This window comes from Modestobacter sp. VKM Ac-2984 (assembly GCF_026967985.1).
Taxonomy (GTDB): domain Bacteria; phylum Actinomycetota; class Actinomycetes; order Mycobacteriales; family Geodermatophilaceae; genus Modestobacter.
Map to the genome: position 1 here is coordinate 1 of NZ_JAPVBJ010000010.1, position 56760 is coordinate 56760.

50 protein-coding genes (1 of these 50 only partly in view) are annotated in these 56760 nt (G+C 73.3%); 21 read left to right on the forward strand and 29 right to left on the reverse strand.

Going from position 1 to position 56760, the window contains the following annotated elements; all coding sequences use genetic code 11:
• The coding region (locus tag O2W16_RS21625) for a sigma-70 factor domain-containing protein (protein WP_331253769.1) at positions 1 to 457 on the reverse strand (457 nt) is incomplete at its 3' end.
• A 382-nt stretch (positions 458 to 839) separates the two neighbouring features.
• Here O2W16_RS21625 and O2W16_RS18450 point away from each other — a divergent pair.
• Positions 840 to 1355: a hypothetical protein gene (locus O2W16_RS18450; RefSeq protein WP_269160285.1), complete on the forward strand. Its 516-nt coding sequence runs from the start codon at positions 840 to 842 to the stop codon at positions 1353 to 1355.
• Between the two features lie 12 nt (positions 1356 to 1367).
• Here O2W16_RS18450 and O2W16_RS18455 read toward each other — a convergent pair whose 3' ends face one another.
• Together O2W16_RS18455 and O2W16_RS18460 are read right to left on the reverse strand one after the other, a co-directional pair.
• Complete coding sequence (locus O2W16_RS18455; RefSeq protein WP_269160286.1) at positions 1368 to 1712, reverse strand: DUF202 domain-containing protein; 345 nt, start codon at positions 1710 to 1712, stop codon at positions 1368 to 1370.
• Positions 1709 to 2107, reverse strand: coding sequence for a YidH family protein (locus O2W16_RS18460; RefSeq protein ID WP_331253770.1), 399 nt, complete (start codon positions 2105 to 2107; stop codon positions 1709 to 1711). The genes O2W16_RS18455 and O2W16_RS18460 overlap by 4 nt, the downstream gene beginning before the upstream one ends.
• A 178-nt stretch (positions 2108 to 2285) precedes the next feature.
• Here O2W16_RS18460 and O2W16_RS18465 point away from each other — a divergent pair, with 178 nt between their 5' ends.
• The 6 genes from O2W16_RS18465 to O2W16_RS18490 all read left to right on the forward strand — a co-directional run bounded on the left by O2W16_RS18465 (position 2286) and on the right by O2W16_RS18490 (position 9591).
• Entirely contained in the window at positions 2286 to 3248 is a 963-nt protein-coding gene (locus tag O2W16_RS18465) for an MBL fold metallo-hydrolase (RefSeq protein WP_269160287.1), read from the forward strand.
• Between the two features lie 7 nt (positions 3249 to 3255).
• Entirely contained in the window at positions 3256 to 4881 is a 1626-nt protein-coding gene (locus O2W16_RS18470; protein ID WP_269160288.1) for an FAD-dependent monooxygenase, read from the forward strand.
• A gap of 17 nt (positions 4882 to 4898) precedes the next feature.
• Positions 4899 to 6119, forward strand: a complete 1221-nt coding sequence (locus O2W16_RS18475) for a homogentisate 1,2-dioxygenase (protein ID WP_269160289.1) — start codon at positions 4899 to 4901, stop codon at positions 6117 to 6119.
• On the forward strand, positions 6116 to 7330 hold the full coding sequence (gene fahA, locus O2W16_RS18480; RefSeq protein ID WP_269160290.1) for a fumarylacetoacetase: 1215 nt from the start codon (positions 6116 to 6118) through the stop codon (positions 7328 to 7330). Before O2W16_RS18475 ends, fahA begins: the two co-directional genes overlap by 4 nt.
• Before the next feature lie 64 nt (positions 7331 to 7394).
• Entirely contained in the window at positions 7395 to 8843 is a 1449-nt protein-coding gene (locus tag O2W16_RS18485) for an aldehyde dehydrogenase family protein (protein WP_269160291.1), read from the forward strand.
• 55 nt (positions 8844 to 8898) lie between these two features.
• Positions 8899 to 9591 (forward strand): IclR family transcriptional regulator, encoded by a 693-nt coding sequence (locus O2W16_RS18490; RefSeq protein ID WP_269160292.1) that lies wholly within the window; start codon positions 8899 to 8901, stop codon positions 9589 to 9591.
• 27 nt (positions 9592 to 9618) lie between these two features.
• Here the strand turns inward: O2W16_RS18490 and O2W16_RS18495 are convergent, their stop codons facing one another.
• Positions 9619 to 12030: an excinuclease ABC subunit UvrA gene (locus O2W16_RS18495; RefSeq protein ID WP_269160293.1), complete on the reverse strand. Its 2412-nt coding sequence runs from the start codon at positions 12028 to 12030 to the stop codon at positions 9619 to 9621.
• Between the two features lie 255 nt (positions 12031 to 12285).
• On the opposite strand from O2W16_RS18495, the gene O2W16_RS18500 reads away from it, so the two are divergent.
• The gene (locus O2W16_RS18500; RefSeq protein ID WP_269160294.1) at positions 12286 to 12582 is read left to right on the forward strand and encodes a hypothetical protein; all 297 of its coding nucleotides are present in this window, start codon (positions 12286 to 12288) and stop codon (positions 12580 to 12582) included.
• Between the two features lie 12 nt (positions 12583 to 12594).
• Here O2W16_RS18500 and O2W16_RS18505 read toward each other — a convergent pair whose 3' ends face one another.
• Complete coding sequence (locus O2W16_RS18505) at positions 12595 to 13812, reverse strand: 3-deoxy-7-phosphoheptulonate synthase (protein ID WP_269160295.1); 1218 nt, start codon at positions 13810 to 13812, stop codon at positions 12595 to 12597.
• 240 nt (positions 13813 to 14052) lie between these two features.
• On the opposite strand from O2W16_RS18505, the gene O2W16_RS18510 reads away from it, so the two are divergent.
• A complete protein-coding gene (locus O2W16_RS18510; protein WP_269160296.1) occupies positions 14053 to 16272 on the forward strand; it encodes a diguanylate cyclase domain-containing protein in 2220 nt (739 codons plus the stop codon).
• An 80-nt stretch (positions 16273 to 16352) separates the two neighbouring features.
• Here O2W16_RS18510 and ppsA read toward each other — a convergent pair whose 3' ends face one another.
• From ppsA to O2W16_RS18530, 4 genes are all read right to left on the reverse strand, one after another.
• Positions 16353 to 18800 carry a phosphoenolpyruvate synthase gene (gene ppsA / locus O2W16_RS18515; RefSeq protein WP_269160297.1) on the reverse strand — a complete coding sequence of 816 codons (2448 nt, stop codon included), beginning with the start codon at positions 18798 to 18800 and terminating at the stop codon, positions 16353 to 16355.
• Entirely contained in the window at positions 18797 to 19702 is a 906-nt protein-coding gene (locus tag O2W16_RS18520) for a pyruvate, water dikinase regulatory protein (protein ID WP_269160298.1), read from the reverse strand. Before O2W16_RS18520 ends, ppsA begins: the two co-directional genes overlap by 4 nt.
• 179 nt (positions 19703 to 19881) lie before the next feature.
• Positions 19882 to 20730, reverse strand: coding sequence for a formyltetrahydrofolate deformylase (gene purU / locus O2W16_RS18525; protein WP_269160299.1), 849 nt, complete (start codon positions 20728 to 20730; stop codon positions 19882 to 19884).
• A gap of 10 nt (positions 20731 to 20740) precedes the next feature.
• Positions 20741 to 22114: an L-serine ammonia-lyase gene (locus tag O2W16_RS18530; RefSeq protein ID WP_269160300.1), complete on the reverse strand. Its 1374-nt coding sequence runs from the start codon at positions 22112 to 22114 to the stop codon at positions 20741 to 20743.
• Between the two features lie 131 nt (positions 22115 to 22245).
• On the opposite strand from O2W16_RS18530, the gene O2W16_RS18535 reads away from it, so the two are divergent.
• The gene (locus tag O2W16_RS18535) at positions 22246 to 22911 is read left to right on the forward strand and encodes a GntR family transcriptional regulator (RefSeq protein ID WP_269160301.1); all 666 of its coding nucleotides are present in this window, start codon (positions 22246 to 22248) and stop codon (positions 22909 to 22911) included.
• Positions 22912 to 22940: 29 nt separating this feature from the next.
• On the opposite strand, the gene folP is transcribed toward O2W16_RS18535, so the two are convergent.
• The 9 genes from folP to glyA all read right to left on the reverse strand — a co-directional run bounded on the left by folP (position 22941) and on the right by glyA (position 34231).
• Positions 22941 to 23807 (reverse strand): dihydropteroate synthase, encoded by an 867-nt coding sequence (gene folP, locus O2W16_RS18540; RefSeq protein WP_269160302.1) that lies wholly within the window; start codon positions 23805 to 23807, stop codon positions 22941 to 22943.
• A gap of 96 nt (positions 23808 to 23903) precedes the next feature.
• Positions 23904 to 24743 (reverse strand): bifunctional 5,10-methylenetetrahydrofolate dehydrogenase/5,10-methenyltetrahydrofolate cyclohydrolase, encoded by an 840-nt coding sequence (locus tag O2W16_RS18545; RefSeq protein ID WP_269160303.1) that lies wholly within the window; start codon positions 24741 to 24743, stop codon positions 23904 to 23906.
• A complete protein-coding gene (locus O2W16_RS18550; protein WP_269160304.1) occupies positions 24740 to 25360 on the reverse strand; it encodes a cyclodeaminase/cyclohydrolase family protein in 621 nt (206 codons plus the stop codon). The genes O2W16_RS18545 and O2W16_RS18550 overlap by 4 nt, the downstream gene beginning before the upstream one ends.
• 40 nt (positions 25361 to 25400) lie before the next feature.
• Positions 25401 to 27866: a GcvT family protein gene (locus tag O2W16_RS18555; RefSeq protein WP_269160305.1), complete on the reverse strand. Its 2466-nt coding sequence runs from the start codon at positions 27864 to 27866 to the stop codon at positions 25401 to 25403.
• Positions 27867 to 27878: 12 nt separating this feature from the next.
• A complete protein-coding gene (locus O2W16_RS18560; protein WP_269160306.1) occupies positions 27879 to 28463 on the reverse strand; it encodes a sarcosine oxidase subunit gamma in 585 nt (194 codons plus the stop codon).
• Positions 28456 to 31326, reverse strand: coding sequence for a 2Fe-2S iron-sulfur cluster-binding protein (locus tag O2W16_RS18565; protein ID WP_269160307.1), 2871 nt, complete (start codon positions 31324 to 31326; stop codon positions 28456 to 28458). The genes O2W16_RS18560 and O2W16_RS18565 overlap by 8 nt, the downstream gene beginning before the upstream one ends.
• Complete coding sequence (locus O2W16_RS18570; protein ID WP_269160308.1) at positions 31323 to 31631, reverse strand: sarcosine oxidase subunit delta; 309 nt, start codon at positions 31629 to 31631, stop codon at positions 31323 to 31325. Before O2W16_RS18570 ends, O2W16_RS18565 begins: the two co-directional genes overlap by 4 nt.
• Before the next feature lie 27 nt (positions 31632 to 31658).
• Positions 31659 to 32891, reverse strand: a complete 1233-nt coding sequence (locus O2W16_RS18575; protein WP_269160309.1) for a sarcosine oxidase subunit beta family protein — start codon at positions 32889 to 32891, stop codon at positions 31659 to 31661.
• Positions 32888 to 34231, reverse strand: a complete 1344-nt coding sequence (gene glyA, locus O2W16_RS18580; protein WP_269160310.1) for a serine hydroxymethyltransferase — start codon at positions 34229 to 34231, stop codon at positions 32888 to 32890. The genes O2W16_RS18575 and glyA overlap by 4 nt, the downstream gene beginning before the upstream one ends.
• Positions 34232 to 34380: 149 nt before the next feature.
• Here glyA and O2W16_RS18585 point away from each other — a divergent pair, with 149 nt between their 5' ends.
• Together O2W16_RS18585 and O2W16_RS18590 are read left to right on the forward strand one after the other, a co-directional pair.
• On the forward strand, positions 34381 to 35472 hold the full coding sequence (locus tag O2W16_RS18585; protein ID WP_269160311.1) for an S-(hydroxymethyl)mycothiol dehydrogenase: 1092 nt from the start codon (positions 34381 to 34383) through the stop codon (positions 35470 to 35472).
• A 206-nt stretch (positions 35473 to 35678) separates the two neighbouring features.
• Positions 35679 to 36419: a methylenetetrahydrofolate reductase gene (locus O2W16_RS18590; protein WP_269160312.1), complete on the forward strand. Its 741-nt coding sequence runs from the start codon at positions 35679 to 35681 to the stop codon at positions 36417 to 36419.
• A gap of 130 nt (positions 36420 to 36549) precedes the next feature.
• On the opposite strand, the gene O2W16_RS18595 is transcribed toward O2W16_RS18590, so the two are convergent.
• Both O2W16_RS18595 and O2W16_RS18600 read right to left on the reverse strand, forming a co-directional pair.
• Positions 36550 to 37671, reverse strand: a complete 1122-nt coding sequence (locus O2W16_RS18595; RefSeq protein ID WP_269160313.1) for an aromatic ring-hydroxylating oxygenase subunit alpha — start codon at positions 37669 to 37671, stop codon at positions 36550 to 36552.
• Positions 37672 to 37937: 266 nt separating this feature from the next.
• Positions 37938 to 38738, reverse strand: coding sequence for an IclR family transcriptional regulator (locus tag O2W16_RS18600; RefSeq protein ID WP_269160314.1), 801 nt, complete (start codon positions 38736 to 38738; stop codon positions 37938 to 37940).
• A 130-nt stretch (positions 38739 to 38868) separates the two neighbouring features.
• Between O2W16_RS18600 and O2W16_RS18605 the strand changes: the two genes are divergently transcribed.
• Both O2W16_RS18605 and O2W16_RS18610 read left to right on the forward strand, forming a co-directional pair.
• Positions 38869 to 39189, forward strand: a complete 321-nt coding sequence (locus O2W16_RS18605) for a bifunctional 3-phenylpropionate/cinnamic acid dioxygenase ferredoxin subunit (protein ID WP_269160315.1) — start codon at positions 38869 to 38871, stop codon at positions 39187 to 39189.
• Positions 39186 to 40358, forward strand: coding sequence for an NAD(P)/FAD-dependent oxidoreductase (locus tag O2W16_RS18610; protein ID WP_269160316.1), 1173 nt, complete (start codon positions 39186 to 39188; stop codon positions 40356 to 40358). Before O2W16_RS18605 ends, O2W16_RS18610 begins: the two co-directional genes overlap by 4 nt.
• A 377-nt stretch (positions 40359 to 40735) precedes the next feature.
• Here the strand turns inward: O2W16_RS18610 and O2W16_RS18615 are convergent, their stop codons facing one another.
• Together O2W16_RS18615 and O2W16_RS18620 are read right to left on the reverse strand one after the other, a co-directional pair.
• Positions 40736 to 42580 carry a BCCT family transporter gene (locus O2W16_RS18615; protein ID WP_269160317.1) on the reverse strand — a complete coding sequence of 615 codons (1845 nt, stop codon included), beginning with the start codon at positions 42578 to 42580 and terminating at the stop codon, positions 40736 to 40738.
• Between the two features lie 300 nt (positions 42581 to 42880).
• Positions 42881 to 44113: a PucR family transcriptional regulator gene (locus O2W16_RS18620; RefSeq protein WP_269160318.1), complete on the reverse strand. Its 1233-nt coding sequence runs from the start codon at positions 44111 to 44113 to the stop codon at positions 42881 to 42883.
• A gap of 110 nt (positions 44114 to 44223) precedes the next feature.
• Here O2W16_RS18620 and O2W16_RS18625 point away from each other — a divergent pair, with 110 nt between their 5' ends.
• From O2W16_RS18625 to O2W16_RS18635, 3 genes are read left to right on the forward strand one after another with little or no spacing between them, the layout of a single operon-like run.
• Positions 44224 to 45717, forward strand: coding sequence for a flavin-containing monooxygenase (locus tag O2W16_RS18625; protein WP_269160319.1), 1494 nt, complete (start codon positions 44224 to 44226; stop codon positions 45715 to 45717).
• A complete protein-coding gene (locus tag O2W16_RS18630) occupies positions 45714 to 46652 on the forward strand; it encodes an alpha/beta fold hydrolase (RefSeq protein ID WP_269160320.1) in 939 nt (312 codons plus the stop codon). The genes O2W16_RS18625 and O2W16_RS18630 overlap by 4 nt, the downstream gene beginning before the upstream one ends.
• Positions 46649 to 47491 (forward strand): SDR family NAD(P)-dependent oxidoreductase, encoded by an 843-nt coding sequence (locus O2W16_RS18635; RefSeq protein WP_269160321.1) that lies wholly within the window; start codon positions 46649 to 46651, stop codon positions 47489 to 47491. Before O2W16_RS18630 ends, O2W16_RS18635 begins: the two co-directional genes overlap by 4 nt.
• 33 nt (positions 47492 to 47524) lie before the next feature.
• Here the strand turns inward: O2W16_RS18635 and O2W16_RS18640 are convergent, their stop codons facing one another.
• The gene (locus tag O2W16_RS18640) at positions 47525 to 48808 is read right to left on the reverse strand and encodes a HupE/UreJ family protein (protein ID WP_269160322.1); all 1284 of its coding nucleotides are present in this window, start codon (positions 48806 to 48808) and stop codon (positions 47525 to 47527) included.
• Between the two features lie 174 nt (positions 48809 to 48982).
• On the opposite strand from O2W16_RS18640, the gene O2W16_RS18645 reads away from it, so the two are divergent.
• From O2W16_RS18645 to O2W16_RS18655, 3 genes are all read left to right on the forward strand, one after another.
• The gene (locus O2W16_RS18645; RefSeq protein ID WP_269160323.1) at positions 48983 to 49576 is read left to right on the forward strand and encodes a hypothetical protein; all 594 of its coding nucleotides are present in this window, start codon (positions 48983 to 48985) and stop codon (positions 49574 to 49576) included.
• 177 nt (positions 49577 to 49753) lie between these two features.
• Complete coding sequence (locus O2W16_RS18650; RefSeq protein ID WP_269160324.1) at positions 49754 to 50776, forward strand: bacteriorhodopsin; 1023 nt, start codon at positions 49754 to 49756, stop codon at positions 50774 to 50776.
• A 2-nt stretch (positions 50777 to 50778) separates the two neighbouring features.
• Positions 50779 to 51777, forward strand: coding sequence for a Brp/Blh family beta-carotene 15,15'-dioxygenase (locus tag O2W16_RS18655; protein WP_269160325.1), 999 nt, complete (start codon positions 50779 to 50781; stop codon positions 51775 to 51777).
• A gap of 13 nt (positions 51778 to 51790) precedes the next feature.
• Here the strand turns inward: O2W16_RS18655 and O2W16_RS18660 are convergent, their stop codons facing one another.
• Complete coding sequence (locus O2W16_RS18660; RefSeq protein ID WP_269160326.1) at positions 51791 to 52147, reverse strand: hypothetical protein; 357 nt, start codon at positions 52145 to 52147, stop codon at positions 51791 to 51793.
• 137 nt (positions 52148 to 52284) lie between these two features.
• Between O2W16_RS18660 and O2W16_RS18665 the strand changes: the two genes are divergently transcribed.
• Positions 52285 to 52719 carry a hypothetical protein gene (locus O2W16_RS18665; RefSeq protein WP_269160327.1) on the forward strand — a complete coding sequence of 145 codons (435 nt, stop codon included), beginning with the start codon at positions 52285 to 52287 and terminating at the stop codon, positions 52717 to 52719.
• Between the two features lie 131 nt (positions 52720 to 52850).
• Here the strand turns inward: O2W16_RS18665 and O2W16_RS18670 are convergent, their stop codons facing one another.
• From O2W16_RS18670 to O2W16_RS18690, 5 genes are all read right to left on the reverse strand, one after another.
• The gene (locus O2W16_RS18670; protein ID WP_269160328.1) at positions 52851 to 53030 is read right to left on the reverse strand and encodes a hypothetical protein; all 180 of its coding nucleotides are present in this window, start codon (positions 53028 to 53030) and stop codon (positions 52851 to 52853) included.
• Between the two features lie 167 nt (positions 53031 to 53197).
• Positions 53198 to 54343 (reverse strand): PP2C family protein-serine/threonine phosphatase, encoded by a 1146-nt coding sequence (locus O2W16_RS18675; RefSeq protein WP_269160329.1) that lies wholly within the window; start codon positions 54341 to 54343, stop codon positions 53198 to 53200.
• Positions 54344 to 54490: 147 nt separating this feature from the next.
• Positions 54491 to 55513 carry a phosphotransferase enzyme family protein gene (locus O2W16_RS18680; RefSeq protein WP_269160330.1) on the reverse strand — a complete coding sequence of 341 codons (1023 nt, stop codon included), beginning with the start codon at positions 55511 to 55513 and terminating at the stop codon, positions 54491 to 54493.
• A gap of 172 nt (positions 55514 to 55685) precedes the next feature.
• Positions 55686 to 56324, reverse strand: coding sequence for a TetR/AcrR family transcriptional regulator (locus O2W16_RS18685; protein WP_269160331.1), 639 nt, complete (start codon positions 56322 to 56324; stop codon positions 55686 to 55688).
• Between the two features lie 85 nt (positions 56325 to 56409).
• Positions 56410 to 56760, reverse strand: the final stretch of a protein-coding gene (locus O2W16_RS18690; protein WP_269160332.1) for an aspartate aminotransferase family protein. It continues 951 nt past the right edge of the window; only the last 351 of its 1302 coding nucleotides appear in the window; its start codon lies beyond the right edge, outside the window; it ends in the stop codon at positions 56410 to 56412.

The following is a 56760-nucleotide window of genomic DNA, read 5'->3' on the forward strand; positions in this document are numbered from 1 at the left end:
CCTTGGCGCGCTCGCCGTCCCGGACGATCCAGGTCAGGTCACGCCGCAGCTGGGTGGCGAGCTTCCCGCCACCCTCGACCGCCTCGTGCAGCTTGTGGCCGGCGTAGAGACCCGCCTCGATCCGCCGGGCGAGGTCGACCTCCTCCTCGGCGGTGAGCAGCTTCACGCGGCCGATGAGCTTGAGGTAGGCGCGGACGGAGTCGGTGGACGCGGTGAGCTCGGCGTCCTTGCGCGCCTGGCGGAGCGCGAGGGTGTCCTCCTCGTCGTCCCACTCGGACGCGGCCGCGGCAGCACCGCCGTCGGTGTCCTCGGGCGCGTCCTCCTCTGCCGGCGCGGCCGTGGTGATCACGTCGGCTGCCGTCATGGGCGGTGGGGCGTCGGCGGCGGGGGCCTGGTCGGCGGTGGCGGCGGGGGCCTGGTCCTTGATGGCCGGGTCCTTCATCTCGGTGATGCTCATGTTCGCCTTTCCTGACGATGCCAGTCGGCATCGCACACCGGGGACGGGTGGCGGAGAGGCCGGGGGGTGAGGTGCAGGGGAGCACCGACACCTGTCGGCGGCCCGTGCGACTGCCTGGCGCAGCAGTCGGTCGCTCGGGCCGCAAACGGATCAACGCCATGGTAGGCGTCGGTACGAGGGGAGCAACCCTCGCCCGAGGGAGGAAGGCGCTCCGCCGCTGTGCTCGGGTCACCACCCGACGGGGTCCGCGGTCCCTGCGCCCACCAGGTCTCCGGGCGACACGACGGTCGCCGCACACCGGTTTGGCCCCGTGGTCGCGGTGGGAAGGGGTGGACGGAGCCGTCCGCACATCGCCAGACCCACCCTCGAGGAGAGCCCCGTCATGCTGTCGTCCCGCGGCAAGCCGATCACCGGCGCACCCCTGCTGGGTGCCGCCACCGCCCTCCTCCTCGCACTGTCCGGCTGTGGTGGCGAAGACGAGCGCGACGGGAGCCTCGCCGTCGGTGAGACCGACGTCTCCGACATCCGGGGCGAGGACGACTTCACCGACCCCTACACCGGCGAGTACGACGAGGAGTTCGCCAACGACGTCGACGTCTACGCGGGCACCGAGGTGACCGTGCTCGGCCGGGTCGAGGAGGTGCTGAGCCCGACCTCCTTCACCCTCGTCGGCCCCGGCGACGAGTCGGTCGAACCAGTCCTGGTCGTGGCCCCCGACGAGATCGTGGGGCTCGAGCCGGGCCTGCTGGTCACCGTGGCCGCCACCGCCGCCAAGGAGTTCGACGTCGCGGAGGTCGAGTCGCAGCTCGGGATCGACCTGGAGGACGAGCAGTACGAGGAGTGGGAGGACGAGGCCTTCCTGGTGGCCACGATCATCGAGGAGTCCACCGCCGAGTAGTTCGCCCCCGGGTCAGCGGAGCAGGACGAAGGCCAGCGCCAGCAACGCCACCAGCAGGCCCGCGCAGCTGAGCGCGGCGATGGGGCCTCCGGCCGAACGGATGGCCGCGAGGTCTCCCCGGGCGCGGAGCGCGTCGTGGACGGCGCGGTACCTGCGGCGGGACACCTCCAGCACGACCACCGCCGGGACCACGCCCAGCAGGATCACCACCAGGGAGACGGCGCCGAACGCGGGGCCGGCCAGCCGCCCGGCGACGAGGGCCCCGACCGCCATGGCCAGCGCGGTCCGCTGCCAGGCCAGCGCCGTCCGTTCGGCCTGCAGCCCGAGGTCGAGGACCGGGTCGGAGCCGCGCGTCACCGCAGGAGCAGGCCGGCGAGGACCAGCAGCCCGGCCACCGTGGTGCCGCCGGCCAGCACCACGCCCAGCCGGGGCGCGGGCAGCGGACGGCCCTGCCGCATCGCCCGCTCGGTGGCCGCCCAGCCGAGCCACGCCTGGGCGGGGGCGAGCAGGCCGAGCACGATGAAGACCAGCGCACTGGCCAGCCGCAGCCCCTCCGCGATGGGCAGCTCCAGCGCCTCCAGGGCGACCCCGGCGGCGACCAGCGCCAGCGACGTCCGGATCCAGGCGAGGAACGTGCGCTCGTTCGCCAGGCTGAACCGCGGGTCCGGTTCCCGCCCGGCTCCGTAGACCCGCATCGGGAAGCGGCGGACCGTGGGCGCCTCGTCCGGCACGCGTTCGACTCCCTCGTCCACGGCAGGTCCCGGCGCCCGCTCCCGGCGATGCTCGCACGCCGGCCATCGCATTCCGCTGCACCGGCGTCCCACGTCGCCCGAGGGGTTGTGTCCCAGACCACAGGGTCACTACGCTGAGCCGGTAAGAGAACGCATCGCTCGATATGCGAGCGAGCATCCACTGTGCACGGGAGCCCTCATGGCAGCGAAGCCCTTCGCCTCATCCGCAGACCTCGGCGTCAAGGAGCAGACCCTCGAGGTGCTCGCCGACGGCGTGTACGCGCTCACCGCCGAGGGCGACCCGAACCTCGGCGCCATCGAGGGCGAGGACTTCCTCGTCTGCTTCGAGGCGCTGGCCACCCCGGTCGCCGCCCGCCGCTGGCTGGCCAAGCTGCGCGAGCACACCGACAAGCCGGTCCGCTACCTGGTGCTCAGCCACTACCACGCCGTGCGGGTGCTCGGCGCCAGCGCGTTCGACGCCGAGGCCATCATCAGCTCCGAGCAGACCAAGGGCCTGATCGCCGAGCGCGGCCAGCAGGACTGGGAGAGCGAGTACGGCCGGATGCCGCGGCTGTTCGAGGAGCCCGAGTCGATCCCCGGGCTCACCTGGCCGACGATGACGTTCCGCGACAAGCTGACGATCGAGCTCGGCGGCGACCGCGGCGAGCTGGTGCTGGAGTTCCACGGCCGCGGCCACACCGAGGGCGACATCACCGCCTGGATCCCCAAGCACGGGATCCTCTTCGCCGGCGACCTCGTCGAGTCCCAGGCCGCGCTCTACACCGGCGACGCCTTCCACTTCGACTGGGCCACCGGCACCCTCGACCGGATCAAGGCCCTGGGCGCCGAGCAGCTCATCGGCGGCCGGGGGGCCATCGCCCGCGGCCGGGACGAGGTGGACGCCGCGATCGAGCAGACCCGGGCCTTCCTCACCACCATGCACGAGACGGTCGGCACCGCACACCGCGCCGGCGGGACGCTCAAGGAGGCCTTCGAGGCCACCCACGCGGCCCTGGCGCCCAAGTTCGGGCACTGGCCGATCTTCGAGCACTGCCTGCCCTTCGACGTGCAGCGCCTGTGGGACGAGTTCAGCGGCATCGAGCGCCCGGTCATCTGGACCGCCGAGCGCGACCGCCAGGTGTGGGACGAGCTGCAGGGCTGATCGGGCGATGACCTCACCCGCGATGACCACCCCCGAGGACCCCGGGACGGCGCCGGTCGTCGTCATCGGGTGCGGCCCGGTCGGCCAGACCACCGCCCTGCTGCTCGCCCGCTGGGGCCTCCCGGTCGTCGTGCTCGACGGCCGGCCCGAGCGCGACCTGGTCGGCAGCAAGGCGATCTGCCAGCAGCGCGACGTCCTCGACGTCTGGGACTCCGTCGGCGTCGGGGCGGAGCTCGCCCGCCGCGGCGTCACCTGGACCACCGCGCGGACCTTCCACCGTGACCACGAGCTGTTCAGCTTCGAGTTCGTCGACCGCGGGCGGTCCCCGTTCCCGCCGTTCGTCAACGTCTCGCAGTGCCTCACCGAGGAGCTGCTCGACTCCGCCATCGCCGCCCAGCCGCTGATCGAGGTGCGCTGGGGCCACGAGGTCACCGGCATCGCGCAGGACGACGCCGGGGTGTCCGTCTCTCGCGCCGACGGGACGACCGTCGCCGGCAGCTACGCGGTCGCCTGCGCCGGCCCGCGCGCCGACGTCGTCCGCACGGCCCTGGGCCTGACCTTCGAGGGGCAGACCTTCGGCGACCAGTTCCTCATCTGCGACATCCGCACCGACCTGCCCGGCTGGGAGACCGAGCGGCGCTTCTACTTCGACCCGGAGTGGAACCCCGGCCGCCAGGTGCTCATCCACCCCTGCCCGGACTCCACCTTCCGGATCGACTGGCAGGTGCCGCCGGAGTTCGACCTGGCCGCCGAGGAGGCCTCCGGCGGGCTGGACCGGCGGATCCGCCAGGTCATCGGCGACCGGCCCTACGAGATCGTCTGGAAGTCGGTCTACCGGTTCCACTCCCGGGTCGTGGACCGGATGCGGGTCGGGCGCGTGCTCGTGGCCGGGGACGCCGCCCACCTGGTCTCCCCCTTCGGCGCCCGCGGCCTGAACTCCGGGGTCCTGGACGCCGAGAACGCGGCCTGGAAGCTCGCCTTCGTCCTGCGCGGCTGGGCGCCGGAGACGCTGCTGGACAGCTACCACGACGAGCGCCACGCCGCGGCCGTGGAGAACCTCGACGTGACCGGGGCCACCATGCGGTTCCTGGTGCCGGGCACCCCGGCGGAGGCCGAGCACCGGCTCACGGTGCTCGAGCGGGCCACCACCGATCCCGCGGCCCGGGCCGAGGTCGACTCCGGCCGCCTGGCGGAGCCGTTCTGGTACGTCGACTCCCCGCTCACCACCCCCGACGGCCGGCGCCCGTTCCCCGGCCGGCCGGTGCGCGGCGACGTCCCGGTGCCGGCGCCGGGGGTGCTGGCGCCCGACGCCCCGGTCACCGTGCCCGGCCGGCCGGACCTCGTCCGGCTCCGGCAGCTGGCCCGGGCCGGGGTGACCGTGCTGCTCGGGGACGACGCTGCGGCGCCCCCGCTGCCCGAGCAGCCGCACGGCGGCCTGCCGGTCGCCGTCCACCGGGTCCGCGACCTCGACGCCGACGGCACCCTGCGCGAGGCGCTGGGTGCCCGCCCCGACGAGACCTGGGTGCTCCGCCCCGACGCCCACGTCGCCGCCGTGCTGACCCGACCCGCCGACGTCGCCCCCGCGGTGGCCCGGCTGCTGTCCAGCCCCGCACTCTCCCCCGTCCCTGCTTGACCCCAGGAGGTCCCGCGATGGCGTTCTACCGGCAGGTGGGCAGCGTCCCACCCAAGCGGCACACCCAGCACCGTCGGCCCGACGGCGGCCTGTACTCCGAGGAGCTGATCGGCGAGGAGGGGTTCTCCTCGGACTCCTCGCTGCTCTACCACTCCGGCATCCCGTCGGCGCTGGTCGACGCCCGGCCGTGGGAGCTGCCCGACCAGACGCTGACCCCCAACGCCCCGCTGGTCCCCCGGCACCTGAAGCTGCACGACCTGTTCCCCGGCGAGGAGCACAAGGCCACCGACGCGGTGACCGGCCGCCGGCTGGTGCTGGGCAACGCCGACGTGCGGATCTCCTACGCCGTCAGCTCGCTGACCAGCCCGTACTACCGCAACGCCACCGGCGACGAGTGCGTCTACGTGGAACGCGGGTCGGCGGTCGTGGAGACCTCGTTCGGCGCGCTGGAGGTCGGCCAGGGCGACTACGTGATCATCCCGCGGACGACGACGCACCGCTGGGTCCCCACCGGCGCCTCGGCATCCGGCACCGACCCGCTGCGCACCTACGCCATCGAGGCGAACTCGCACATCGCCCCGCCCAAGCGGTACCTGTCCCGGTACGGGCAGTTCCTGGAGCACGCCCCGTTCTGCGAGCGCGACCTCCGCGGCCCCACCGAACCGCTGGTGGCCGAGGGCACCGACGTCGAGGTCTACGTCAAGCACCGCGGCAACGGCCCCGGCGGGCTGGCCGGCACGGTGCACGTGACACCGGAGCACCCCTTCGACGTGGTGGGCTGGGACGGCTGCCTGTACCCGTACGCCTTCAACATCGCCGACTACGAGCCGATCACCGGCCGGGTGCACCAGCCGCCGCCGGTGCACCAGGTCTTCGAGGGCAACAACTTCGTGATCTGCAACTTCGTGCCCCGCAAGGTCGACTACCACCCGCTCGCGGTGCCGGTGCCCTACTACCACTCCAACGTCGACTCCGACGAGATCATGTTCTACGTCGACGGCGACTACGAGGCCCGTAAGGGCTCCGGGATCGGCAAGGGCTCGATCTCCGTGCACCCCGGCGGGCACAGCCACGGCCCGCAGCCGGGCGCGGTCGAGCGCTCGCTGGGCGCCGAGTACTTCGACGAGACCGCCGTCATGGTCGACACCTTCCGGCCGCTGGACCTCGGCGAGGCCGGCGTCGCCTCCGACGACGGCAAGTACGCCTGGTCCTGGTCCGGCCGCGGGCCGTCCGCATGACCGGCACGACAGCCGTGACCGCCTCCTGGCTCGACCTGCCCGCCGACACCGGCTACGGGCTCGCCAACCTGCCGCACGGCGTCTTCTCCACCGCGGGCACGGCGCCCCGGACGGGGATCGCGATCGGCGACCAGGTGCTGGACCTCGCCGCGGCCACCGGCGACGACGTGCACGCCACCGGCACGCTCAACGCCTTCCTGGCGCAGGGGCCGGCGGCCTGGGCGGCGCTGCGCGCCCAGCTCGTCGACTGGTTCACCGACTCCGCGCACCGCGGTGCCGTGGAGCCGCACCTCCTGCCGCGGGCCGACGTGAGGATGCACCTGCCGATCGAGGTCGCCGACTACGTCGACTTCTACAGCTCGCAGCACCACGCGGAGAACCTCGGGAAGATGTTCCGCCCGGACTCCGCGGCGCTCACCCCGAACTGGAAGCACCTGCCCATCGGCTACCACGGCCGGGCCGGCACGGTGCAGGTCTCCGGCACCCCCGTCGTCCGCCCGTGCGGTCAGCGCAAGGCCCCGGCCGACGACGCCCCGACCTTCGGGCCCTCCCAGCGGCTGGACATCGAGGCCGAGGTCGGGTTCGTGGTGGGCGCGGGCTCGGAGCTCGGCACCGCGGTGCCCGTCGGCCGGTTCGCCGACCACGTGTTCGGGGTCTGCCTGGTCAACGACTGGTCCTCCCGCGACCTGCAGGCCTGGGAGTACGTGCCGCTGGGCCCGTTCCTCGGCAAGTCCTTCCTCACCTCGGTCTCCCCCTGGGTCGTGCCGCTGGCCGCGCTCGAGGCAGCCCGCGTCGACCCGCCGGCCCGCGACCCGCAGCCACTGCCCTACCTGCGGGACGACGGCGAGCGCTGGGGGCTGGACATCAGCCTGGAGGTGCGGCTCAACGGCGAGGTGCTCAGCCGGCCGCCGTTCGAGCTCATGTACTGGACCCCGGCGCAGCAGCTGGCCCACCTCACGGTCAACGGTGCGTCGCTGCGCACCGGCGACCTCTTCGCCTCCGGCACCGTCTCCGGTCCCGGCGCCGACCAGCGCGGCTCCTTCATCGAGCTGTCCTGGGGTGGCAAGGAGCCGCTGACCCTGGCCGACGGCTCCACCCGCACCTTCCTCGAGGACGGCGACGAGGTGGTCATCACCGCCAGCGCCCCCGGCCCCGACGGCTCCCGCATCTCCTTCGGCGAGGTCACCGGCCGGGTCGAACCGGCCCGCTGACCACCCGTCCCGGCACCACCCCCGTTCCCCGTCCACCCGGCACCACCCACCTGAGAGGCCGACGATGACCACTCCCACCGTTGCCACGCCCGTCGACACCGCGTCGGACACCCCGACGTACGAGCGCCTGCTGACCGCCGTCACCGACCCCGACGGCCGCGAGGTCCTCGACCCGGCCACCGGCGAGGTCGTCGGCCGGGTCGCCTTCGGCTCCGCGGCGGACGTGGACCGCGCCGTGGCCACCGCCCGCGCCGCCCAGCCGGCCTGGGCGGCCCGCGCCGACTCCGAGCGCATCGACCTGCTGCTGAAGGCGGCCGACGCGATCGACGCCGCGGCCGAGCCGCTGGCCGAGCTGCTCTCCCGCGAGCAGGGCAAGCCGCTCAACGGCCCGAACGCCCGGTTCGAGGTCGGCGCCTGCTCGGCGTGGCTGCGGGCCACCGCCGCCACCGAGCTGCCCGTGGAGACCGTCGTGGACGACGGGGACACCCACGCCGAGCTGCACTACCGCCCGGTCGGCGTCGTCGGCGCCATCGGGCCGTGGAACTGGCCGATGATGATCACCATCTGGCAGGTCGCCCCCGCCCTGCGGATGGGCAACACCGTGGTCGTCAAGCCCTCCGAGCACACCCCGCTGAGCGTGCTGGCGCTGCTGCACGTCCTCAACGGCGTCCTCCCCGCCGACGTCCTCACCGGCGTGGCCGGCGAGGGTGACGTCGGCGCCCGGCTGTCCAGCCACGCGGGAGTGGACAAGGTGATGTTCACCGGCTCCACCGCCACCGGGCAGGCGATCATCAAGAGCTCCGCGGAGACGGTGAAGCGGCTGACGCTGGAGCTGGGCGGCAACGACGCCGGCATCGTGCTGCCCGACGTCGACCCGAAGGCGATCGCGGAGGGCCTGTTCTGGGGCGCCTTCATCAACACCGGCCAGACCTGCGCCGCGCTCAAGCGGCTGTACGTGCACACCGACGTCTACGACGAGGTCTGCGCGGCCCTGGTCGAGGTGGCGAAGGCGATGCCGATGGGCCGGGGCCTGGACGAGCAGAACGTGCTCGGCCCGCTGCAGAACCGCGCCCAGTACGAGATCGTCGCGCGGCTGGTCGAGGCCGCCCGCGACTCCGGCGCCACGATCCTGACCGGTGGCGACCCCGACACCGACGCCCCCGGCCACTTCTACCCCACCACCCTGGTCGCCGACATCGACGACCAGAACCCGCTGGTGGCCGAGGAGCAGTTCGGGCCGGCGCTGCCGATCGTGCGCTACGACGACCTCGAGGAGGCCGTCGCCATGGCCAACCGGCTCGACGTCGGCCTGGGCGCCTCGGTGTGGAGCAGCGACCGGGACGCCGCCCGCGCCGTCGCCGCCCGGCTCGAGGCCGGCACCGTCTGGATCAACGCCCACGGCGGGGTGCACCCGATGATCCCCTTCGGCGGGCACAAGAGGTCCGGGTACGGGCTCGAGTTCGGCGCGGAGGGCCTGAAGGCCGTGGCGGTCCCCCAGGTGATCAACGGCTGAGCCGGGCCGGTGCCCGCGGCCTAGGGTGGACCACCACGACCACAGGGGGACGGCGATGCCAGCGAACGACAGCGGGGGTGCTCCGCAGTCGCAGACGCTGGACCGCGGCATCCGGGTCCTCGAGCACCTGGCCAGTGCGGGCACCCCGCAGCCGGTGACCGAGATCGGCCGTGCCCTGGACCTGCACCGGTCGATCACCTACCGGCTGCTGCGCACGCTGGAGGACCACCAGCTCGTCGAACGCGACCCGCTGGGCCACTACGGCCTGGGGCTCGGGATCGCCGCGCTGGCCCGCGGGGTGCGCACGGACCTCAACGCCGCGGCGCTCCCCCGGCTCAACCAGCTGTCCACCGAGCTGGGCATGACGGCCTTCCTCGTGGTGCGGGCCGGCGACGAGGCCGTGACGGTGACCAGCGTCGAGCCCCAGGACACCCGGGCGCACGTCACCTACCGGCCGGGCACCCGGCACCCGGTCGGCCGCGGCGCCCCCGGGCTGGCCCTGCTGATGCCGGAGCCACCGGCAGCCGACGACCGGGTGGTGCTCCAGCAGGCGCGGCGGACCGGCTGGGCCAGCTCGCACGGCGAGGTGATCCCCGGCATCCGGTCGATCGCCGCGCCGGTCCTCGGCCCGGACGGCGGGGCCCGCGCCGCGCTCGCCGTGGTGTTCGTGGACGGGGACAGCGACGTCGAGCAGATCGGCCGGGCCGTGGTCGCCGCCGCCGGAAAGGTCGCCGCCGTCCTGCGCTGAGGCCCGGCCGGTTCCCCGGGCCGGGCCTCAGCTGCCGACGTAGGCGGCGAGGTGCTCGGCGGTCAGGGTGGTGCGGCCGGCGACGAGGTCGGCCGGGGTGCCCTCGAAGACGATCCGGCCGCCGTCGTGACCGGCGCCGGGGCCGAGGTCGATGATCCAGTCGGCGTGCGCCATCACCGCCTGGTGGTGCTCGATGACCACCACCGACGTGCCGCCGTCGACCAGCCGGTCGAGCAGGGCGAGCAGGTTCTCGACGTCGGCGAGGTGCAGGCCGGTGGTCGGCTCGTCGAGGACGTAGATGCTGCCCTTCTCCGCCATCTGGGTGGCCAGCTTGAGCCGCTGCCGCTCCCCGCCGGACAGCGTGGTGAGCGGCTGGCCGAGGGTGAGGTAGCCGAGTCCGACGTCGGCGAGCCGGTCGAGGACCTTGTGCGCGGCCGGCGTGCGTGCCTGTCCGGCGCCGAAGAACTCCTCGGCCTCGGCGACCGACATCGCCAGCACCTCGGCGATGTCCCGGCCCCCCAGCTCGTGCTCCAGCACCGCGGCCTGGAACCGCTTCCCCTCGCACTCCTCGCAGGGGGACGCCACGGTGGCCATGACGCCGAGCTCGGTGTAGATGACGCCGGCCCCGTTGCAGGTGGGGCAGGCGCCCTCGGAGTTGGCGCTGAAGAGCGCCGGCTTGACGCCGTTGGCCTTGGCGAACGCCTTGCGGATCGGATCGAGCAGGCCGGTGTACGTCGCGGGGTTGCTCCGCCGCGAGCCGCGGATCGCCCCCTGGTCGACCACCACCACGCCGTCCCGGGGTGCGACCGAGCCGTGGACCAGGGAGCTCTTCCCCGACCCGGCCACCCCGGTGAGCACCACCAGCACGCCGAGCGGGATGTCGACGTCGACGTCTCGGAGGTTGTGGGTGCTCGCGCCGCGCACCTCGAGGGCCCCCGTGGGGGTGCGCACCGCGGACTTCAGGGACACCCGGTGGTCCAGGTGCCGGCCGGTCAGCGTGCCGCTGGTCCGCAGTCCCGCGACGGTGCCCTCGTACACGGCCTCGCCACCGCCGGTGCCGGCGCCGGGGCCCAGGTCGACGACGTGGTCGGCGATCGCGATCATCTCGGGCTTGTGCTCGACCACGAGCACCGTGTTGCCCTTGTCCCGCAGCTGCAGGAGCAGGTCGTTCATCCGCTCGATGTCATGCGGGTGCAGGCCGATGGTCGGCTCGTCGAAGACGTAGGTGACGTCGGTGAGCGAGGACCCCAGGTGGCGGATCATCTTGGTCCGCTGGGCCTCGCCCCCGGACAGCGTCCCGGCCGGCCGGTCGAGGGAGAGGTAGCCCAGCCCGATGTCGGTGAACGAGTCGAGCAGGTGCCGCAGGCCGGTCAGCAGCGGGGCGACGGTCCCCCACGCGTGGCTGACGCCACCGTACGCGCGGGAGGTGCCCCCAGGCTCGTCGAGCGCGCGGACCCAGCCGGCGAGGTCGCTGATCTGCATCGCGCAGAGCTCGGCGATGTCCTTGCCCGCGACCTTCGACGACCGGGCCTCCGGGGTGAGCCGCGTCCCGTCGCACCCGGGGCAGGTCTGGAACGTGATCACGCGCTCCACGAAGGCGCGGACGTGCGGCTGCATCGCCTCGACGTCCTTGCTGAGCATCGACTTCTGGATCTTCGGGATGACGCCCTCGTAGGTGAGGTTGATGCCCTCGACCTTGATCTTCGTCGGCTCCTTGTGCAGCAGGTCGTGCAGCTCCTTCTTGCTGTACCTGCCGATCGGCTTGTCCATGTCGAACCCGGCGCCGGCGAAGATCCGGCCGTACCAGCCGTCCATGCTGTAGCCGGGCACCGTCAGCGCCCCCTCCGCCAGCGACTTGCTCGCGTCGTACAGCGCCGAGAGGTCGAAGTCGGAGACCGAGCCCATGCCCTCGCAGCGCGGGCACATGCCGCCGAGGTAGACGACGTCCTTGACCACGGCCTTCTCGACCCGGCCGCCCTTCTCCGTGCTCATCACCCCGCTCGCCTTCCGCGTCGGGACGTTGAAGGAGAACGCCGTGGGCGGGCCGATGTGCGGGGTGCCGAGCCGGCTGAACAGGATGCGCAGCATCGCGTTGGCGTCGGTGGCGGTGCCGACGGTGGAGCGGGGGTTGGCGCCCATCCGCTCCTGGTCGACGATGATCGCGGTGGTCAGCCCGTCGAGGAGGTCGACCTCCGGACGGGCCAGCGTGGGCATGAACCCCTGCACGAACGCGCTGTAGGTCTCGTTGATCAGCCGCTGCGACTCCGCCGCGATGGTGCCGAACACCAGCGAGCTCTTGCCCGAGCCGGAGACGCCGGTGAACACCGTCAGCCGGCGCTTCGGCAGCTCGAGGCTGACGTCCTTCAGGTTGTTCTGCCGCGCCCCCAGCACGCGGATCCGGTCGTGACGGTCAGCGGCGTGCTCCGGTGCGGGGCTCACGTCTCTCCTCTGCGGCAGGATGCGGTGCGGCGTCGTGGGCAGCGTGCCGCAGATCCACCCGCTGCGGGCCCCCGCGCGGCTCGCGGGTCCCCGGCGGTTGTGGCGCAGGCCACTGCCGGGCTAGCGTGCTCCTGTGACCGGGCAGCTGATTCCCTGCGGGCCCCTCGGCGACTGACCCTCGCGCCGGTGGGTCCGAGGGCACGTCGGTCGAGGTCGCTCCCCCGCTGACCAGGGCCACCCGGCCCGGAGGCACCCATGCCCACCCGTCACAGCACCGCCCACGACCCCAGCACCGCCCACGCCGCGGCCGAGCTGCGCGTCGTCGTCACCGACGCGATCGGCCTGCAACGCGTCCTCACCGTGCTGACCGGACGGCGGCACGGCTTCACCCGCCTGTCGGCCGAGGAGACCACCGACGAGCGGTGGACGATCAGCCTCGACCTGGTCGCCGCCCCCGGCGAGGTCGACCTGGTGGCCGCCCGGTTGCACCGGCTCCCCTGCGTGCTGACGGTCGACGTCACCCTGGCCGGACGGCTCGCGTCGACCGCGTGACCCCGCTGCCGGTCAGGCCGCGCGCCGCGCCCGGGACGCCTCCGCCAGCTCCGCCAGCAGCTCCTCGGTGGTGCTGAGGTCGACGCAGGCGTCGGTGACGCTCATGCCGTGCTCCAGGCGCTCGGGGTGCCGCTGGTCCAGGTCCTGCCGCCCGGCCACGAGGTTGCTCTCGATCATCACCCCGCGGATCGCCTGCTCGCCGCCGGCGACCTGCCCGGCCAGGTCGTGCACGACGTCGACCTGACGGCGGTGGTCCTTCTGGCTGTTGCCGTGCGACGCGTCGACGACGAGGACCTCCGGCAGGCCGCGGGCGGCCAGCGCGCGCTTGGTGGCGGCGATGTGCGTGGCCGAGTAGTTGGGGCCGTCCTTGGCGCCGCGCAGGATGACGTGACCGGTGTCGTTGCCGCTCGTGGAGAGCTGGGCGCTCACGCCGTGGTGGTCCACGCCGAGGAACTGGTGCGGCGCCCGCGCGGTCAGCACGGCCTGGATCGCCACGTCGATGCTGCCCTCCGGGGAGTTCTTGAAGCCGACGACGGAGGAGAAGCCGGACACCCGCTCCCGGGCGGTCTGGTCGGTGACGTTGCGGGCCCCGACGCCGTTGTAGGTGACCAGCCCGTCGACGTACTGCGGGGTGAGCGCGTTCAGCGGCTCGGCGGCCACCGGGACCCCCAGGGCAGTGATCGCGCCCATCAGCATCCGGGTGGCGACGAGGCCGACGCTGATCCGGCTGGAGCCGTCCAGGAACGGGTCGTAGGCGAACCCCTTCCAGTCCACCTCGGTCCGCGGCTTCTCGGTGTAGGTCCGCATCAGGATCTCCAGGTCCGCGCCGTGCCGCGCGCGCATCCGGGCGAGGAAGGCGGCGTACTCCAGGGCGGCGGCCGGGTCGTGGATCGAGCAGGGACCGGCGATGACGGCCAGCCGGTCGTCGGCGCCGCCGACGATGGCCGCCGTGACGCGACGCGCGTCCCGGGTGGTGGCGGCCGACTCCGCCGACAGCGGGACGACGGTCGCCACCGCAGCCGGGGTGACGACGACGCTCAGGCCGGTGATCCGGGCGTTCCCCAGGTCGCTCACGTCGACGTCCGGCGCCGGCCCGGCACCCAGTCGCTGCTGCACCCCGGGCAGCAGTTCGGTCAGTGCGGCGTCGATCTGGGCGTTCACCCGGGTCTGGACGTCGAGCAGCGCATCGGCGATCCGCGTGGCCTCGTCCAGCAACTGGTCAGCCGGCATGGGGGTCTCCTCCGTCGTTCCGATCAGCCAGCACCCCGGGCGGGGCCGCGCCCGCACCCAGCGAGGCTGACGGGCACAGCATCTCGGAACGGGGGTGCACGCGTCGTCGCGGGGTGCCGGACCGACCAGCGGGAACGCTGCACCGAGGCTCCTGCACCCACCGGGAGCGCAGCCGGCGCTCGCCGGATCGGCACGCCCCCACGACCCGCGCCGACCCGTCCGGCGTGGAAGGCTCGGCCCATGACCCCAGGGGTGTGCGGAGGGCACGCCGTGCAGTCGCTGTTCCAGCCGATCGTCGACCTGTCCGACGGCGCGCTGGTGGCCGTGGAGGCGCTGTCCCGGGGCGGGGCCGGGGCGCCGGAGTCCCCGACCGAGCTGTTCGCGGCCGCCGCGGCAGCCGGGACGACCGCCGCGCTGGACACCGCCTGCCTGCGCGCCGCGCTGTGCGGGATGGCGACGGCGGCCGAGCCGACGACGCTCTTCGTGAACATCGAGCCGGCGACGCTGTCCACGCTGTCCTGCGCCGACCTGGCCGAGCTCGAGGAACTGACCCCGGCCGGGGTGCAGGTGGTCCTGGAGGTGACCGAGCGGGACCTCCTCGAGCGCCCCGCCGACCTCGTCCGCGGCGTGCGGGGCGCCCGCGCCATCGGCTGGCGGGTGGCGCTGGACGACGTCGGCGCCGAGCCGGCCGGGCTCGCGCTGGTGTCGTTCCTGCGGCCGGACGTGATCAAGCTGGACCTGGCGCTGGTGCGCGGGCACACCAGCCTGCAGGCGGCCGCGGTGGTCAACGCCGTGCGCGCCGACGCCGAGCGCTCCGGTGCGCTCATCCTGGCCGAGGGGATCGAGACCGAGGAGCACCTGGACCGTGCGCTCGCGATGGGCGCGCACCTCGGGCAGGGCTGGATGTTCGGCCGTCCCGGGGAGCTGCCGGCCACCGGCATGCGCGCCCTGCCGCTGCGGCCGCTCCCTCCTGCGCACGGTGCCGGGGTGACCGGTCCGGTGACCCCGTTCGCCGTCCTCACCGCGGCCTCGGCCCCGCAGCGGGCCGGGCTGGCGCTGCTGGCCTCGATGACCCGGCAGGTCGAGCGCCAGGCCCTGCTGCTGGACGAGCAGACCGTGGTCCTCGCGAACTTCCAGCACGCCGAGCTGATGAGCGCGCGCACCCGCCGCCGGTACGAGACGCTCGGCCGGCTCACCGCACTGACCGCGGTGACCGGCGCGGGGATGCCCGACGAGCCCGCGCCGGGCGTGGTGGGCACCGCACTGGACGCGGACGACCTGCTGAACGACGAGTGGGTCGTGACCGTGGTGAGCCCGCACTTCGCGGCCGCGCTGGCCGCCCGCGAGGTCCCGGAGGACGGTCGCGGCGACCGGACCGGGGCGGGTGCCGCCGGTCGCCGGCTCGACTACGTGCTCACCTACGACCGGACGCGGGTGCTCGAGGCGGCCGGGCTGCTGCTGGAGAAGACCCGTCCGGCGGCCACCGGGACGGCCCCGGCGCCGCGCCCGGCACCGGCCGCCGCCCCCGTCCCACGGGTCACCGAGACCGAGCTGCCGGATCTGATGCTGCGAGCCGTGTCGGTCGCGCGCAACGGCGTCGTCATCGCCGACGCCCGCCGCCACGACCAGCCCCTGGTCTACGCGAACGCCGCGTTCCTGCGGATGACCGGCTACCGGGAGGCGGAGGTGCTCGGCCGCAACTGCCGCTTCCTGCAGGGGCCGGACACCGACCGGAACCAGGTGCACCCGATCGGGCGGCGGTTGCTCGCCGGCCGGGAGGTCGACGCCGTCCTGCTGAACTACCGGCGGGACGGATCGGCGTTCTGGAACGAGATGCACATCAGCGCCGTCCGGGACGCCCACGGCGAGGTCACGCACCTCATCGGCAGCCAGTTCGACGTGACCGCACGGGTCGACCGGGAGCGACGGACGGCGTACCTCGCCCACCACGACGAGCTCACCGGGCTCCCCAACCGGGCGCACGTCCTGGAGCACCTGAACCTGGAGCTGCGCCGCGCCCGGCGCAGCGGCGGGAGCGTGGCGGCGGTGCTGCTGGATCTCGACGACTTCAAGGCGGTCAACGACCGCTTCGGCCACGCCGTCGGCGACGCCGCACTCGTCGGGGCGGCCGCACGCCTGCGCGCGGCCGTCCGCGCCGGCGACCTGCTGGGCCGGCTGGGCGGCGACGAGTTCCTGGTGGTCCTCGCCGGGCTCCCCGGCCTCGTCCACCCGGACGAGGTCGGCCGCCCCACCGCCGAGGAGACGGTGCGCCGGGTCCAGGAGCACTTGCGGGCCGCCCTCGAGACACCGCTCCAGCTGCCCGGGGCGGTGCTGCGGATCGGCGCCAGCTCCGGCGCCGCGGTCTTCCCCGTCGACGCCGACGAACCGGCATCGCTGCTCGCCTGCGCGGACGCCGCCATGTACCGGACCAAGCGCGGGCCGGCGCACCGCCGGGACTGAGGCCCGCGCCCCAGCGGCCGGGGTCGGCGGTCGCCAGGCGCGTCACCTCCCGCGCCGCGGGCGGTGTCCGCGGCCTGCCGTCAGGCCGGGCGGGAGGTCCTGGCCAGGTGCAGCCAGGTGTCGACAACGGTGTCCGGGTTCAGCGACATCGACTCGATCCCCTGGGCCACGAGCCACTCGGCCAGGTCGGGGTGGTCACTGGGGCCCTGACCGCAGATGCCGACGTACTTGCCCCGTTCCAGGCAGGCCTTGATCGCCATCTCCAGCACGGCGAGGACGGCCGGGTTGCGCTCGTCGAAGCTGCCGGCCACCAGGCTGGAGTCCCGGTCCAGGCCCAGCACCAGCTGGGTCATGTCGTTGGAGCCGATGGAGAACCCGTCGACGTGGTCGAGGAACTCGTGCGCCAGCAGCGCGTTGGACGGCAGCTCGCACATCATCACCACCGACAGGTCGTTCTCCCCGCGGCGCAGGCCGTGCTCGCCGAGCAGGCGCACCACGCCCTCGATCTCCGCCACGGTCCGGACGAACGGGATCATGATCTTGACGTTGGTCAGCCCCATCTCGTCCCGCACGTACCGCAACGCCTCGCACTCCATCGCGAAGCAGTCGGCGAAGTCGGCCGACAGGTACCGCGACGCCCCGCGGTAGCCCAGCATCGGGTTCTCCTCGTGCGGCTCGTAGCGCTCCCCGCCGAGCAGGTTGGCGTACTCGTTCGACTTGAAGTCGCTCATCCGCACGATCACCGGCTCGGGCGCGAACGCCGCGGCGATCATCGAGACACCCTCGGCGACGCGCTGCACGAAGAAGTCCCGCGCCGAGGGGTAGGCGACGATCCGTTCCTCGATCTGCGCCTTCAGCTCCGGCTCGAGGGTCTCCAGCTCCAGCAGCGCACGCGGGTGGATGCCGATCTGCCGGTTGATGACGAACTCCAGCCGGGCCAGCCCGACGCCGGCGTGCGGCAGCCGGGAGAACGCGAAGGCCTGCTCCGGCGTCCCGACGTTCATCATGATCTTGGTGGGGATCTGCGGCATCGCGTCCAGCTCGGTCTCGGCCACCTCGAAGCCCACCTCGCCGGCGTAGACCAGGCCGGTGTCGCCCTCGGCGCAGGAGACGGTGACCGGGTCGCCGTCGCGCAGCGCCCGGGTGGCGGTGCCGGTGCCGACGACGGCGGGGATGCCGAGCTCGCGGGCGATGATCGCCGCGTGGCAGGTGCGCCCGCCGCGGTTGGTCACGATCGCCGAGGCCCGCTTCATGATCGGTTCCCAGTCCGGGTCGGTCATGTCGGCGACCAGCACGTCGCCGGGGGTGAAGGAGTCCATCTCGTCGATGTCGGTGAGCACCCGGACCACGCCCGCACCGATCTTCTGCCCGATCGCCCGGCCCTCGACCACGACGTCCCCGGTGCCGGTGAGCCGGTAGCGCTCGGAGGTGTTCCCGGAGCGCGACTGCACCGTCTCCGGGCGGGCCTGCAGGATCATCAGCTGCCCGGTCAGGCCGTCCTTGCCCCACTCGATGTCCATCGGCCGGCCGTAGTGCTCCTCGATCTTCAGCGCCTGGCGGGCCAGCTCGTGCACCTCGTCGTCGGTGAGCGACAGCTTCCGGCGGTCGGCGGGGTCGACGTCGACGAACTCCGTCGTCCGGCCCACCTCGGCGGAGTCGGTGTAGACCATCTTGGTGGCCTTCTCCCCCACACCGCGCTTGAGGACGGCGGGGCGCCCGGCGCGCAGGGCGGGCTTGTAGACGTAGAACTCGTCCGGGTTGACCGCGCCCTGCACCACGCCCTCCCCCAGCCCGTAGGCCGACGTGATGAAGACGGCGTCCCGGAAACCGGACTCGGTGTCCATCGTGAACAGCACGCCCGAGGCCCCGACGTCGGAGCGCACCATCCGCTGCACGCCCGCCGACAGCGACACCGACTCGTGGTCGAAGCCGTGGTGCACCCGGTAGGCGATCGCCCGGTCGTTGTAGAGCGAGGCGTAGACCTCCCGGACCGCCTGCAGCACCGCGTCGATCCCCCGCACGTTGAGGAAGGTCTCCTGCTGGCCGGCGAAGGAGGCGTCGGGCAGGTCCTCGGCGGTGGCGCTGGAGCGCACCGCGAAGGAGGCCTCGGCGTCGTCGCCGGCGAGCCGGGAGTACGCGGCCCGGATGTCGGCCTCCAGCGCCGGCGGGAACGGCTGGGAGACCACCTCCCGGCGGATCTCCGTGCCGGCGGCGGACAGCGCCCGGACGTCGTCGGTGTCCAGCGTGCGCAGCCGCTCGGCGATCCGGGCCGCCAGCCCGGTGTCGCCGAGGAAGCGCTGGTAGGCCGCGGCCGTGGTGGCGAAACCGTCCGGGACGCTGACCCCGGCGTCGGCCAGGTTCGAGATCATCTCCCCCAGCGAGGCGTTCTTCCCGCCCACGACCTCCAGGTCGCCGAGGCCGAGCTCGGCGAACCAGCGGACGTTGTCGGCCTCGTCCCCGTCGCCTCCCGGGGTGTTGCCGTTCGGGGTGCTGCCGGCCGGTGCCTCGGATGCGGTGTCGGTGCTCATGGTCGGGGGGTCCTTCCTCGGCGGAGGTCGTGGCCGGACATCGAGGGCACGCCGGAGCTGCGCCGTTGCCGGGCCAGGGTCTGGATCACCACGGCGGCGATCTCCTCGACGGAGGCCGCCGAGGTGTCGACCGTGGGCAGGGAGTGGGTCTCGTACATCGCCGTCGCCCGGCGCAGCTCGTAGCGGCACTGGTCCTCCGACGCGTACCGCGAGTCCGGGCGCCGTTCCTGGCGGACCCGGCTGAGCCGGGTGACCGTGGTGGTCAGCCCGAAGCACCGGTCCCGGAGGTCCTTCACCGGGCGGGGCAGGTCGGTGGTCTCCAGGTCCTCGTCGACCAGCGGGTAGTTGGCCACGAACAGGCCGTGCTGCAGCGCCAGGTACATCGCCGTCGGCGTCTTCCCGCACCGGGACGGCGCGAGCAGGACGACGTCGGCCCGGTCCAGCCCGCGGGGGCTCAGCCCGTCGTCGTGCTCGATGGCGAACTCGATCGCCGCCATCCGGCTGTTGTACCGCCGGACGTCGCCGACCCCGTGCAGCCGCCGGGCCTCCCGCAGCCCGCGGGTGCCCAGCTGCTCCTCGACCCGGCCCATGTGGATGCCGAAGAAGTCGATGATCGGGGCCTTGGTCTTCAGCAGCTCCTCGCGCACCTCGTCGACGGCGGCGGTGGTGAACACCAGCGGGGTGACCGGCCCGTCCATGGCATCGTCGAGCTGGGCCACCACCTCGCGCGCCTCCTCGACCGAGGAGATGAACGGGACGAGGGTGCGCTCGAAGTGCACGTCGGGGAACTGGATGAGCAGCGCGTTGCCCATCGTCTCCGCGCTGATCCCGGTGCTGTCGGACAGGAAGAACACCGGGACGACGGCGTCCGCGTCCCGGTCGCCGGGCGGGGCACCGCTCACCGGGCGGCCACGGGGCGGTCACCGGCAGGGGGCCCCGGCAGGTCAGGCGTCATGCAGCACCTCTGGTCTTCCGCGTCGTTGCAGAGAAGAGCGAGCTCTCCGGTGAGCATCCCCCGTCAGCTGCCTCGCGCGCACCTGCTGTGGCCCCCGCTCCTACCGCGGGTGCCGCAGGACCCCGGTCAACGGAAGACGACGGTGCTGTTCCCGTTCAGCAGCACGCGCCGCTCGCTGTGCCAGCGCACCGCGCGGGAGAGCGCCAGGGCCTCGGCGTCCTGTCCGACGGTGGCCAGTCCTCGCGGGTCGTACGTGTGGTCGATCCGGATCACCTCCTGCTCGATGATCGGGCCCTCGTCCAGGTCGGCCGTGACGTAGTGGGCAGTCGCGCCCACGAGCTTGACGCCCCGGTCGAAGGCCTGGTGGTAGGGCTTGGCGCCCTTGAAGCCCGGCAGGAACGAGTGGTGGATGTTGATCGCCCGACCGTGCAGGGCGGCGGAGGTCTCGTCGGAGAGGATCTGCATGTAGCGGGCCAGGACGACCAGGTCGGCCCGGTGCTCGTCGACGAGCTCGAGCAGCCGCGCCTCGGCCTCCCGCCGGGTCACCGGCGTGACGGGGACGTGCACGAACGGCAGACCGGCCGCCTCCGCCATCGGGCGCAGGTCCTCGTGGTTGGAGACCACGGCGACGAGTTCGGCGCCGAGGCTGCCGGCCCGCCAGCGGAAGATCAGGTCGTTGAGGCAGTGGCCGAGCTTGGACACCAGGACGAGCACCCGCTGCTTCTTGCCCCCGGCCATCTGGTAGGTCATGCCGAAGTCGTCGGCGACCGCCTGGAACCCCTCCGCCAGGCGGTCGGCGTCGGTGGCCTCGGTGCACACGAACTCGGTGCGCAGGAACAGCTGCCCGCGGGCGGGGTCGTCGAACTGCTGGTGCTCGACGATGTCGCAGCCGTGCGCGAACAGGAACGAGGTCACCGCGTGCACGATGCCCGGACGTTCCGGGCAGCTCAGCGTGAGGGTGAAGGGATCGGACATGGGTGCCTCCTCAGCACTCGACGATGTTGAGGGCCAGCCCACCGCGGGCGGTCTCCTTGTACTTGTCCTTCATGTCCGCACCGGTCTCGCGCATCGTCTTGATGGCCTTGTCCAGCGAGACGTGGTGCTGGCCGTCCCCGCGCACGGCCATCCGCGCCGCGGTGATCGCCTTGACCGAACCCACCGCATTGCGTTCGATGCACGGGATCTGCACGAGCCCTCCGACGGGGTCGCAGGTGAGCCCGAGGTTGTGCTCGATGCCGATCTCCGCGGCGTTCTCGACCTGCTCGGGCGTGCCACCGAGGACCTCGGCGAGACCAGCGGCCGCCATGGAGCAGGCCGAGCCGACCTCGCCCTGGCAGCCCACCTCGGCCCCGGAGATGGAGGCGTTCTCCTTGAACAGCAGCCCGACGGCGGCCGCGGTCAGCAGGAAGCGGACCACGCCGTCCTCGTCGTAGAGGTCCAGGAAGTCCCGGTAGTAGTGGAGGACGGCGGGGATGATCCCGGCGGCGCCGTTGGTCGGCGCGGTCACCACCCGCCCGCCGGCGGCGTTCTCCTCGTTCACCGCGAGGGCGTAGAGCGTCACCCACTCCATCGCCCGCAGTGCGTCCGCGTCGTCCGGGTGCTCCTCCAGGTGCGCCCGCAGCGACGCCGCACGCCGCCGGACCTTCAGGCCGCCGGGCAGGACGCCGGTGGTGCGGGTGCCCCGCTCCACGCACTCCTGCATCACCGACCAGATGTCCAGCAGTCCCGCGCGGATCTCCTGCTCACCGCGCCAGGAGAGCTCGTTGGCCAGCATCAGGTCGCTGATCCGGAGTCCCGTCTCGCGGGTGTGCGCCAGCAGCTGGTCGCCGGTGTGGAACGGGTACCGCACCGGCGTGCTGTCCTCGACGATCACCGGGTTCCCGGCCTCGTCCTCGTCGAGGACGAAGCCGCCGCCGACCGAGTAGTACTCCCGCCGGCTCAGCTCCGCCCCGTCGGCGTCGCTGGCCACGAAGAGCATGCCGTTGCTGTGGAAGTCCAGCCGCTTGCGCCGGTGCAGGACGACGTCGTCGTCCACCGAGAAGGCGATGAGGTGGTCGCCGGCCAGCCGGAGCTTCCCCTCGTGGCGGATGGTCTCCACGCGCGGCTCGGCGGCGACCGGGTCGACGAGGCCCGGCTCCTCCCCCTCGAGGCCGAGGACGACGGCCTTGACGCTGCCGTGCCCGTGGCCGGTCGCGCCGAGCGAGCCGAACAGCTCGCACCGCACCCCGGCGACCCGGGCGAGCAGCCGCTCGTCGCGCAGGCGCGCGGCGAAGGACGCGGCCGCCCGCATGGGGCCGACGGTGTGCGAGCTGGACGGACCGATGCCGACCTTGAACAGGTCGAAGGCGCTGATCGTCATCCGTGCTCTCCCCTGCGCTGGGACCTGCCGGAGCCGTAGGTACACAGCTGGTATATCAGAACTAGGATGAAGGTATGTCGATCCCTCTGAAGAGGCAAGACCCGCGTACGCCCAGCTCGTACCATCTGGCCGTGACCGTTACCGCGCTGGACCTGGACTCGTCCGCCGCCTCGCTGGCCGACAAGGCCTACCTCGCCATCCGGGACCAGCTGATCATGTTGGACATCCGGCCGGGCGACCCGATCGACGACGACGAGCGGGCCAAGGCCCTCGGCGTGGGTCGGACCCCGGTCCGTGAGGCGCTCAAGCGCCTCGAGGGCGACCGGCTCGTGGTGTCCTACCCGCGGCGGGGGACCTTCGCGACGGGGATGGACATCTCCGACCTGGCGCACATCTCCGAGATCCGTGTCCAGCTCGAGCCGCTGGCCGCCCGCCGCGCCGCCGAGCGAGCCGTCCGCGCGGCGCAGGTCGAGCTCGAGGAGCTGGCTGCCCGGATCCAGGAGTTCGACGTCTCCCGACTCGACCGGACCGAGCTCATGCGCTGGGACCTCGCGGTGCACCGGGCCATCTACCGGGCCGCGGGCAACCCCCACCTGGAGGACGTCCTCATCCGCTACGACAACCTCGCCACCCGGATCTTCTGCCTGTTCCTCGACCGGCTGCCCACGGTGGACGAGCACGTCGGGGAGCACGTCGAGCTGCTCCGCGCGATCGCCGCCGGGGACGCCGACCGGGCCGACGACCTCGCCCGTGAGCACGTCCTGGGCTTCGACCGGGCGATCCGCGCGGTCATCTGAACCACGGACCTGCCTGTGCGCGGGGATCCTCAGCCGGCGCCGTCCACGGCGTCCAGGACGGCCAGGACGTCCCGCGTGGCCGCGACGTCGTGCACGCGCAGCAGGGTGGCCCCTCGCTGGACCGCGACGACCGCCGCGGCCAGGGAGCCGGGCAGCCGATCCCCCACCGCCCGCCCGGTGAGCTGCCCGATCATCGACTTGCGGGACAGCCCCACCATGACCGGGACCCCCAGTCCGGTGACCGCGTCGAGCGAGGCCAGCAGTGCGAGGTTGTGCGCCAGCGTCTTGCCGAACCCGAACCCCGGGTCCACCACCAGGTGCTCCTGCCGGATGCCGGCGTCGAGGCAGGCGCGCACCCGCTCGGCGAGGAAGGTGCGCACCTCCACGACGACGTCCCGGTAGCGCGGGTCCTCCTGCATGGCCTCCGGCGAGCGCTGCATGTGCATGAGGCACACCGGCACGCCCAGCTCCGCTGCGGCCGCCAGTGCACCCGGCGAGCGCAGGGCCCGGACGTCGTTGACCATGCTCGCCCCCACGGCCACGGCTGCCCGCATGACCTCCGGACGGGACGTGTCCACGGAGAGCGGCACGGGGACCTGCCGGGCCAGGGCCTCGACCACCGGGACGACCCGGTCGAGCTCCTCCAGGAGGGTCGGCGGGCGCGCGCCCGGCCGGGTGGACTCCCCGCCGACGTCGATCAGGTCGGCCCCCTCGGCAGCCAGGACGTGCCCGTGCTCCACGGCCCGATCGAAGCTGGCGAAACGCCCGCCGTCGGAGAAGGAGTCGGGGGTGACGTTGAGGACGCCGCACACCAGCGGCCGCCCCGCCGCGAACGTCCGGCTCAGCGGGTGGGGCGAGGGACCGGCGACCGCGCGGGCGCGGACGGGACTCAGCATGACGCCTCCTGCGACGGGCCGTCGTGCACCCCCGCGGGTCGAGGTGGATGGACGGGGTGCGACGGGGCACGGCCGCCCTGCCCGGACCGGGACGAGCTAGGAGCGCGCCGCCTGGATCGTCTGGTGCAGGAGGAGCGCGGTGGTGACCGGTCCGACGCCGCCGGGCACCGGGGTCAGTCCCGCGACCCGCCCGGAGACCGACCCGGCGTCGACGTCACCGACCAGCCCGCCGTCGGGCGTGGGGTTGGTGCCGACGTCGATGACCACGGCGCCCTCGGCCACGTGCTCGGCGGTGACCAGGCCCGGCCGCCCGACGGCTACGACCAGGACGTCCGCGGAGCCGGTGACCTCGGCCAGCTCCTTCGTGCGGCTGTGGCAGACGGTCACGGTCGCGTCCCGCTGGAGCAGCAGGTGCGCCACGGGCTTGCCGACGACGGTGGAGCGACCGACCACCACGGCGTGCGCGCCGGACAGCGGGATCCCGTGGTGGTCCAGGAGTGCGAGCACGGCGGCGGCGGTGGCCGGCGCGAAGGCGGGCAGGCCCGCGGCCAACCGCCCCAGGCTGAGCGGGTTGGCCCCGTCGACGTCCTTGGCGGGGTCGATGGCGGCGGCGAGGTCCTCGAAGACGGCGTCGGCCGGCAGCGGGGTCTGCAGGATGATCCCGTGCACCGCGGGGTCGCGGCTGAGCGCGGCCAGCTCTGCGCGGATCCGGTCCGGCGTCGCCGACTCCCCCAGGTCGACGACGGAGCACACGACGCCGGTCTCCGCCGCGGCTCGGGCGATGGAGCGGACGTACCAGGAGCTGGACTCGTCCGCCGTCGCCACGAGCACCGCCAGCCGGGGCGGGGTGCCCGCGGCGGCCAGCTCCGCGGCCGCAGCGGCGACCTCGGCCCGGATGCCGGCGGCCAGCTCACGCCCGCTGAGGCGCGCCGTCATCGCACCAGTCCGTCCCGGACCGTGGCGGTGACCGCGTCCGCGCGGAGGACGAGGTCACCGACGCGCTCGACGACCGCCGAGAGCTGCCCCCGGGTGGCCGGGTCCGTGATGCCGCCGAGGTTGACCTCCACGTTCACCCGGGCGGTCGTCGCGGCGGCCCGCGCTCCCTCGGCGGCCGCGGCGACGTCGCTGATGACGTTGCGGTTGCCGATCGGCAGCAGCTGCTCGGCCAGGCTCAGCACCTGGTCGGCGACGGCGATGACGATCGCCGGCACCTGCGCGGCGCCGACCAGTGCCTTCGCGATCGCCTCGGACCGCGCCGCGGTCTGCTCCGGCGTGCCCTTCGGCATCCCGTAGGCCTGGGTGACCACGGTGAAGGCCGCGGCGTCCTCCTCGGCCAGGCTCAGCGCGTTCTCGCGCAGCCGGTCCGCGGTCGCCGTGATGACGCCGATCTCCTCGGCGTGGTCGGCGAACCTCGCCGCGTCGCTGTACCGGGCGACCATCGCCACGAGGGCAGCGGCCTGGGCCGCGTGCAGTGCGGCGGTGGCCCCTCCCCCGGGGGCGGGCACCCTGGCGGCGAGCTGCGCCAGGAAGGTCTCGATGCTGTCGGTGCGCATGGGCCGTCCTTCGGGGGGCCGTCCTTCGGGATGGGGACGTTCAGCCGCGGAGCCGGGTCATCTCCGGGTCGACGAGCGGTTCGGCCGCGACCGTGGCGGGGATGCGGGTGTCGAAGTACCCGATCTCGACGCTCGTCCCGACGGTGGCCGAGGCAGGCAGCCAGGCGTAGGCGATGGGCCGCCCGACGGTGTGCCCGAAGGCCGCGCTGGTCACGTAGCCGACCGGTCGCCCGTCGACGAACACCGGTTCGTGGCCGAGGACGACGCTGCGGCCGTCGTCGACGGTCAGGCAGGACAGCCGCCGCTCCACCGTGTCGTCCCCGACCTCGGCGAGAGCCTGCCGCCCGACGAAGTCGGCCTCCTTCTTCCTGCGGACGGCGAAGCCGACGCCGGCCTCGTAGGGGTTGTGCTCGGTCGTCATGTCGTGACCCCAGGCCCGGTAGCCCTTCTCCAGCCGCAGGCTGCCGAAGGCGGACCGGCCCGCCGCGACCACGCCGAGGTCCTGGCCGGCGCCCCACAGCACGTCCCACAGCCGCTGGCCGTTGTCGGCGCTGGTGTAGAGCTCCCAGCCCAGCTCCCCGACGTAGGACAGCCGCATCGCCGTCACCGGAACTCCCCCGATCCGGGCCGGCTTGGCGCGGAAGTACTTCAGCCCCTCGTTGGTGAAGTCGTCGGAGCTGAGCCGCTGGACCAGGTCGCGGGCCCGCGGGCCCCACAGTCCGATGCAACACGTACCGCCGGTGATGTCCCGGATCTGCACGCTGCCGTCGTCCGGCGCCGCACGCAGGAAGTGGTCGTGGTCGAGGGGGCCGTTGGCCCCGATCTGGAACAGCTGCTCGCCCAGCCGGGCGATCGTGAGGTCGCTGCGGATGCCGCCGGCCTCGTCGAGGGCGAGCGTGTAGGTCACCGACCCGACGGATTTGTCCATCTCCCCGGTGGTCAGCCGCTGCAGCAGCGCGAGGGCACCGGGGCCGCTGACCTCCAGCCGCTTGAGCGGGGTCATGTCGTACATCGCCACGGCCGTCCGGGTCTTCCATGCCTCGGCGGCCGCGATCGGGGACCAGAACTGCCCGGCCCACGCGTCGCGCTCCGGCGGCACCCACTCCGGGGGCAGCTCGTCCACCAGGTGCGCGTTGGCCTCGTACCAGTGCGGCCGTTCCCAGCCGGCCGCCTCGAGGAACACCGCACCCAGTTCCCGCTGGCGAGCGTGGAAGGGGCTGACCCGCAGGTCGCGCGGGGACTCCTTGGGCTGCAACGGGTGGATGACGTCGTAGATCTCGACGAAGTTCTGCTGCGAGGTCTCACGCACGTAGGCGTCGGTGACCTGCACCTCCTCGAACCGGGCCACGTCGCAGCCGTGCAGGTCCAGCTCGCTGCGCCCGTCGACCAGCAGCTGCGCCACCGAGCGGGCGACCCCCGCGGAGTGCGTGACCCAGACGGCCTCGGCGATCCAGAAGCCGGCGACGTCGGAGGACTCCCCGATCAGCGGGCCGCCGTCCGGGGTGAAGGAGAAGATGCCGTTGAACCCGGAGTCCACCTTGGTCGAGCGGAGCGAGGGCAGCAGCTCGCGACTGTGCTCCCACGGCTCCGCGAAGTCCTCTTCGGTGAAGGGCAGCATCGACGGCATCGACGCGTCGCTGACGTCGCCCTGGGGCAGGTCGGACAGCTCCACCGGCATCGGCCGGTGCGCGTAGGAACCGATGCCCAGGCGGTCGCCGCGCTCCCGGTAGTAGAGGTCGCGGTCCTGGTGGCGCAGGATCGGCATGCCCGCCTCGGTCAGCTCGTCGTTGCGGCCGACGAGCTCGGGCACCTGCCCGGTCCAGACGAACTGGTGGGCCAGCGGCAGCAGCGGCACCCGCATGCCGACCATGGCCCCGATCTCCTGCCCCCAGAAGCCGGCGCAGGAGACCACGACGTCGGCGGGGAGGACGCCGTCCGGGGTCCGGACGCCGGTGACCCGGCCGCCGGACTGCTCGATGCCCACGACCCGGGTGTCGCCCTGGAACACCGCGCCGCGCGCCTCGGCCCGCCGGGCGAGCGCAACGACCGCGCGGGAGGCCTTCGCCAGGCCGTCACTGGGGATGTACAGGCCCCCGAGGATCTGGCCGGGGTCGACGAGCGGGTGCAGCCGCACGCACTCCTCGGGCCCGACGACCTCGCTCTGCACCCCCCAGGAGGTGGCCCAGCCCTGCCGCCGGTGCAGCTCGGCCAGCCGCTCCGGGGTGGTGGCCACCTCCAGGCCGCCGACCTGGTTGAAGCACCAGGCGCCGTCGACGTCGATGCCCTTCAGCTTCTCGACCGTGTACGAGGCGAACTGCGTCATCGTCCTCGACCCGTTGGTCTGGAAGACCAGGCCGGGAGCGTGCGAGGTGGAGCCGCCGGTCAGCGGCAGCGGGCCCTGGTCGACCACGGTGACCCGGTCCCAGCCACGGAGGGTCAGCTCGTCGGCCAGGTTGGCTCCGACGATGCCGGCTCCGATGACGACCACGCGAGGGGTGCTGGACATGAGGGGTTCCTCTCAGGAGGTCAGGGCGGGGTCGGCGTGCTCGAGGCTCGCGTCGAGCAGCCAGGAGGCGAGGTAGCCGGCGAAGGAGGAGCGGACGAGGACGGCGAACTCGTCCTCGTCGAGCGCGAGCAGCACCACCGCGGCCTGCCCGAGGGCTGTCTGCGTGCTCTGCCCGGCGGTGAACACCCGGGGGTGCAGGTCGATCGAGCAGCCCTTGGCGAGCACCTGACGGGCCTGCGGGCCGCCCAGGCGGAGAGAGATGCGCTGCGCGGAGACGTCGGCCGCCGAGCCGCCGACCGGCCGCAGCAGGGTCTGCAGCTCCTCCTCCAGCGCCTCCGGCGCGGTGCCGGGGCTGGTGAGCAGCCACTCGTCCGGACCCAGCCAGATCAGCCGCCCGTCGCCGGCGGGTGCCCACGTGTTGGGCGCGGTGGGCAGCGCCGTCCCCCGGATCCGGAGGTCACCGGTGGTGGCCCGGGCGGCGCGCAGCACCGCCATGGAGACGAACGGCTCGGCGTCGATCCGGACGGCGCCGGTCAGCTCGGCGAAGGCGGGCAGCCATGCCTCGAGCGGGTGGGTGCGGGCGAGCTGGTCAGCCATCACGGCGGGCTCCTTCCGGGTCGACCAGGACGGAGCTGGTGACCTCGACCGGGACGAGGGTCCCGCCGACGGGGACGTGGACGGTGTCGCCGATCCGTGCGCGGCCGCCCTTGACCAGGGCGAGGGCGAACGGGCGGGCGAGCTCGGCGCTGCGGTAGCTGGAGGTGACGTGGCCCAGCATCGGCACCGGCGGGGGCGGCAGCCGGCCGTCGGCGAGGAAGTCCACGACCTGCGACCCCTCGGGCAGCACCGTCTGCCGGTCGACCGGCAGCAGCCCGACCAGCTGCTTGCGCAGCGGGTTCTGGTTCTCGACGCGGGCGAAGGACCGCTTGCCGACGAAGTCGGGCTTCTTCTTCGAGACCGCCCAGGCCATGCCGAGGTCGTGCGGGGTGACCGTGCCGTCGGTGTCCTGCCCGATGATCGGGTAGCCCTTCTCGGCGCGGAGCACGTGCATGGTCTCGGTCCCGTAGGGGGTGATGCCCTGCGGGGCCCCGGCCTCGACGAGCCGCTCCCAGACCGCGACCGCGTACCAGGCGTTGACGTACACCTCGAAGGCCAGCTCGCCGGAGAAGCTGATCCGGGCCAGGCGGACCGGGACGCCGTCGAGGGTGGTGTCCCGCCAGGTCATGAACGGGAAGGCCTCGTTGGAGACGTCCACGTCCGGGAAGACCGCACCCACGACGTCCCGCGAGCGGGGGCCGACGACCGGGAAGGTCGACCACTGCTCGGTGACCGACGCCAGGTGCACCCGCAGCTCCGGCCACTCGGTCTGGACCCACTCCTCCAGCCAGTCGAGTACCTTCGCGGCGCCGCCGGTGGTGGTGAGGAGGAGGAAGCGGTCCTCGGCCAGGCGCAGCACCGTGCCGTCGTCGATCACCATGCCGTCGACCCCGCACATCACGCCGTACCGCACCGAGCCGACCTTGAGGCTGCTGATCAGGTTCGTGTACATCCGGTCCAGCAGCACCGCGGCGTCGGGGCCCTGGACGTCGATCTTCCCCAGGGTCGAACCGTCGAGGATGCCCACGCCGGAGCGGGCCGCGGCGCACTCCCGCAGCACCGCGGCCGCCATGTCCTCCCCGGCGCGCGGGTAGTACCGCGGCCGCTTCCACTGGCCGACGTCCTCGAACACCGCGCCGGCGGCGACGTGCCAGTCGTGCAGGGCGGTGACCCGTTCGGGGTCGAAGAGCCGGCCGCGGTCGCGGCCGGCCAGCGCGGCGAAGGCGACCGGCGTGTAGGGCGGCCGGAACGTGGTGGTGCCGGTGTCCTGCACCGGGACCCCCAGCAGTTCGGCGGTGATCCCGGAGGCGAGGACGCCGGAGGTCTTGCCCTGGTCGTGGGCGGTCCCGATCGTGGTGAACCGCTTGACGTGCTCCATCGACCGGAGCCCGGCGCCGGCCGCACGGGCCAGGTCGGCGACGGTGGCGTCGCGCTGGAGGTCGACGAACGAGGTGCTGCCCTCGGCCCCGGAGGCGTCCGGCACCCGCCACAGCACGAGCGGCGCGGCCGGGACGACGGGCTCCGGCGCGGTCGGCAGCCGGACCTCGGCCGCCGGCGCGATCCCCAGGGCGGTCAGCGCCGCACTGGCTCCGCGCCGCCCGTCGGCCAGGCACCCCGCCAGGTCGAGCAGGCCGGCCGCCGAGCCGACGACGGCCAGGCCGTCGAGCCGCTCCCCCGGGAGGAAGGCACCGAGGACCTCGTCGTAGCGCAGCCGGCCACGGGCCTGGCTGAACAGGTGCACGGCGGGGTTCCAGCCCCCGCTGACCAGCAGCACGTCGCAGGCCAGCTCGTCGGCGCGGCCGACCTCCCCGTCGGCGAGCGGCGCGACGAGGGCGGCGGTGATCCGGTCGCCGCCGGACGTGCCCGCGACCACGGACCCGGTGCGGACCGGGATGCCCGCGGCCCGGCACTCCTCCGCACGCAGCGGCGAACCCTCCGGCCGGGCGTCGACCACGGCCGCCACCCGCACTCCGGCGCGGTGCAGGTCGAGGGCGGCGTCGTAGGCGCTGTCGTTGGTGGTGAAGACGACGGCCTCGCTGCCGACCCGCACCCCGTAGCGGTGCAGGAAGGTGCGCGCACCGCCGGCGAGCATGATGCCCGGCCGGTCGTTGTCGGGGAAGACCACCGGCCGCTCGTGGGCGCCGGTCGCGACGACGACCTGGCGGGCGCGGATGCGCCACACCCGCTGGCGGGCCTCGTGCCGGGGCGCGGCTCCCCCGAGGTGGTCGGTGCGACGCTGCAGCGCGAGCACGAAGCCGTCGTCGTAGAGCCCGAAGGCCGTCGTCCGCTGCAGGTGCAGCACCTCGGGGTGGGCGGCGAGCTCCGCGACGGCGGCGGCCACCCATCCCGCTGCCGGTGCGCCGTCGAGCCGGTCGGTGCCCGAGAGCAGGGAGCCGCCGGCCTCGGAGTGCTCGTCCACCAGGGCGACGCGGGCCCCGGCCCGGGCGGCGGTGAGCGCAGCGGCCAGGCCCGCGGGGCCGGCGCCGACGACGAGGACGTCGACGTGGACGTGCATCGCGTCGTAGCGGGCGGAGTCCGGCACGTCGGCGAGCCGGCCCTGGCCGGGCAGCCCGTGGGCGACGAGGCCGTCGTACAGCTCGACGGTGCTGGCCAGCAGCATCGGCTCCGGGAACGGCTCCTCGATCTGCACCAGGCCGCTGGGGTCCTCCGCCCACGCGGCGGCGATGCCGCGGGGGCGCCCCAGCTTCACGCTGCTGGCGATCGCGTGGCGTCCGGAGGCCAGCAGCGCCGAGGCGAGGGTGTCCCCGGGGTGCCCGGGGAAGGTCTGCCCGTCGAAGGTGAACTCCACGGTGGTGGAACGGTCGACGCGGCCGCCCTCGGGGGTGCGGAAGGTGCTCGTCACGAGGTGCTCCTTCGCGGTCCCGCGAGCTCGGTCGCGGACGGCTGGGGGTCGTCGAGGCGGTAGACGCGCTCGAAGCGGTAGGTGGCGGTGTCCCGGATCGCGTTGAACCAGCGCCGGCAGCCGGTGTTGTGGTTCCAGCGCTCCGCGAACCGGCCCTTGGGGTTGTCGCGGTAGAAGACGTAGTGCGCCCACTGCTCGTCGGAGAGCTCGCCGGGTTGCTCCGGGTAGGGGACGTGGGCTTGGCCGCCGTAGGAGAACTCGGTCTCCTCGCGGGGGCCGCACCAGGGGCATTCGATGAGCTGCACGGGGCACTCCTGCGGTCGGTGGGCCGGTCAGTGGGCGACGGCGGCGGCGCCGTGCTCGTCGACGAGCGCGCCGGTGACGAAGCGGTCGAGGGTGAAGGGCGCGATGTGGGGGTGCGGCTCGTCGTGGGCGATGGTGTGCGCCAGGGCCGAGCCGATGCCGGGAGTGGCCTTGAACCCGCCGGTGCCCCAGCCGCAGTTGAGGTAGACGTTGTCGTAGGGGGTCCGGCCCACGATCGGCGAGGCATCGGGGCTGGTGTCGACGATGCCGCCCCAGGTGCGCAGCAGGTGAGCGCGGGCGAACACCGGGAAGAGCTCGACGGCGGCGGCCATCTGGCGCTCGATGACGTGGAAGGCGCCGCGCTGCCCGTAGCCGTTGTAGGAGTCGACCCCGGCGCCCATGACCAGCTCGCCCTTGTGCGCCTGGGAGACGTACACGTGCACGGCGTTGGACATGACCACCGTCGGGTGCACCGGCTCGAGCAGCTCGGAGACCAGGGCCTGCAGCGGGTGGCTCTGCACCGGCACGCGGATGCCGAGCATGTCGGTGAGCACCGACGTGTGGCCGGCTGCGCAGAGCGCGACCTTCCCGGCCGCGATGTCGCCGCGGGTGGTCCGCACCCCGGTCACCCGGTCGCCGTCGGTGGTGAAGCCGGTGACCTCGCAGTCCTGGATCAGGTCGATCCCGGCCTCGTCGGCGCGGCGGGCGAAGCCCCAGGCCACGTAGTCGTGCTTGGCGATGCCCGCGCGCGGCTGGTACGTCGCCCCCAGGACCGGGTAGCGGATGTCGGTCGAGGTGTTGACGATCGGGCAGACCTTGCGGACCTCGTCCGGCTCCAGCCACTCCGCGTCGACGCCGTTGAGCTTGTTGGCCTCGACCCGCCGCACGCTGTCGCGGACGTCCTGCAGCGTGTGGGCCAGGTTGAGCACCCCGCGCTGGCTGAACAGGATCGGGTAGCCGAGGTCCTCCTCCAGGCCCTCCCACAGCTGGAGGGCGTGCTCGTAGATGGCCGAGCTCTCGTCCCACAGGTAGTTGGACCGGATGATCGTGGTGTTGCGGGCCATGTTGCCGCCGCCCAGCCACCCCTTCTCCAGGACGGCGACGTTCGTGATCCCGTGGTCCTTGGCCAGGTAGTGCGCGGTGGCCAGGCCGTGGCCGCCGCCACCGATGACCACCACGTCGTAGCTGCGCTTCGGCTCCGGGTCACGCCAGAGGAAGTCAGGGTGCTCCGGCAGGTCCGCGCCGGGGGTGCGGGGGCTCATCGACGGACCTCCGTCAGGTCGGGGTACAGGGGGTGGTCCTCGGCGAGACGGGCGACCCTGGCCCGGAGCCCGGCGAGCTGCTGGGCGTCCACGGCCGGCCGCAGCGCGGCGGCGATCACGTCGGCCACCTCGGCGAAGGCGTCGACGCCGAACCCGCGCGCCGCCAGCGCCGGGGTCCCGATCCGGACGCCGGAGCTGACCATCGGCGGGCGGGGGTCGAAGGGCACCGCGTTGCGGTTGACGGTGATCCCGATGGAGTGCAGCCGGTCCTCGGCCTGCCGGCCGTCCAGGGCCGACTCCCGCAGGTCCACCAGGACCAGGTGCACGTCGGTGCCGCCACTGACCACGTCGATGCCCGCCTCGCGGGAGTCGGTGGTCAGCAGCCGGTCCGCCAGGATCCGGGCGCCGGCGAGGGTGCGCTCCTGGCGTTCGCGGAAGGCAGGCTCCCCGGCCAGCTTGAAGGCCACCGCCTTGGCCGCGATCACGTGCTCCAGGGGGCCGCCCTGCTGGCCGGGGAAGACCGCGGAGTTGAGCTTCTTCCCCAGGTCGGCCGTGGCCAGGATGACCCCGCCCCGCGGCCCGCCCAGGGTCTTGTGGGTGGTCGAGGTGACGACGTGCGCGAACGGCACCGGGGACGGGTGCAGCCCGGCGGCCACGAGCCCGGCGAAGTGCGCCATGTCCACCATCAGGTGGGCCCCGACCTCGTCGGCGATCCGGCGGAACTCGGCGAAGTCCAGGTGGCGGGGGTAGGCCGACCAGCCGGCCACGATGAGCTTGGGCCGCCGCTCCCGCGCCAGCTCCGCCACCTCGGCCATGTCGACCCGGTGGTCCGCACGGCCCACGTGGTAGGCCGCGACGTCGTAGAGCTTGCCGGAGAAGTTGAGCTTCATCCCGTGGGTCAGGTGCCCCCCGTGGGCCAGGTCCAGGCCCAGGATCGTGTCGCCGGGCTCCAGCAGCGCGGACATCACCGCGGCGTTGGCCTGCGCACCCGAGTGCGGCTGCACGTTGGCGTACTCGGCGCCGAACAGCGCCTTCAGCCGGTCGATGGCCAGCTGCTCCACGACGTCGACGTGCTCGCAGCCGCCGTAGTACCGCCGGCCCGGGTAGCCCTCGGCGTACTTGTTCGTCAGCACCGACCCCTGGGCCTGCATCACGGCCACCGGAGCGAAGTTCTCGCTGGCGATCATCTCCAGCGTGTCCTGCTGCCGGGCCAGCTCAGCCGAGATCGCGCGGTGCACCTCCGGATCGGTCTCGGCCAGGGACCGGTCCAGCACGCGGTCGGGAACGATCGGGGCCTGTGGTGCTGCGCCGACCTGGGCGACGTCGACCTGGGCGACCATGCCGCAGTCCCTTCTGTCATGGATCAGATCCGAGGACTGGTATATCAGTCGTCTAACACCGTAGAGTCAGCGCTCGACAGGGTCAAGGGGTGCTGGGGAAGCGATCGCCGGCGTCCGGTCCCACACCTGCAGAGAGGACGTCCACTGCCATGGCCTACGAGGTGAAGGGCGTCGTCGCCCGCAGCAAGGGCGCCCCGGTGACCGTCGAGACGATCCTCGTCCCCGACCCGGGCCCGGGTGAGGCCGTCGTCGACGTGCAGGCCTGCGGCGTCTGCGCCACCGACCTGCACTACCGCGAGGGCGGCATCAGCGACGACTTCCCGTTCCTGCTGGGGCACGAGGCGGCCGGGCTCGTCTCCGCGATCGGTGACGGCGTCACGAACGTGGCCGTGGGTGACTACGTCGTCCTCAACTGGCGGGCGGTCTGCGGTCGCTGCCGCGCCTGCCTGCGGGGCGAACCGCAGTACTGCTTCGACACGCACAACGCCGCGCAGAAGATGACGCTGACCGACGGCACCGTGCTCTCCCCCGCTCTGGGCATCGGCGCGTTCGTGGAGAAGACGTTGGTCCACTCCGGGCAGTGCACCAAGATCGACCCCGAGGCCCCGGCCACTGCCGCGGGGCTGCTCGGCTGCGGGGTGATGGCCGGCGCGGGAGCGGCGATGAACACCGGCGCCGTGCGTCGCGGGGAGTCGGTGGCGGTGTTCGGCTGCGGCGGTGTGGGGGACGCGGCCATCGCCGGTGCGAAGCTGGCCGGTGCGACGACGATCGTCGCCGTCGACGTGGAGGACCGGAAGCTCGAGTGGGCCCGGAGGTTCGGCGCCACCCACACGGTCAACTCACGCGAGACGGACCCGGTGGCGGCGATCAAGGCCCTCACCGGCGGCTTCGGCGTGGACGTGGCGATCGACGCGGTCGGCCACCCGCAGGTGTTCGACCAGGCCTTCTACGCCCGCGACCTGGCCGGCCGGCTGGTCATGGTCGGCGTGCCGACCCCCGACATGCGGATCGAGCTGCCGGCGATCGACGTCTTCGGCCGCGGCGGTGCCATCAAGCCCTCCTGGTACGGCGGCTGCCTGCCCAGCCGCGACTTCCCGCTGCTGATCGACCTGTACCTCCAGGGCCGATTCCCGCTGGACGAGTTCGTCAGCGAGGCCGTCGGGCTGGACGACGTGGAAGAGGCCTTCGACAACCTGCGCCGGGGCGAGGTGCTGCGCTCGGTCGTGGTGCTGGACAAGTGACCCCTCGCTTCCACCAGGTCGTCGACGGCCGGCGGGTGACCGCTCCGCCGGGACCGAGGCCTCCGGGCTCGGCCGCCCGTCGGCCCCCGCGGAGGAGACCGTGGGCTGCCGCGATCGAAGCGGCGCTGCGGGGGGCCAGCTACGAGGTCCTGCCGCTCCGGCACGCGGAGGAGACGGTCGTCGGGCACGTCCCGCACGACGTGCCCGTGACGATCACGACGACCGAGGCCAAGGGGCTGACGCCGACCATCGAGCTGGCCGCCCGGCTGTCGGGGCACGGGTTCGACGCGACGCCGCACCTGGCCGCGAGACTGGTCCGGGACCAGTCGCAGCTGTCCGACATCGTGGCTCGCCTCCGGGACGCCGGCGTGGACAGCGTGTTCGTCATCGGAGGCGACGCCGCCGAGCCCGCGGGGGTGTTCCCCGACGCGCTCTCCCTGCTCGACGGTCTCGAGGCCGGCGGCCACCACTTCCGGCGGGTAGGGATCGGCGGCCATCCCGAGGGCCACGGTTCGATCAGCGGGGAGTTGATCGAACGCGCCCTGGAGCGGAAGGCGCCGTACGCCACCCAGGTCATCACCCAGATGTGCTTCTCCGCCGCGACGACCACCGCCTGGGCGCGGCAGGTCAAGTTGCGGGGGGTCGAGCTGCCGATCCGGATCGGGCTTCCCGGTGCCGTCACGCGCCAGAAGCTGGTGCGCATCTCCGCCGGCCTCGGGCTCGGGCAGTCGGCGCGCTTCCTGTCGAAGCAGCACAGCGTGCTCCGGCGCTTCTTCCTGCCCCACGGCTACCGACCGGACCGACTGGTCGAACAGCTAGCACCCGCACTCGGGGCGCGGGACAACGGCCTGCAGGGCTTCCATCTGTTCACGTTCAACGAGGTGGCCCGGACGGAGGCGTGGCGGCAGGCGTGGCTGGCTCGCCTGACCGACGACGACTCGAGCTGACGACGTCCACCGACCGGTCTGCCCGGCCGCACGTCCAGCTGCCGTTCGCCGCCGCGGACGGGCGCCGGGGCCACCGAGACGTGCTGCGGGGCCAGGAGGCGTCCCCCCGGCCCCGCAGCGTCGTGCCGGCTCAGCGCGAGATGCGCTGCATCAGCCACTCGTGGAAGGCCCCGATGTGGTGCTCGGAGGGCACCAGCACGCCGCCGTTGGCGTAGGCCCGGGAGGACATGGCGGGCTGGGTCCGCTCGCAGGCGGCGAAGTCCTGCTCGTTGACCCGGTGGAACAGCTCCACCGACCGCGCCACGTCCTTGCCCGACTCGACCACCTCGTGCGAGTAGAGCCAGTCGCACTCCACGATCGTCCGGTCGGCCGAGATCGGGTACATGCGGTGGAAGATGACGTGATCCGGCACCAGGTTGACGAAGACGGTCGGCCGGACGGTGATGGCGTAGTAGCGACGGTCCTGCTCGTCGTCGACACCCGGAAGCTTGCCGAAGCCCTCGCTGCCGTCGACGGTGAAGCCCTTGACGTCGTCCCCGAACTCCGCGCCGTGCCCGACGAAGAACTGCGCCGCGTAGCCGTCGGCGAACTCCGGGAGCACCTCGGTGAGCTCCGGGTGGATCGTCGCGCAGTGGTAGCACTCCATGAAGTTCTCGATGATGAGCTTCCAGTTCGCCTGCACGTCGTAGGTGATCCGGCGCCCCACCGCCAGCGAGTCGAGCTGGTAGCTGTCGATCACCTCCACGGACCCGAGCCGCTCGACGATCGCACCCACGACGTCGTCCTCGAAGGACGGCGGCTCCTTGGCCAGGCACAGCCACGCATAACCCAGCCACTCGCGCAGCGCCACCGACACCAGCCCGTAGCCGACCCGGTCGATGTCGGGCATCTTCGTCAGGTTCGGGGCGGCGACCAGCTTGCCCTCGAGGTCGTAGGTCCACGCGTGGTACGGGCACTGGAAGGCCCGCTTCACCTGGCCGGACTCCTCCGTGCAGATCTGCGCACCGCGGTGCCGGCAGATGTTCAGGAACGCCCGCAGCTGCCCGTCCCGGCTGCGGACCACGAGCACGCTTTCCCTGCCCACCTGGACCTTCTTGAAGGAGCCGGGCGTGGGCAGGTCACCCGAACGCACGGCACAGAACCACATGTCCTCGAAGACGTGGGACTGCTCCAGGGAGAAGATGGCCGGATCCGTGTAGTACTGGCCCGGCAGCGTGGGGATGAGGCTCGCGGGGAGGTCGGTGGTGGTCATTCGACACCTCAGGGGTTCCGTCGGGCGAGGAGGAGGGACGCGCCGGAAGTCGCACGGCGCAGCGCCGGCGCAGGACCACGGCCGTCTTCCGTCAGCACGCTCGCGACGACCGATGTGTTGCACATTACTGAGCGAGTCGCGCAGCGCGCAACAGTTGCGCTGCCCGGCGGTCTCCTCGCACCGTGTGCACCGATCGCACGCCGGCCTCCCGGCGACCCCTCCCTGCCCGGGTCAGCCCTCCAGACCCCGAGAGCTCTCCTGCGGGGTCAGCTCCCCAGGCCGTAGAAGCCCAGCCTCCTGCTGAGCTCACCGGCGGCGACCACCACGCACTGAGCGAGTCGCTCGAAGTCGTCGGCGGCCACGCGGAACGACGGACCGGAGACGCTGAGCGCGGCGACGATGTCCCCATCGGGCCCCCGGACGGGCGCGGCGACGGCGTTGAGGCCGACCTCGAACTCCTCGACGGTGGAGGCCCACCCCTGCTCCACGATCTGGTCGAGGTGCTGTTGCAGCTTCTCGGGATCGGTGAGCGTGCCAGGGGCGAAGCTCTGCAGGTCCCGGGACAGCACCTCCTTGCGGACGGCGTCGGCCGCGTGGGCCAGGAGCACCTTGCCGCTCGACGTGGCGTGCAGGGGGGTCCCCTGCCCCACCCAGTTGTGCGTGCTCAGCGCGCCCGGCCCGCGGACCTGGCTGACGTTCACCGCTCGGTCGCCGTCCAGCATGGCGATGTTGACGGTCTCCTCGAGGTCGGCGGCCAACATCTCGCAGACCGGCCGCCCTTCCCGGGCGATGTCCAGCTGCGCGGCGGCGGCGCCGGCCAGGCGGACGATGCCGAAACCCAGCCGGTACTTGCCCCGATCTGCCAGTTGTTCGACGAACCCCCGGCTCTCCAGCGCTGCGACCAGCCGGAAGGCCGTGGACTTGTGCACCCCGAGCTCGGCGGCCATCTCCGTGACGCCGGCCTCGCCCTGCGCCGCCAGGATCTCCAGAACGCTCAGCGCCCGGTCGACGGACTGGACGACGGCGACCGGGCCTCGTTCTGCATTGTCACTCCGCGGCTCAGCCATGGGCTCAGCGTAGGTCGCGCTTCGCCAGCCCCTCTCGGTCACGTCTTGACGATGCCGTGAAGCACCGTCATGCTGTTGCGCTATCGGCTGGCAGTTGCTTACTACGCAACGAATCGCGCCTGGAGTGCCCATGATCCCGGTCTGTCCCACGACCGCACTGCCCCCCGGCGAGGCGACCCGCATCGAGGCCGACGAGCCCATCGCGGTCTTCAACGTCGACGGCGACTTCTACGCCATCGACGACACCTGCACGCACCAGGACGCCTCGCTGGCCGACGGCTGGCTGGACGGCTGCGCCGTGGAGTGCCCACTGCACGCCTCGTGCTTCGACCTGCGCACCGGGAAGGTGTCCGGCCCACCGGCGAAGACGCCGGTCCGCACGCACCGGGTGCTCGTCCAGGACGGCATGGTCTACGTGCTGCGGGGACACGCCGAGGACGGTGCCGCATGAGCCGCACGGTCGCCGTGGTGGGCGCCTCCCTGGCCGGCCTCTCGGCTGCACGCGCGCTGCGGGAGCAGTCCTACGACGGTCGCATCGTGCTCATCGGCGACGAGGTGCACCCGCCCTACGACCGCCCACCCCTGTCCAAGGAGTTCCTGGCCGGCTCGGCGTCGCTGGACGACATCCTCCTGGGTGCCCCCGACGACGCCGACCTCGACCTCGAGTGGCGGCTGCAGACCACGGCGATCGGGCTGGACCACCTCAGCCGATCGGTGCTGCTCGCCGACGGCAGCGAGGTCCGGGCCGACGGCGTCGTGCTGGCCACGGGGGCCCGCGCCCGGCTCCTGCCCGGCAGCGAGGGGCTCGGCGGGGTGCACGTGCTGCGCTGCCTGGACGACGCGAACGCCCTGCGCGCGGACCTCGCCACCGCCGAACGACTCGTGGTGATCGGCGGCGGCTTCATCGGAGCGGAGGTCGCCTCCACGGCCCGCACCCTCGGGCTGGAGGTCACCGTCGTCGAGTCGCAGCCGGTGCCGCTCGCGGGCCCGCTGGGGGCCGAGATGGGCACGGTCTGCGCCGAGTTGCACGCCGCACACGGCACCCGCCTGCTGACCGGCACCGGGGTCGCCGGCCTGGTCGGCACCGACCGGGTCGAGGCCGTCGAGCTGACCGACGGCACCCGCCTGCCCGCCGACGTGGTCGTCGTGGGGATCGGCGCAGCACCCAACATCGAGTGGCTGGCCCGCTCGGGCGTGGCCCTCGGCAACGGGGTGCTGACCGACGCACGCGGGGCCACGAACATCCCGGGCGTCGTCGCGGTCGGCGACTGCGCTGCGACCTGGTCGGTCGCTGCGGAGCGCCACGTGCGCATCGAGCACTGGGCCAACGCGCTCGAGCAACCGGCCACCGCGGTTGCCACGTTGCTCGGCACCGGCGCGCCGGCGCCGACGCCGGTGCCCTACTTCTGGTCCGACCAGTACGGCGCCCGCATCCAGTTCGCGGGGTCGCGCCGCCAGGGCGACGACGTGCGCGTCCTCGAGGGGAGCTGCGCGGATCACAGCTTCCTCGTGGTCTACGAACGCGACGGGCAGCCCGTGGCCGTCCTCGCGATGAACCAGCCCCGCCTCTTCACCCGCTGGCGTCGCCAGCTGCGCACGGCCGTTCCCGCCGGGTCCTGACCTCTCACCACCCCCGATCGGGGCTCGCCCGATCACCCGAGAGACCAGCCGCCGGGTCGCTCGCAGCGCACGCGCGCCGGCGGGTCGGGACATCCGTGACCGCGGCGGTGGCCCGGTCCAGTCCCGGATCGGGCCGCGAGGTCGCGCATCACGCCGTCATCCTCGGACAGGCTTGATTCCGTCACTGTTGCAACAGGACCCCGGTGCACTCCGCCGCTCCCGGGTGCACTCCCCCACCCCAGGCAGCTCGCGGGTGGCCCCCTCACCGGAGCCGACCCCTCGGGCTCCGGAGCGGCTCCTCGACACGGCGCCTCCCCGACACCGGAGCAACACGTGGCCGCTCCGGTGCCGGGGCCCGCACCCGCCGGCCCGAACTGCTAGTCGCGCGGATCCAGCGGACGGCCGACGGGCGCCGCCGCGGGCTGGCTCTGCGCAGCACCGGGCGCGCTCGCGTCCGACACGACGGTGCCGTCCGCGCGGACCACCAGCCGGCCGCCCGTCTCCGGGTCCGGTGCGCCGGACGGCGTCGGCGCGGGTGCAGCCGCCTGTGCACCGGACGGCCGGGCGGGTTCCACCGAGAGGACGAAGTCAGCGCCGTGGCGGCTGATGCCGTCGACGACGGCCTGCTCGATCGCCGAGGTGGCGTAGCTGCCGCGCAGCATGAGGGGATCGCGCCGCAGGTCCTTGACGAGGCTCACCGCCATGGCCGCCATGACGAGCGCGAACGGCAGGGCCGCGATGATCGTCAGGTTCTGCAGCCCCGTGAGGGCTGCGCCGTCCTCGCCCAGCAGCAGCATGATCGCCGCCACGGAACCCATGACGATGCCCCAGAAGACGACGACCGGACGGCTCGGCTCCAGGGTGCCGCGCTGGGAGAGCGACCCCATGACGATCGAGGCCGCGTCCGCACCGGACACGAAGAAGATCGCCACGAGGACCATCACCAGCACGGTCGCCGCGGTGGCCAGGGGGTACTGCTCCAGGACGGCGAACAGCTGCCCCTCCGTGGTGCCCTGGCCGGCGACGTCGACACCGTCGCGCTGAGCGGCGATCCCGGCCCCGCCGAAGACGACGAACCACAGCAGGCTGACCATGCTGGGCACCAGGAGCACGCCCGTGACGAACTGACGGATCGTGCGCCCCCGGCTGATCCGGGCGATGAACAACCCGACGAACGGCGTCCAGCTGATCCACCAGGCCCAGTAGAAGACCGTCCAGCCGCGCAGCCAGTCGGCCATCGGGTCCCCGCCGGTGGCTTCCGTCCGTGCGGCCATGGCGCCGAGGTCGGAGACGTAGCTGCCCACCGCATCGGGGATCAGGTTCAGGATGAAGACCGTGGGGCCGAACACGAAGACGAACACCGCCAGGATCAGCGCCAGGACCATGTTGGTGTTGGCCAGCCACTGGATCCCGCGGGCGATGCCGGAGACGGCCGAGGCGACGAAGGCGGCGGTCAGGACGGCGATGATCGCGACCAGGAGGCCGTTGCCGAGGTCCCCGGCCCAGCCGAGGATCTCGAACCCGCTGCCGATCTGCAGGGCACCGAGGCCGAGGGAGGCCGCCGACCCGAACAGCGTGGCGAAGATGGCCAGGACGTCGATGGCGCGGCCGGTCGGGCCGGCCGCCCTCCGCTCACCGAGCAGTGGGATGAACGCGGAGCTGATCAGCTGACGACGCCCGCGGCGGAAGGTCCCGTACGCGATGGCCAGCCCGACGACGGCGTACATCGCCCAAGGGTGCAGGGTCCAGTGGAACAGCGTGGTCGCCATCGCCGTCTCGATCGCCATCTCCGTCTCGCCCTCGGTCGTGAACGGCGGCGGGGCGACGTAGTGCGACAGTGGCTCGGCGACGCCGTAGAACATCAGCCCGATGCCCATGCCGGCGCTGAACATCATCGCGACCCACGAGATGGTGCGGAACTCCGGCCGCTCGCCGTCGCGGCCCAGCGGGATCCGCCCGAACCTCCCGGCCGCCAGCCAGATGACGAAGACCACGAGTGCCGACGCCAGCAGCACGAAGAGCCAGCCGAGGTTCCCGGTGACCCAGCCGAGGACCGAACCGCTCACGGTGCCCAGTCCCGTGGGGGTCACGAAGCCCCAGGCCACGAAGCCCAGCGCCATGGCCGCCGCGATGGCGAACAGGACCCGGTCCACGGCCCAGTGCCGGTCGGCGACACAGGGCGGCGGCTCCGCGATGGCCGGGTGGACCCCGGTCACGGTCACGTCTGCGACGTGGACGGCGGGGTCCTCCCCCGCTGTCCCGGTGGCGTCACCGCCGGACACCGGTTCAGCCCCGGCGGCCTCCGACCGGCCCCGTCGGCGGGAAGGCGAGGCTTCCCCGTCGCGCATCTCGTCCATGACACTCCCCATTTCGTGTTGCGCCATCCGAAACGGACTGCGCATGAGGAAACCAGAGGGGGGATCGGTGAACAAGAGAAAATGTGATGCTCTGCACATCCCAGGAGCGGTGAGCCCGTCCCGACCTCGGCGTGACGGAGCGACGGGCCAGGACCCGCCGACCGGTCAGGGCCCGTCGCCGCGCCAGCGCAGCACCTCCAGCGCGGCGGCGACGGCGATCGTGTTCTCCGCCAGTGGCCGCGGCAGGAGCTGCTCGGCCCGGGCCAGCCGGCGGAGCACCGTGTTGCGGTGGGTGAACAGCAACGTCGCCGCCCGGGTGGCGTTGCCGAGCTCGCGGACGTAGACGCGCACCGTGTCGCGGGTGTCCGCATCCGCCCCCAGCAGGCCACCGAGGGTGTCGGTGAGGAACTCCTCGACCCGGTCGGGAGCGCTGGTGAGCAGCGCCACCAGCTGCACGTCCTCGTAGCGGGCGACCTGCTGGGTCGAGGTGAGCCGGTCGAGCATCTGCTGGGTGGTGACCGCGTCCAGGTGACTGCGCCGGAACCCCTCGACGTCGACCCCCGGCCGCCCCACGGCCACCCGGACGTCGGGGGCGCCGGCCAGCCCGGCGGCCACCGCGTCCACCTCGGGCGCGCGACCGATCGGCAGCCACACCCAGAGCGCGGCCGCACCGGCCACCACGGTCAACCGCCGGGCGGCACCACCGGCCCGCATGGCCGCCTCCGCCGCGGCCTCCAGCTGGTCGGAACCGGCGCCGGCGGCCTCGCTCCAGACGACGACGGCGGTGTGCGGCCCGGTGAGGCCGTAGCCCAGCTGCGCCTCGGCCCGGGCCCGGGACAGCGGCGCACCCTCCAGCAGCAGCGACACCGTGGCCCGGCGCTCGGCGTGCGCGCCGCGGGTCAGCTCGGCGCGCTCGGCGGCCATCCGGGCGGACACCGCCGCCACGGTGTCGTCGATGAACGTGCTGATCGACCGCGCCGACACGTCCAGCAGCTCACGCAGCTCGGCGGTGTCCGCGGTGAGCCGGAAGCAGATCTCCATCCACCGGCGCCAGGCGACCGCCTGGGCCGTGCGGTACGCGTCCAGGCCCCGGTGGTCCAGCCCGCGCCGGACCAGGTCCCGGGCACCCTCCAGCACCTCGGGCCCCAGGTCCACCGGCACCCGCTCCCCGGGGCGCTCCACGTTGGCCGCCGCCCAGCGCAGCAGGTTGGCGCGGTTGGCCCGCCTGGCCCCCTCGGCGAGCACCGGGTCCTCGGCGACCGGGCGCATCCCGGACCCGCTCAACGCCGCCGTGTGCATCTCGGCGACCCACTCGGCCCGCGGGTCCAGGGCGAGCTCGGCACCGCGCCGGAAGAGCTCCCGGACAGTCGGCGACGGGGTGGTCCACTCGGAGGTCACCGGTTCATCGTGCACCGTCTCACCTCGACAACGGTGCTGATCGTGCTGGCGGAACGCCCTTCCGTCGCAGAGAGTCGAGACAGCGCCGTCCCTGCTGACCTGGAGCGACCATGAGCACCCCGACCCCCGTCGAGCACCTCGACGTCCTGATCGTGGGCGCCGGCCTCTCCGGCATCGGCGCCGCGTACTACCTGCAGCGCGACCACCCGCAGCGCAGCTTCGCGCTGCTGGAGGCCCGTGGCGCCACCGGCGGCACCTGGGACCTGTTCCGGTACCCGGGCATCCGCTCGGACTCCGACCTGCACACCTTCGGCTACGAGTTCGCGCCGTGGCGGGACCCGCAGTCCATCGCCGGCGCCGACCGGATCCTCGACTACCTGCGCAGCACCGCCGCGGAGCACGGCATCGACGGCCACGTGCGCTTCCACTCCCGGGTGGTCGCCGCGTCGTGGTCCTCGGAGCAGGCGCGGTGGACCGTCGAGGTGGAGCGCACCGACACCGGCGAGCGGACCGCGCTCACCTGTGGCTGGCTGTTCGTCGCCGGCGGCTACTACCGCTACGACGAGGGCTTCACCCCGCACTTCGAGGGGCGCGAGCGGTTCGGCGGCCAGCTCGTGCACCCGCAGCACTGGCCCGAGGACCTGGACACCGCGGGCAAGCGCGTCGTCGTCATCGGCAGCGGGGCCACCGCGGTCACCCTCGTCCCGGCGCTGGCCGAGACGGCGGCGTCCGTCACCATGCTGCAGCGCACGCCGAGCTACGTCATGCCGGTGCCGGCCGAGGACAAGCTGGCCAACCGGCTGCGCCGGGTGCTGGGCGAGGAGCGTGCCCACCCGCTGATCCGCCGCAAGAACATCGCCAAGGGCCGGCTGGTCTGGCAGTTCTGCCAGCGGCACCCGGAGCGGGCCCGGAAGCTGATCCGCTGGGTCAACGCCAAGCAGCTGCCCGCGGGCTATCCGGTCGACGAGCACTTCAACCCGCCGTACGGCCCGTGGGACCAGCGCCTGTGCGCCGTGCCGGACGGCGACCTGTTCCGCGCGATCCGCGAGGACCGCGCCGAGGTCGTCACCGACCGGATCGTCACCTTCACCGAGACCGGGGTGCTGCTGGCGTCGGGCCGGGAGCTGCCGGCCGACGTGATCGTCACCGCCACCGGGCTGAACCTGCAGGCCTTCGGCGGCGTGCAGTTCACCGTCGACGGCCGCGAGGTGCAGCTGCCCGAGACCGTCGCCTACAAGGGGATGATGCTGTCCGGCGTACCGAACCTCGCCTTCGCGGTCGGCTACACCAACAGCTCCTGGACGCTGAAGATCGGGCTGCTCTGCGAGCACTTCACCCGGCTGCTGAGCCACCTGGACGCGCACGGGTACGACAGCGTCCGCCCCGAGCCCCGCGACCCGGAGATGCCCACCCGGCCGTTCCTGGACTTCGCGGCCGGATACGTCCAGCGGGCGGTGCACCAGCTGCCGCGCCAGGGTGACCGGATGCCGTGGCTGACCTCGATGGACTACCGGTCCGACGTCAAGCTGCTCCGGGCCGACAGCGTCGTCGACCCGGAGCTCCTCTTCTCCCGCTCCAGCGACGCCGCGCGGGCAGCCGCGTGAGCGCCGCGGACCTGGACCGGTTCGTCGACCTGCCCGCCGGCCCGCGGCTGTGCTACCGCACCGACGGCCCGGACGACGGGGTGCCCCTGCTGCTCATCGCCGGCCTCGGCCTGGACCTCACCTCGTGGCCGCAGCGGATGGTCGAGGGGTTCACCGGTCACGGCTTCCGCGTCATCCGCCTGGACAACCGGGACATCGGCCGGTCCAGCTCGACCGGCACCCGATCTCCAGGTCGGCTGCGCCAGCTGCTGGCCCGGCCCCGGCCGGACGCCTACGACCTCGCGGACATGGCGGCGGACACCCACGGGCTGCTGGAGCACCTGGCGGTCGACCGGGTCCACCTGGTCGGGATGTCGATGGGCGGCATGATCGCCCAGACGCTCGCCGCGCGGCACCCGGACCGGGTCGCCAGCCTGACGTCGATCTTCTCCACCACCGGGAGCCGGCGGATCGGGCAGCCGGCCCGCTCCACGCTGGTGCGGCTGGCCCAGGCGCCGGCGCGCACGGTCGAGGAGTCGGTCGAGCGCCACCTCTCCCTGCTGCGGCACATCGGCTCCCCGACCGCCCTGCCCGACGACGACCTCGAGCGGGCGTGGGCACTGGGGCTGTGGGAACGGGGCGGCGGCGTGCGCGCCCGGGCCGGTGTGCCGCGGCAGATCAGCGCGATCCAGGCCTCCGGCGACCGGACGGCGGAGCTGCGGCGGATCACCGCCCCCACCCTCGTGGTGCACGGGTCGGCCGACCGGATGGTGCACCCGAGCGGTGGCCGGGCGACGGCGGCCGCCGTCCCCGGCGCCCGGTTCGTCGAGCTCCCCGACCTGGGCCACCACCTGGCCCCCGGCGTCGTCGACCAGCTCGTCGACCTCACCACCGACCTCGCCCGCAGCACCGGCGCCCCGCTGGCGCCGCTGGCACCGACAGGAGATCCCCGATGAGCAGCGTGCAGGGCAAGGTGGCCGTCGTCACCGGCGCCGGGTCGGGCATCGGCCGGCAGCTGGCCCTCGAGCTGGCCCGGCGCGGTGCCCGGGTGGCGGTGTCCGACGTGGACGGGGACCGGGCGGCCGAGACCGCGGCCCGCGCGCGGGCACTGGGTGCGGAGGTGCACAGCGCGGTCCTCGACGTCGCCGACCGCGCCGCCGTGCTGGCCCACGCGGCCACGGTGGCCGACCACTTCGGGGTGGTGCACCAGGTCTACAACAACGCCGGGGTCGCCGGCGGGGGCACGGTGCTGGACAGCGACTGGGCCGACTACGACCGGATCCTGGGCATCAACCTCTTCGGCGTCCTGCACGGCACCAAGGCGTTCCTCCCCCACCTCATCGCCTCCGGGGACGGGCACGTGGTCAACCTGTCCAGCCTCAACGGGGTCATGGGCCAGGCCTCGCTCAACGCCTACAGCGCGAGCAAGTTCGCCGTCCGCGGGTTCACCGAGTCCCTGCGCAGCGAGATGCTGCTGGCCGGGCACCCGGTGCAGGTCACCGTCGTCCACCCCGGTGGTGTGCGCACCGGCATCTCGGCGGCGGCGCTGGAGCACACCCGGCAGCACGGGACGGTCACGCCGGAGGACGAGGCGCGGGCGCGGATGTACGAGGAGAAGCTGCTGCGGATGCCCGCCGAGCAGGCGGCCCGGATCATCGTCGACGGCGTGGAGGCCGGCCGGTCCCGGGTGCTGGTCGGCAAGGACGCGAAGGTCGTCGACCTGCTGGTGCGGCTGCTCCCCGCCACCTACCCGCGGCTGGCCGCCCTCCTCCAGCGGCGGGCACTCCGCGGCTGACCCGGGAGCGGCGCCACCCGGACCGTTGGTCGGTCACGGGACCCTGACGGGCGCGGGACGGTCGACCGCTCGGACGGCGTCGTCCGCGTGCACCGCCGGCTCGGACACGCGCGCGACCGCGGCCAGGGCAGCCAGGCCGGCGACCACCCACCACGGGTGCGCGACCAGCGCCTCCTCCACCCCGGCCAGCGGGTCAGCCAGCCGGCCGAGCCGGTCCAGCGCCCACGTCGTCGCGGCCATCAGGGCGACCAGCGCGCCGGTGGTGCGGACGGCGGGGTACCAGCGGGTGCGGGAGAGCAGGTACAGCGAGGGGAAGACGAGGGCGACGGTGAGCAGCTGGGCCAGCTCGACGCCCACGTTGAACGCCAGCAGCGCGGGCACCGAGGTGGCGCCGCCCAGCCCCAGGTCGGTGAGGATCCCGGCGAAGGCCAGCCCGTGCACCAGGCCGAACCCCCCGGCCACCAGCACCTCGCCGCGGCGGGCCAGGGGGCGCAGCGCGTGCACGGCGGCGACGCCCACCGACACCGCGATCAGCACCTCGACCGGCGCGCTGGGCGCGGTCACCCAGCCCAGCGCGGAGGCGAGCAGGGTCAGCGAGTGCCCGACGGTGAAGGCGGTGACCACCGCCAGCACCGAGCGCAGCGTGGGCCGCACGCCGTCCCCGCGCCGCCACCGGCCGGCGACGGCGACCACCGGCGCGACCAGCAACAGGGTCAGCAGGAAGAGCAGGTGGTCCGCGCCCTCCAGCACGTGGTGCAGGCCGTACCCGACCATGTCGGTCAGGCCGGTCCCCAGGGTCCCGGTGGCCGTGTCGCCGATGGTGAGGGTGTCGTCGGTGGCGGTGAGCACGCCGGCGGTGGAGACGTCCCCGGCGGCGTCGGTCAGCACGACCACCGCCTCGTGGGAGGCGTCGGCCTCCAGGACGCCGTCGTAGGCGAGGGTGAACGCCGACGGGTCGGTGCCGCCGGGGTCCAGCACGACGTCGACGCGGTAGGAGTCGATGCCCTCCACCGTCTCGCGCACCACCGGCGACCAGGTCTCGGTCCAGGTGCTCCCGTCGGTGCCCGTGACGGTCAGGTGCTCGGCGAGGTAGCTGGTCACCGCCGCGTCGGTCGCCGCGCCCCCGAGCACCGCGTCGAGGGTGTCGGTGGCGACCGAGACGGTCGTCCCGACCTGCTCCTCGCCGACCCGGACGGCGAGCGTGCTGCTGGTGAGGCTGTGCGCCTGGGCGGTGCCGGCGGTGAGCAGGGCGAGGCCGCCGGTCAGCACGCCGGTCAGGACGGTGCGTGCCAGGGCACGGGGAGGGCGCGTCGTCATGGCATCGACCGTGTCCGGCTCGGCTGTGCCCGGGCTGAGGACGGCGTGTGGGTCGTTTAGGGACGACTCAGCGAGCACACAGGCAGCACAGGTCGAGCGCAGAGGCGGCCCGTCCAGCGTGGTCGGCACACCACCCGGTCGTCCCCCGACGACCCCGACCGACAGGACTCCCCCGTGAAGATCCGCACCACCGTGGCCGCCCTGGTCCTCTCCCTCGCCCTCCCGCTGGCCGCCTGCGGGACGACCGACGACGCGGCCACCGCCAGCACGTCGACCAGCTCCACCGAGTCGACCGGCTCCACCGACCCGACGCCCGAGGAGGCCGGCTTCGGCGGCGGGCTGCCCGGCGGCGGCCAGGGCGGCCCCGGCGGGTCGGTCGACGTCTCCTCGGTGACCACCGAGGAGCAGCTGGTCGAGCTGGTGCAGGACGCCTACGGCGATCCCAGCCTGGACCTGCACCGCGGCCACCAGCCGGTGGAGGACGTCCTCGACGAGGTCCTCGGCATCACCCACGAGGAGCTGCACGTCCGGATGGAGGCCGGGCAGGGCCTGGCCGAGGTCGCCGAGGACCTGGGCATCGACCCGCAGGAGCTCATCGACGGCATGGTCGACAAGTACGCCGTGGCGATCGACACGCTGCTGGCCGACGGCACGATCACCGAGGCGGAGGCCGACCAGTACCTCGCCGACCTCGAGACGGCCTTCGAGTTCCGGGTCACCTGGGACGGCGAGGAGGCGACGCCGACCTACACCGGCCTGTCCGCCTGAACGCGGGCCGGTGTCCCGATCGCGCTCCGGGTGAACGGTTGTGCACTGCATGGTCGGGTAGAGCTGGCCCGGAGCCAAGCCACGGCCCTTCTCCCCGGTGCCTGCACTGGGCCCCGGGCTCGCCTCCCTCGTCCGACGAGGTGAGCCGCGCCCCTCGTCCGACTCTGGAGAGACTGGATGACGCCGTTCGACCACCCCGTGCCCGAGCTGCAGGTCATGCCGCTCGGCTTGTACGACCTGGTGCTGTACTCGCTGGTCGTCGCCGGGTTCGCCTTCTTCGCCTACTTCGTCTACAGCTGGAACACCAAGAGCGAGATCGGTGCGCGGTACCGCCCCGCAGTGCTCGCCGGCCTCTGCATCGCCGGTGTCGCGATGGTGTCCTACCTGGTGCTGTTCCTGAAGTGGGACTCCGGCTTCACCCTGGTGAGCAACGTCTACGTGCCGAACGAGGAGGCCCGGTTCACCCTGGCCCCGCGCTACATGGACTGGTCGATCACCGTTCCGCTGCTGACCGCCGAACTGCTCGCGGTGTGCTCGATCGCCGGCGCCAAGGCCCGCAGCCTGCGCTTCACCACGATGGCCGCCGCGTTCCTGATGATCATCACCGGCTACCTGGGTTCCCAGGTGCTGCAGCAGGGGCGGGACACCGGCACGCTGGTGCTGTGGGGCTGCATCTCCACCGTCTTCTACATCTACCTGTACATCGCCCTGATCGGTGCCGTGCGCGGTTCGATGTCCTCGATGGGCAGCGAGGCCGGCGCCAGCCTGCGCAACGCCACGATCGTGCTGCTGGGCACCTTCGGGGTCTACCCGCTGGTGTACGCCGTCCCGGTCTTCTTCGAGGTCACCCCCGGGTGGCTGACCGGCATGCAGCTGGCCTACTCCGCCGCCGACGTGCTGGCCAAGGTCGGCTTCGGCGTCCTGATCCACAAGGTCGCCAAGCTGCGCACGGCCGAGGACGTCATCGAGGGCGACGAGTCCCACCCCGAGGACGTCTGGGTCAGCAACGTGAAGAAGAGCGACGGCGTCCTGCCGCAGCTCGGCAAGGTCTCGCCGGCCCTGCTCACGCACTTCTCGGACAACCGCGTCGAGCACGAGGCCCCCGCGCACCGCGAGACGGTGCACGCCCGCGTCGTCGACCCCGCCCCCGTCGTGGACCGCGGCGCCACCGAGACGCCCCGGACCACCTCCCGGAGCTGACGGTGTCCCTCCTGCCCGTCCGGGTGCGGGGGCCCCGCGGGGCCCCCGCACCCGGGCGGGCCGTCCGCCCGTTCGACCTCCCGGCACGTGCGGCGACGCACGTCTCCCTCGGAGCCGTCACGGCCGTGCTCCTCGTCGAGCTGCTGGTGCCCGGCGGCTGGGGCGAACTGGCCTGGGTGCCCCTGGTCGCCGGGCTGCTCCTCGGCCTCCCGCACGGTGCGGTCGACCACCTGGCCCCGGCCCATCTGCTGGGCTGGGGCCTTCCCCGGCTCGGCGTCTTCGCCCTCCTCTACGGGGCACTGGCCGCAATCGCCTACGCGTTGTTCCAGTGGGCACCCGGCCCCGCCCTGCTCGTGTTCGTGGCGCTGTCCGCCTGGCACTTCGGCACCGGGGAGACCGCCTTCGCCGACCTGCGCGCCGCCCGGCCGGTGAGCCAGCGGACGGCGATCGCCGTCGTGCTGGGCGGCGTCGTGCTGCTCGTCCCGCTGGTCCGCGGCACGGCCGAGGCGGCGGCCGTCGTCTCGGCCGTCGTCCCCGGCAGCGACGGGGTGCTGCCCCCGTGGGTCCCGGTCCTCGTCCTGAGCCTGGCCCTGCCTGCTGCCGCGCTGCTGGGCCTGACGCTGGCGCTCTCCGGCCGTCGGCTGGAGGCGCTGGAGGTGCTGGTCCTGCTGGCCCTCGTCGTGGTCGTGCCGCCGTTCGCCGCCTTCGGCGCCTACTTCGGCGCCTGGCACTCCGTGCGGCACCTCGCCCGCGTCATCGCCGAGGACCCTGCGAACACCGCAGACCTCACCGCCGGCCGGCTCGGGGCGCCAGTGCGTCGCTTCGCCGTCCAGGCTGCCCTGCCCACCGCCGTCGTCCTCGTCGTCCTCGGCGTCCTCTGGTCCGCCGCCGACGGCTGGCTCGGGTTCGTCGCCACCGACCTGCCCCTGCTGGCCGCGCTGACGCTCCCGCACGCGCTGGTGGTCACCTGGCTGGACCGCCAGGCCACACGACCGCGCTGACCGTCGCCCTCGATCAGCTCCGCGATCGGGTCGCGCGCTCCGGCCGCCGGTCGACCCAGGAGATCATCGCGGCGACCAGCAGGAGGAGCGAGGGCACCAGGAGCCCGAAGCCGACGCCGAGCGCCGTGACCAGCGACCACACGAGGGACGCCACCGCGAGGACCGCGACGACCGCCGGGGCCAGCATCGTCCGGCTGGCGCACTCGACCCCCAGCGCCACGGCCGCGAACACCGCCGGCACCCCGAACAGCAGGAAGACGATCGAGCCACTGTCCTCCCACAGGATCGGGCCCTGCCAGGCCGAGTAGCCGAGGACGCCGACGAGCGAGACGGCGGTCAGTACGCACGCTCCCGGAGATGAGGGGGCCATGGCCAGTTCTCCCTCGATGTCTGCGACACGGTCCTCGTGCACGCGCTCGCCACCACTCTCCTCCCCTCTGCCGGCGTGGCCAACGCCTGCAGGCACGAGGAGTGGAGGGTGGCGGTGCGGTCGGGGACAGTGTCGGGATGGACCGTTCCTACGCCGCCTTCAGCGCGCGCCACCGACTGCCCCGGCGCCACTTCCTGCGCACCGCCCGGCTGAACGCCGTCGGGTTCAGCGCGCTCGGTGGCGCCTGCCTGGCCGCCGCGGCCACCGGTGCGCTGGCCTCACGGTGGACGAGCCGGCCACCGGTGCTCGGCGCCGCGCTCGGACCGGTCGTCGTCCTGACCGGCCTGGTCGCTCTCGACCGCCGGAAGTGGGCCGGCACGACCACGAGCTTCTCGTTCGCCGACGACGCCGCGACGACCCGGGCGGTGGCCGACCAGCTGGTCGCCCGTGGGTTGCCGGTGGACGTCGAGGAGCACCCGCCGGGGAGCCCCGCCCTGCGCTACGCCCACCGGCACGCCCGGCAGGTGCACGCCGCCCTCGAGGACCTCGGGATCTCCGCGCCCTTCCGCTGACCCGGTCGGCGGGTCGTCCGTCCGGCTCCCCGTGTGGCGACGACCTCCCGGGCCCGACAGCGGCCGCCCGCGGAGATCGTGTGTCCAGGCGCAGGCCTCCCGGGGTGGTCAGCTCCGCTGCTGCCCGCCGCTCAGCAGTTGACCGACCACCGGTGGCCGCAGCTCAGGCAGACGAGGACCGCCACCCAGTCCTGCGGGTCGAACTCGCCGGGGAAGTCACCGACGTCCTGCCCGCCGCACGCGACACAGCAGGACATCCGGGCCAGTGCGCTGGCCTGCACGACGACCGAGTGGTCCAGGAGCTCGGACACAGGAACACCTCCACGATGAACGGCAGCTGCGCTGCTGCCTCGATGAGTGGAGATTGGCCCAGCGACCGTCTCGCCGACGGGTGACACGAGGCCGGTCGTCGGATCGCAAGGAGCTCGTCGTGCGACCGCAATGGAGTCGTGCGACCGCAATGGAGCAGCGGCGGGGGTCAGCTGCCACCGGTGGCGCGGAGGACCAGCACGGCGAGGTCGTCGGCGCGGCGACCTCGCTGGAACTCCATGACCGAGGCCTCCACCGCGGCGGCGACGTCCACCGCGCTGCCGCCCCGAGCCGCGGCGAGCACCGACCGCAGCTGCTCCTCGCCGAACTGGTGGACGGCTCCCTCGCCGTCCCGGTAGCGCGCCTCGGTGACGCCGTCGGTGTAGAGGACGAGCACGTCGCCGCCCCTCAGCGTCGTGGTCGCCACCGGGAGGTCGATCCCGGGGAGGATGCCCAGCAGGCTCCCCGGCGCACCCAGCTCCTCCACCGCACCGGTGCCGTCCCGCAGGACCAGCGGCAGGGGGTGGCCGGCGGACACCACCCGCAGCTCGACCCGGTCCGCGATGCGTTCGGCCAGGACGCAGGCGATGGTGCACGTGCCGTTGGGGGCGCCCTGCCGCAGCAGCACCTCGTTGACCGTGCGGAGGACGTCCACCAGGTCGGTGGTGCGCACCACGGCAGCGCGGATCGCGTAGCGGGCGGCGGCGGTGCGCGCCGCGGCGACCGGCCCGGTGCCCTCGACGTCGCCGATGACCATCAGCCACGAGGAGCCGTCGAGCTCGATCAGGTCGTAGAAGTCGCCGCCGACGGTGGCCCTCGCCGAGCTGGGTTGGTAGACCGCGGCCACGTCGGCTCCCGGCAGGTGGGGCAGGTGCGGCGGGAGCAGGCTGCTCTGCAGGTCCTCGGCGAGACGGCGGTACCGCTCCTCGGAGGCGGCGAGTGCCTGGGCGAGTTCGCGCTCGGTGGTCACGTCGGCCACCAGGACGCACAGGCCGATCACCTCGTCCGCGTGCCGGACGGGGAAGAAGCTCACGTTCCAGTGGCGGAGCTCGCCGGGTCGGGTCCCCACCGCGCCGGTCAGCGGGACGTCCCGCCGCGGCCGGCCGGAGTCCAGCACCTCCCGGTAGAGCGCTTCGGCCTCACCGCCCACCTCCGGGTGCAGCTCGGAGGGGGTGCGCCCCAGCAGTTGCTCCACCGGGAGCCCGTTCATCTCCGCCAGCACCGGGTTGACCCGGACGTGGCGCAACTGCAGGTCGAACAGACCGATGCCCAGGGGCGCGCTCTCGATGACGGCGTCGAACTGCGCCGCGATCACCTCGAGCCAGCCCGGTCCCGTTCCAGCAGGCACAGGCACACGAGGACACTAGGTGGTCCCAGCGTCACCTGCCCGTCGAGCTCGCAGACGTGACGGTGGGTCACCGTGCGTGCGACCCGCACCGTCCCTGCGTCGCGCCGACCGGGATCAGCTGGGGTGTCGCGCCGGCTCACCGGGCTCGGCGAGGTGGTCCCGCGCGAGGGTGACGACGACCGGCCGCACGTGCTCGGCGAGCCACTCGGCGGTCTCGTCGCCGCGCCGTTCGGCCGCCCAGCCCAGGTAGGTGAGCCCGCGGGCCAGCAGCATCCCGGTCCAGTGGCGCAGCTGCTCGTCCCCGAGGGTCCGGCGGGTCCGGTACCCCGCGACGACGGCGTCGGAGTACTCGGCGAAGCGCGGGTGCGGGCGGTAGAAGAAGAGGATGGTGGCGAGCTCGAACAGGTGCCAGCCCTCACCGAAGTCGTCGAAGTCGATGAGCACGAGCTCGCCGTCGGCCAGGAGGATGTTCTCCGGCGTGAAGTCGGCGTGGATGACGCCGTAGACGTCCGGTCCGGTGCCCAGGGCGGCCAGTGACGACGTCAGGCGGGCAACGGCCGCGCCCAGCACGTGCCGCTCCTCGGCGGACAGGGCGTCGAGCCCGAGCGGGTCGCCCCACAGGGCCTTCTCCCCCACCAGGCCGTCCAGGTCCCACGCCGCGCGGCTGAAGCCGGGGAGCCGGCCGACGTCCTGCAGGTGGTTGTGCAGCTCCCCCGCCAGCTGGCCGAGCCGATGGAAGACGCCGGGGTCCAGCGGGCTGCTGCCGTCGAACGCCTCGCCGCAGTCCCCGAGGGGGGCGGCTCCCTCGACCCACCGCTGCACGTCGACCTGGTACTGCTCGCCCGCGCCGTCGCCGACGAGGTGCACCAGCTCGCCGGAGGTGGTGCGGATCGGCTCGGGCACGGGGAAGCCCCGCTGGCGGAGGGCCAGCAGGTAGCCGAGCTCGCAGATCACCGCGGAGGTGGCGTGCAGCCCGGGCCGGTGCAGGCGGACGGCGAAGGACTCCCCCGCCCGCTCGGCCCGGAACACGTGGTTCTCGCGGTACTTGACGAAGTGCAGGGTGGCGCCGGCCAGCCCGTAGGAGTCGAGGGCCTCGGCGATGACGCGCCGCGCCGCGGTCTCGTCGATGAGCGCCACGTGACTGCTCCCCTGCCTGCCGGCTGACCGGCGGGTCGTCGATGCGCCGGGCTCGGGCCTGCCGCACCCGACTGCGCTGTTGGAGCGGAAGACTGACAGCTACATGAACGCGCGGTCAAGACCCTTTACGTTGCGTTCACGAATGTCTCCGACCGCCCGCAGCGCGGTCAGCTCAGGAGTGGTCCGGGCGGACCAGACCCGTCGCCAGCGCGACGATGCCGGCCACGAGCTCCTCGGACCGGCCGGGGTCCTCGGCCACCTCCACCAGCGCAGCGCGCGATGCGCCCACGAGGAGGGCGGCCAGCGTCGCCGGCTCGACCCCGGCGGCCATGACACCGGCGGCGCGCGCCTCGGCGACGTCCTCGGCGATGAGCTTGGCGACGACCCGGGAGGCGTGTCCCCGCACGGGTGCCAGCGCCGGTTCCACGCTCGGGTCGCTGTTGGAGTAGAACCGCCCGATGAGCGGCCGCGCGCCGATCTCCAGGAGGGGTCGGGCGAGAGCGGCCACCTTGTCCACGAAGCCGGAGGCCTGGCCGTGCGAGGCCGCCACCCGGTCGAGCAGCTCCTCGTTGACCTCCTCGTAGAGCGTGCGGAAGAGGTCGTCGCGGCCGGCCGGGAAGTAGGCGTAGAGCGTCACCTTGGACGCCCCTGCCTCGGCCGCGATCGCCTCCACCGTGGCCCCGCCGAAGCCCCGCTCGGCGAAGACCTCGAGGGCGGCGTCGAGCAGCACGCGCCGGGTGCGGAGCCGGTTCTGCTCGCGGAGCGAGAGCCGCCCGGTCCCCTCCCGGGCTGCATCCTGCGACGACGCCATCCGGCCACCCCTCCCGTCAGCTGTGATCGACACCCTACGGAGGGGTGACCGGGCGCCGCCGACCGGAGACCCCGGCCGGTGGGCGTCACCGGACGGCGACCTCCGCCTCGTCGAGGCTCGCGGCGAGCCGGTCGACCAGGAGCTCCAGGTGCTCGTGCTCGAACACCATGGGCGGCCGGATCTTGAGCACGTTGTCCCGCGGCCCGATCCGGCTGATCAGCACACCCCGCCGGAACATGTCCTCCACGACGCGCTTGGCGCGACCTGCGCTCGCCCGGCCGTCGTCGTCGACGAGCTCGAGGCCGAAGAACAGACCGGTCCCGCGGACGGCGCCGACGCTCGGCCGGTCGGCGGCCAGCTCCTCCAGCGTCTTGCGGGCGTGCCGGCCGAGCTCGGCGGCGCCGGCCTGCAGCTCCCGGTCCGCCGTCTCCCGGAG

Excerpts from the sequence above, each read along its gene's own strand:
- O2W16_RS18450 (WP_269160285.1), top strand. The coding sequence starts at position 840 with ATGCTGTCGTCCCGCGGCAAGCCGATCACCGGCGCACCCCTGCTGGGT.
- O2W16_RS18465 (WP_269160287.1), top strand. The coding sequence starts at position 2,286 with ATGGCAGCGAAGCCCTTCGCCTCATCCGCAGACCTCGGCGTCAAGGAG.
- O2W16_RS18470 (WP_269160288.1), top strand. The coding sequence starts at position 3,256 with ATGACCTCACCCGCGATGACCACCCCCGAGGACCCCGGGACGGCGCCG.
- O2W16_RS18475 (WP_269160289.1), top strand. The coding sequence starts at position 4,899 with ATGGCGTTCTACCGGCAGGTGGGCAGCGTCCCACCCAAGCGGCACACC.
- fahA (WP_269160290.1), top strand. The coding sequence starts at position 6,116 with ATGACCGGCACGACAGCCGTGACCGCCTCCTGGCTCGACCTGCCCGCC.
- O2W16_RS18485 (WP_269160291.1), top strand. The coding sequence starts at position 7,395 with ATGACCACTCCCACCGTTGCCACGCCCGTCGACACCGCGTCGGACACC.
- O2W16_RS18490 (WP_269160292.1), top strand. The coding sequence starts at position 8,899 with ATGCCAGCGAACGACAGCGGGGGTGCTCCGCAGTCGCAGACGCTGGAC.
- O2W16_RS18500 (WP_269160294.1), top strand. The coding sequence starts at position 12,286 with ATGCCCACCCGTCACAGCACCGCCCACGACCCCAGCACCGCCCACGCC.
- O2W16_RS18505 (WP_269160295.1), bottom strand. The coding sequence starts at position 13,812 with ATGCCGGCTGACCAGTTGCTGGACGAGGCCACGCGGATCGCCGATGCG.
- O2W16_RS18510 (WP_269160296.1), top strand. The coding sequence starts at position 14,053 with ATGACCCCAGGGGTGTGCGGAGGGCACGCCGTGCAGTCGCTGTTCCAG.
- ppsA (WP_269160297.1), bottom strand. The coding sequence starts at position 18,800 with ATGAGCACCGACACCGCATCCGAGGCACCGGCCGGCAGCACCCCGAAC.
- purU (WP_269160299.1), bottom strand. The coding sequence starts at position 20,730 with ATGTCCGATCCCTTCACCCTCACGCTGAGCTGCCCGGAACGTCCGGGC.
- O2W16_RS18530 (WP_269160300.1), bottom strand. The coding sequence starts at position 22,114 with ATGACGATCAGCGCCTTCGACCTGTTCAAGGTCGGCATCGGTCCGTCC.
- folP (WP_269160302.1), bottom strand. The coding sequence starts at position 23,807 with ATGCTGAGTCCCGTCCGCGCCCGCGCGGTCGCCGGTCCCTCGCCCCAC.
- O2W16_RS18545 (WP_269160303.1), bottom strand. The coding sequence starts at position 24,743 with ATGACGGCGCGCCTCAGCGGGCGTGAGCTGGCCGCCGGCATCCGGGCC.
- O2W16_RS18550 (WP_269160304.1), bottom strand. The coding sequence starts at position 25,360 with ATGCGCACCGACAGCATCGAGACCTTCCTGGCGCAGCTCGCCGCCAGG.
- O2W16_RS18555 (WP_269160305.1), bottom strand. The coding sequence starts at position 27,866 with ATGTCCAGCACCCCTCGCGTGGTCGTCATCGGAGCCGGCATCGTCGGA.
- O2W16_RS18560 (WP_269160306.1), bottom strand. The coding sequence starts at position 28,463 with ATGGCTGACCAGCTCGCCCGCACCCACCCGCTCGAGGCATGGCTGCCC.
- O2W16_RS18575 (WP_269160309.1), bottom strand. The coding sequence starts at position 32,891 with ATGAGCCCCCGCACCCCCGGCGCGGACCTGCCGGAGCACCCTGACTTC.
- glyA (WP_269160310.1), bottom strand. The coding sequence starts at position 34,231 with ATGGTCGCCCAGGTCGACGTCGCCCAGGTCGGCGCAGCACCACAGGCC.
- O2W16_RS18585 (WP_269160311.1), top strand. The coding sequence starts at position 34,381 with ATGGCCTACGAGGTGAAGGGCGTCGTCGCCCGCAGCAAGGGCGCCCCG.
- O2W16_RS18595 (WP_269160313.1), bottom strand. The coding sequence starts at position 37,671 with ATGACCACCACCGACCTCCCCGCGAGCCTCATCCCCACGCTGCCGGGC.
- O2W16_RS18600 (WP_269160314.1), bottom strand. The coding sequence starts at position 38,738 with ATGGCTGAGCCGCGGAGTGACAATGCAGAACGAGGCCCGGTCGCCGTC.
- O2W16_RS18605 (WP_269160315.1), top strand. The coding sequence starts at position 38,869 with ATGATCCCGGTCTGTCCCACGACCGCACTGCCCCCCGGCGAGGCGACC.
- O2W16_RS18610 (WP_269160316.1), top strand. The coding sequence starts at position 39,186 with ATGAGCCGCACGGTCGCCGTGGTGGGCGCCTCCCTGGCCGGCCTCTCG.
- O2W16_RS18625 (WP_269160319.1), top strand. The coding sequence starts at position 44,224 with ATGAGCACCCCGACCCCCGTCGAGCACCTCGACGTCCTGATCGTGGGC.
- O2W16_RS18635 (WP_269160321.1), top strand. The coding sequence starts at position 46,649 with ATGAGCAGCGTGCAGGGCAAGGTGGCCGTCGTCACCGGCGCCGGGTCG.
- O2W16_RS18640 (WP_269160322.1), bottom strand. The coding sequence starts at position 48,808 with ATGACGACGCGCCCTCCCCGTGCCCTGGCACGCACCGTCCTGACCGGC.
- O2W16_RS18650 (WP_269160324.1), top strand. The coding sequence starts at position 49,754 with ATGACGCCGTTCGACCACCCCGTGCCCGAGCTGCAGGTCATGCCGCTC.
- O2W16_RS18660 (WP_269160326.1), bottom strand. The coding sequence starts at position 52,147 with ATGGCCCCCTCATCTCCGGGAGCGTGCGTACTGACCGCCGTCTCGCTC.
- O2W16_RS18665 (WP_269160327.1), top strand. The coding sequence starts at position 52,285 with ATGGACCGTTCCTACGCCGCCTTCAGCGCGCGCCACCGACTGCCCCGG.
- O2W16_RS18685 (WP_269160331.1), bottom strand. The coding sequence starts at position 56,324 with ATGGCGTCGTCGCAGGATGCAGCCCGGGAGGGGACCGGGCGGCTCTCG.